The organism is Mesorhizobium sp. f-mel (assembly GCF_053850215.1).
The window spans coordinates 115344-163078 of record NZ_JBSPTO010000012.1 but is presented as its reverse complement, the minus strand read 5'-3'; the positions used below and the strand labels follow the sequence as shown (position 1 = coordinate 163078).

General features: G+C 60.6%; 35 protein-coding genes and 6 pseudogenes (1 of these 41 only partly in view). 31 read left to right on the top strand and 10 right to left on the bottom strand.

Features of this window, described 5'->3' with window-relative positions:
- Positions 1-152, top strand: a 152-nt coding sequence (gene ligD / locus ACWUKX_RS17135) for a non-homologous end-joining DNA ligase LigD (protein ID WP_456008060.1), incomplete at its 5' end; no start/stop codon positions are given.
- 21 nt (positions 153-173) lie between these two features.
- Here the strand turns inward: ligD and ACWUKX_RS17130 are convergent.
- Complete coding sequence (locus ACWUKX_RS17130; protein WP_456008054.1) at positions 174-419, bottom strand: hypothetical protein; 246 nt, start codon at positions 417-419, stop codon at positions 174-176.
- A 162-nt stretch (positions 420-581) separates the two neighbouring features.
- A pseudogene (locus tag ACWUKX_RS17125) lies at positions 582-846 on the bottom strand (SOS response-associated peptidase family protein); the annotation flags it as partial.
- Positions 847-1415: 569 nt separating this feature from the next.
- On the opposite strand from ACWUKX_RS17125, the gene ACWUKX_RS17120 reads away from it, so the two are divergent.
- On the top strand, positions 1416-2189 hold the full coding sequence (locus ACWUKX_RS17120) for a DUF1828 domain-containing protein (RefSeq protein ID WP_456008052.1): 774 nt from the start codon (positions 1416-1418) through the stop codon (positions 2187-2189).
- Between the two features lie 240 nt (positions 2190-2429).
- Positions 2430-3077, top strand: a complete 648-nt coding sequence (locus ACWUKX_RS17115) for a hypothetical protein (protein ID WP_456008050.1) — start codon at positions 2430-2432, stop codon at positions 3075-3077.
- Between the two features lie 38 nt (positions 3078-3115).
- On the opposite strand, the pseudogene ACWUKX_RS17110 reads toward ACWUKX_RS17115, so the two are convergent.
- Positions 3116-3578: pseudogene (locus ACWUKX_RS17110) on the bottom strand (IS1595 family transposase); the annotation flags it as partial.
- Between the two features lie 196 nt (positions 3579-3774).
- Here ACWUKX_RS17110 and ACWUKX_RS17105 point away from each other — a divergent pair.
- Genes ACWUKX_RS17105 through ACWUKX_RS17095 form a run of 3 tightly spaced genes read left to right on the top strand, consistent with a single transcriptional unit; the run spans position 3775 to position 6782 of the window.
- Positions 3775-4449, top strand: a complete 675-nt coding sequence (locus ACWUKX_RS17105; protein ID WP_456008048.1) for an N-acetylmuramoyl-L-alanine amidase — start codon at positions 3775-3777, stop codon at positions 4447-4449.
- Positions 4450-6360 carry a peroxidase family protein gene (locus tag ACWUKX_RS17100; protein ID WP_456008046.1) on the top strand — a complete coding sequence of 637 codons (1911 nt, stop codon included), beginning with the start codon at positions 4450-4452 and terminating at the stop codon, positions 6358-6360.
- Between the two features lie 17 nt (positions 6361-6377).
- Positions 6378-6782, top strand: a complete 405-nt coding sequence (locus ACWUKX_RS17095) for a hypothetical protein (protein ID WP_456008045.1) — start codon at positions 6378-6380, stop codon at positions 6780-6782.
- A gap of 22 nt (positions 6783-6804) precedes the next feature.
- Here the strand turns inward: ACWUKX_RS17095 and ACWUKX_RS17090 are convergent, their stop codons facing one another.
- A complete protein-coding gene (locus ACWUKX_RS17090; RefSeq protein ID WP_456008044.1) occupies positions 6805-8859 on the bottom strand; it encodes a hypothetical protein in 2055 nt (684 codons plus the stop codon).
- Positions 8860-8901: 42 nt separating this feature from the next.
- On the opposite strand from ACWUKX_RS17090, the gene ACWUKX_RS17085 reads away from it, so the two are divergent.
- The 9 genes from ACWUKX_RS17085 (at position 8902) to ACWUKX_RS17045 (ending at position 26669) form a co-directional block, all read left to right on the top strand.
- On the top strand, positions 8902-10305 hold the full coding sequence (locus tag ACWUKX_RS17085; protein ID WP_456008043.1) for a YcaO-like family protein: 1404 nt from the start codon (positions 8902-8904) through the stop codon (positions 10303-10305).
- A gap of 80 nt (positions 10306-10385) precedes the next feature.
- Positions 10386-11399: a hypothetical protein gene (locus ACWUKX_RS17080; protein WP_456008042.1), complete on the top strand. Its 1014-nt coding sequence runs from the start codon at positions 10386-10388 to the stop codon at positions 11397-11399.
- 4 nt (positions 11400-11403) lie between these two features.
- A complete protein-coding gene (locus tag ACWUKX_RS17075; protein WP_456008041.1) occupies positions 11404-14196 on the top strand; it encodes a S8 family serine peptidase in 2793 nt (930 codons plus the stop codon).
- Positions 14197-14238: 42 nt separating this feature from the next.
- On the top strand, positions 14239-15225 hold the full coding sequence (locus ACWUKX_RS17070; protein ID WP_456008040.1) for a DNA/RNA non-specific endonuclease: 987 nt from the start codon (positions 14239-14241) through the stop codon (positions 15223-15225).
- A gap of 45 nt (positions 15226-15270) precedes the next feature.
- Entirely contained in the window at positions 15271-16500 is a 1230-nt protein-coding gene (locus tag ACWUKX_RS17065; protein ID WP_456008039.1) for a S8 family serine peptidase, read from the top strand.
- A gap of 173 nt (positions 16501-16673) precedes the next feature.
- Positions 16674-18353 (top strand): hypothetical protein, encoded by a 1680-nt coding sequence (locus ACWUKX_RS17060; RefSeq protein WP_456008038.1) that lies wholly within the window; start codon positions 16674-16676, stop codon positions 18351-18353.
- An 18-nt stretch (positions 18354-18371) separates the two neighbouring features.
- Positions 18372-19508, top strand: coding sequence for an AAA family ATPase (locus ACWUKX_RS17055; RefSeq protein WP_456008037.1), 1137 nt, complete (start codon positions 18372-18374; stop codon positions 19506-19508).
- Positions 19505-24304, top strand: coding sequence for a hypothetical protein (locus ACWUKX_RS17050; protein WP_456008035.1), 4800 nt, complete (start codon positions 19505-19507; stop codon positions 24302-24304). Before ACWUKX_RS17055 ends, ACWUKX_RS17050 begins: the two co-directional genes overlap by 4 nt.
- Positions 24305-25463: 1159 nt before the next feature.
- Entirely contained in the window at positions 25464-26669 is a 1206-nt protein-coding gene (locus tag ACWUKX_RS17045; RefSeq protein ID WP_456008033.1) for an RHE_PE00001 family protein, read from the top strand.
- A 97-nt stretch (positions 26670-26766) separates the two neighbouring features.
- Here ACWUKX_RS17045 and ACWUKX_RS17040 read toward each other — a convergent pair whose 3' ends face one another.
- The 6 genes and pseudogenes from ACWUKX_RS17040 to ACWUKX_RS17015 form a co-directional block, all read right to left on the bottom strand.
- The gene (locus ACWUKX_RS17040; RefSeq protein ID WP_456008032.1) at positions 26767-27192 is read right to left on the bottom strand and encodes a hypothetical protein; all 426 of its coding nucleotides are present in this window, start codon (positions 27190-27192) and stop codon (positions 26767-26769) included.
- Positions 27189-27740, bottom strand: coding sequence for a recombinase family protein (locus ACWUKX_RS17035; RefSeq protein WP_456008031.1), 552 nt, complete (start codon positions 27738-27740; stop codon positions 27189-27191). The genes ACWUKX_RS17040 and ACWUKX_RS17035 overlap by 4 nt, the downstream gene beginning before the upstream one ends.
- A gap of 127 nt (positions 27741-27867) precedes the next feature.
- Positions 27868-28377, bottom strand: coding sequence for a tetratricopeptide repeat protein (locus tag ACWUKX_RS17030; RefSeq protein ID WP_456008030.1), 510 nt, complete (start codon positions 28375-28377; stop codon positions 27868-27870).
- Between the two features lie 86 nt (positions 28378-28463).
- Positions 28464-28679: pseudogene (locus ACWUKX_RS17025) on the bottom strand (hypothetical protein); the annotation flags it as partial.
- A gap of 125 nt (positions 28680-28804) precedes the next feature.
- Positions 28805-31718: pseudogene (locus ACWUKX_RS17020) on the bottom strand (Tn3 family transposase).
- Between the two features lie 109 nt (positions 31719-31827).
- Positions 31828-32370 (bottom strand): annotated as a pseudogene (locus tag ACWUKX_RS17015) (transposase); the annotation flags it as partial.
- 546 nt (positions 32371-32916) lie between these two features.
- On the opposite strand from ACWUKX_RS17015, the pseudogene ltrA reads away from it, so the two are divergent.
- From ltrA to ACWUKX_RS16935, 16 genes and pseudogenes are all read left to right on the top strand, one after another.
- Positions 32917-34325, top strand: a pseudogene (gene ltrA / locus ACWUKX_RS17010) (group II intron reverse transcriptase/maturase).
- A 404-nt stretch (positions 34326-34729) separates the two neighbouring features.
- Positions 34730-34900, top strand: coding sequence for a hypothetical protein (locus ACWUKX_RS17005; RefSeq protein ID WP_456008059.1), 171 nt, complete (start codon positions 34730-34732; stop codon positions 34898-34900).
- Between the two features lie 379 nt (positions 34901-35279).
- Positions 35280-36020, top strand: coding sequence for a GntR family transcriptional regulator (locus ACWUKX_RS17000; RefSeq protein WP_456008029.1), 741 nt, complete (start codon positions 35280-35282; stop codon positions 36018-36020).
- Complete coding sequence (locus tag ACWUKX_RS16995; protein ID WP_456008027.1) at positions 36017-36874, top strand: ABC transporter ATP-binding protein; 858 nt, start codon at positions 36017-36019, stop codon at positions 36872-36874. The genes ACWUKX_RS17000 and ACWUKX_RS16995 overlap by 4 nt, the downstream gene beginning before the upstream one ends.
- A 64-nt stretch (positions 36875-36938) precedes the next feature.
- Positions 36939-37790, top strand: a complete 852-nt coding sequence (locus ACWUKX_RS16990) for a lysine/arginine/ornithine ABC transporter substrate-binding protein (RefSeq protein ID WP_456008026.1) — start codon at positions 36939-36941, stop codon at positions 37788-37790.
- Between the two features lie 77 nt (positions 37791-37867).
- Positions 37868-38578 (top strand): ABC transporter permease, encoded by a 711-nt coding sequence (locus ACWUKX_RS16985; RefSeq protein WP_456008025.1) that lies wholly within the window; start codon positions 37868-37870, stop codon positions 38576-38578.
- The gene (locus tag ACWUKX_RS16980; protein ID WP_456008024.1) at positions 38578-39303 is read left to right on the top strand and encodes an ABC transporter permease; all 726 of its coding nucleotides are present in this window, start codon (positions 38578-38580) and stop codon (positions 39301-39303) included. Before ACWUKX_RS16985 ends, ACWUKX_RS16980 begins: the two co-directional genes overlap by 1 nt.
- A gap of 63 nt (positions 39304-39366) precedes the next feature.
- On the top strand, positions 39367-40527 hold the full coding sequence (locus ACWUKX_RS16975) for an enolase C-terminal domain-like protein (protein ID WP_456008023.1): 1161 nt from the start codon (positions 39367-39369) through the stop codon (positions 40525-40527).
- Positions 40528-40563: 36 nt separating this feature from the next.
- Complete coding sequence (locus ACWUKX_RS16970; RefSeq protein WP_456008022.1) at positions 40564-41679, top strand: NAD(P)/FAD-dependent oxidoreductase; 1116 nt, start codon at positions 40564-40566, stop codon at positions 41677-41679.
- Positions 41660-41983, top strand: coding sequence for a (2Fe-2S)-binding protein (locus ACWUKX_RS16965; protein ID WP_456008021.1), 324 nt, complete (start codon positions 41660-41662; stop codon positions 41981-41983). The genes ACWUKX_RS16970 and ACWUKX_RS16965 overlap by 20 nt, the downstream gene beginning before the upstream one ends.
- On the top strand, positions 41980-43488 hold the full coding sequence (locus ACWUKX_RS16960) for an FAD/NAD(P)-dependent oxidoreductase (RefSeq protein WP_456008020.1): 1509 nt from the start codon (positions 41980-41982) through the stop codon (positions 43486-43488). The genes ACWUKX_RS16965 and ACWUKX_RS16960 overlap by 4 nt, the downstream gene beginning before the upstream one ends.
- A complete protein-coding gene (locus tag ACWUKX_RS16955) occupies positions 43485-43829 on the top strand; it encodes a RidA family protein (protein ID WP_456008019.1) in 345 nt (114 codons plus the stop codon). Before ACWUKX_RS16960 ends, ACWUKX_RS16955 begins: the two co-directional genes overlap by 4 nt.
- 146 nt (positions 43830-43975) lie before the next feature.
- The gene (locus tag ACWUKX_RS16950; protein ID WP_456008018.1) at positions 43976-45049 is read left to right on the top strand and encodes an ornithine cyclodeaminase; all 1074 of its coding nucleotides are present in this window, start codon (positions 43976-43978) and stop codon (positions 45047-45049) included.
- Positions 45049-46011, top strand: coding sequence for a citrulline utilization hydrolase CtlX (ctlX, locus tag ACWUKX_RS16945; RefSeq protein ID WP_456008017.1), 963 nt, complete (start codon positions 45049-45051; stop codon positions 46009-46011). The genes ACWUKX_RS16950 and ctlX overlap by 1 nt, the downstream gene beginning before the upstream one ends.
- Positions 46012-46053: 42 nt before the next feature.
- Positions 46054-46857: a dimethylarginine dimethylaminohydrolase family protein gene (locus tag ACWUKX_RS16940; protein ID WP_456008016.1), complete on the top strand. Its 804-nt coding sequence runs from the start codon at positions 46054-46056 to the stop codon at positions 46855-46857.
- Positions 46858-46958: 101 nt separating this feature from the next.
- Positions 46959-47735, top strand: the start of a protein-coding gene (locus tag ACWUKX_RS16935; protein ID WP_456008015.1) for a serine hydrolase domain-containing protein. It continues 993 nt past the right edge of the window; only the first 777 of its 1770 coding nucleotides appear in the window; the start codon lies at positions 46959-46961; the stop codon falls past the right edge of the window.

Genomic DNA, 47735 nt, shown 5'->3' with positions numbered 1-47735 from the left:
GCAACACCGCGGTGGGAGCCTTCTCCCCACGAGCCCGACCGGGCTTCCCAATCGCCCATCCTGTAACCTGGAGCCAAGTTGAGCGGGGTATTCGGCCCGACGGTTTTACCATCGACCATCCGTTCCGAGCGGCTGCCCGAAGGGCGGCGTAGGCGGGATCGCATTCGAAGCTTTTAATGCTGCCTGCCCGCGCGGATCATTGCTCTGGCAATCGCGAGCTCCGCCTCGACCTTGGCGTTTTCCTTTTGCGTCATGTTGTCGGCCGCGATCAGCCGCCGCAGCGAGCGGATCACCTCGCCGCGTGCCCAGCCGGCTTCCAGCATGCAGTCGACGATCGCTTGAAAGCCGGGCTCCATCGATTCTTGGCAGTCGATCTCGCGGTCTGGATATGGATTCGGATTCTTTGGCTGATTGATCACAGGTAGCGCTCCCCGTCCTCACGATGCTCAAGGCAGAACCAATGCGGCGTTTGTCGCGGCTTTGCGAATCCAAAACCGGCGTGCCTTCCACAGCCGGGATGTTCGCAGACCCCGTCGGCTGTCGAGCCTGACAATGTGGTCCATGGCATGCCTCCTCTCAAGCAGGGAGCCTTGTGTTGACGCCTGTTGCGGGTTCTTGATCTGGGTCGCCGGCTTCTCGACGATCGCCAGCGCGTCGTCCGGCGCGGTGCGTTGAAGTTTCTTTGCTTCCGATCGCCGTAAGCCAGGTTTCGATTTCCTCCTGTTTAGTCAGGATGACCGGCATCGCCTTTTCGTGGAGCGGCGCAATCAGAGCATTCGGCTTGGTGGTCATGAAGCCATAGACCTCGTGATCGCCAGGGCCTTCCTTGACCTTGCGCACGACCCACGAGGAATATGTTCCTAATTATATACTTGACAAAGCATGAGGATTCCTTAGCCATTTTGCGCTAAGAAGATCACCATGAATCTTAGGGCTATCATAGCGGCGGTTAAGTCCGCCGTAGACACGGGGGATTGGAAGCGAGGTGAAATACCTCGCCCCAAGTGGCCGTCACGTCGAGCAAAAGCAAAGGCCTACAAATACGGGCCACTTTACCAGTGGCGCATTATCACGTTCGTGGCGGAAGGCCACGATTGCCGCGTTTTGTTACTCTTCAACGAGTCGAAGCGAATATTCCGCGCCAGCCTTGGCGTGGTCAGAGGCGGCGAAACTCTCGTCATTTGCGATTACGAGCACCACGCTAGCGAACCAGGATGGCACTGCCATGCCCGCTGCGTCGACTTGTCCAATCTCAATCCGAGCCACAATCGCTTTGGTGGAGTTCGCCTGCCCAAGGCACACGCGTATCATAGGCGAGTCGAATTCAGGCACCTAAAGCAGCCGCTTTCTGCTCAGACCGCCTTTAATTGCGCAATATCGATCTTCAGAATCGATAACGAGGCCGAGGGACTGGTATGAAAGCCGAACTCTGCCACGCGTTTTGCAATGACATAACGGTAACGGAAGTGCCGGCCGGCCTTGCCGTGTCTACAGCGTTTTTGCGCGACGACGGCGACCGAGTCGCCTTCTACGTCACAAAGACAGAGGAAGGTGCTTTCAAGCTTGAGGACGACGGCGCGACGATCCAGCAACTTGAAGCGGCCGGCGTCGATTTTGACACCGATACGCGCCGACGCGGCCTAGATCAGCTACTGTCTTCGGTTCATGCTCACTTCGATCACGATGACGGTACGATAAAGACTGCCTCGTTTCCGGAGGCAGAGTTGCCTGCTAGGGCATTGGCCTTTGTCGGCGTCATGATCCGAATGAACGACTTTCTCTTGCTCACGCAGGAGAAAGTGGCTTCGACCTTCAAGGAAGATGCGGCCGAACGAATAAAGTCAGCAATCGGTGACCGCGCCAAAGTCAAGGAGAATGAGAAGGTCAACTCGCGCTTGAGCGAGGTCACACCGGATATGGTCTTGGAGGCGGCTGGCCGCCCGCCAGTTGCGGTATTCTTCGGGAACACCCCTACGCGAGTGAATGATGCAATCTTCCTTCACTTCGCAGCTCTGCATGAAGTGAAGCAGGATCTATCGGTAGTCGCGCTTTTGGAGGATGATCACGCCATATCCAGTGATCTGCGTCGTAGGGCAAGCAACCGACTAGCGACTGTTCCCGTTTTCAAGGACGATGAGGATGCAGCGATAGCCCGCATCACTCGCGAGGCACTAGGCAAGACAGCGTGAACAACGCAAAGACCGACGAAAGCGATTCAATGAGACGCTAAAGCGGATGCTAAAAACGCCGCCAAAGGTGCACGAAAAAACTGACGCAAGGCGCAAGCCGAAACCAGATCGGCCGAAGTCGACTTCTGCTAAGAAGAGCAATAGCAGTAAGGTCTGACTATAGCGATTGACTCTTATATCAGATGGCAGCAACTCTTCCCCAGTCTCACAGGGGGAGAAAAAGACTATGGGGATTGAAACATGGCAAGCCGCACGCGAACCACGGAATCCGCCGCCACCGCCTCCGAGACCCTCGCCGCCTCCGTCTCGACCGTCGCCAGGGAACACGGAAGTCAGGCAGCCGCCTCCACCGCCGCATCCGAACCCTCGGCCGCCGAGGCGGGGGTAACCCTTAATTGCCTCATGAACGCGCGCTACCATGGCGCGCGCGAGGCATTCTTGGATGCGATCCATCGCTGGTTTATGTTCGGTGTCATCATTGCGGGTGCGGGCGCCGTCTCGGGTCTATTTCAGCAATATCCTCTCGTTAACCCGATCTTGGGCGCCGTTGCAGCGATCCTAGGCGCGGCTGATCTTGCATTCGATTTGTCAAATAGGGCGCGGACGCACGCGCTTATGAAGCGCCGCTACTTCGAACTGCTCTCCGATCTTCGTGATGGGCAGAAGACCGTAGACCAAGTGGAAGCGTGCACACATCGTTACAGCGCCGATGAAGAGCCTGCCTATCAGGCTCTTTTGATGGGATCGTGGAACGCTGCGCAACAAATGGTCTATGGAAGCCGGGCAGAACTTCTGCGGATTCCAGCCATGCATCGTTGCTTGCAAAATTTTTGGCGTTTTGAAGGAACAGAATATTCCTATCGCGATGACGTCAATCAGATCCCTTAATCTTCTTGCGTCTGAGAAGTAGCCTTCGCACCTTCTGCTTAGGCGAGACCGGCTTCACCGATCCACCGATAGGTAAGGCGCTTTCCTTCGATCTTGGCAAGCAACTGGTCGTGGCGCTCGCGATCAGTGACGCCAAGCGCCGTGCGGCGATTGTAGGAAGTCGAACTCGGCAAGATAGCGATGCAAATGAGCCTCGCCGCAATGCTGATAGACGCCGGCCATGCCACGCTTGAAGACCGAGAACACGCTCTCGATGGTGTTCGTGTGGACGACGCGTTCATCTTCGTAGCGAGCGTGTTCGCCGGCAGTGTGCTTGACCGTAGCGTGGTCAGCAAACTCCTGACCAGTGATCGGGTAGAAGTTGGACTCGTCGGTCATGAGCGTCGATTTGCGGTCGGCATTGCGGACCAGCACATCACGGATAGACGCCGTGGTGGCGCGCCCGACATAGAAGGAACGAACCGAACCGCCGCGCTCGACCAGCGCCACGATTGAGCGCTTGGACGAGTGGGAAGGCTTACCGCGCATTCAGCGAGGTTTGCCACCTAACAGAAATTCTTTGCCTTGAAGGGATCGAACCAATGGCGGAACTTGCGCGCCTCGAAGCCCCCCGGGGCCTCGGACATGGTTCACGCTCGTTTCACGCTGGCCTTGCGATGCAGAGATCGTGAAAACGTGAGCTTTGTAGGAGGAAGCAATGCCAGATCCAAAGACATACCTGTTTGATCTACCGGCCCGCGGTAGGCCAGAACCCCTTGCGATCCCCGAGGTGTGGTATCCCAACGTTCAAAGCTTCTGGGCGAGCTCGACTTCATCGCGGATTTTCGATCCGATCCTGGGCATCAAGGCGGTGGTTATACATGCGACAGCCGGCGCCAGCTCGGCTGGGGCAATGTCAGTGATGCAGGCCGGCACCGCCAGTTTCCACTGGCTGGTACCCGACGAAAACGAAAGTCAGCATGGGCATGTCGTTTGGGCGTGCGCGCCGGAGGCACGGGCGGCGTGGCATGTGAGAAACGACAAGAGTCATCCGCAGGTCAATGGCGGCGCCAAGCGCGTCAACCACTGGAGCCTTGGCATCGAAGTTGTCAACACGCAGGCCGCGGATCCGTTCTCGGACTGGCAGGTCGAAGCGACGGCGAGAATTGTCCGCTACTGCTGGGCCAAGTATCCGAACCTCAAGACCATCGTTTCGCATGCCGCGCTCGATCCGCAACGCCGGACTGATCCCGGGACCAAGTTCGACTGGGTTCGTTTTCGCCAGTTGGTTTTGTCGCCCGCCGGCACGGAAGCGGTGTCGTCGATGATTGCTGGCGTGACCCCGATGGGCAAACTGGCTCCGGCCGACCTTCGGACCTGTTGTGCCAGGTGATTGAACGGCCCAAACGGTGTATATTGGCGGGCCGGTCGAGCCGGCAGCGGGACGGATTTTGACCTCCCACGAGTCCCTCCCGCCTTTGGACCGGGTGCCGGTCGAAAGCGCGCAAATTATGATCCGGTTGGCATCGCTGATCGCGTGACGATGCGGATAGTCTTTCACGGCGAAGAGGCGGCGATGCGACACGGCGGGTATGCGGCATACGAGGCCTTAGCGAACCACCGCCGCGCGTTCAACGCGGCGAGAACGGACGGCGGTCCCACCGTCGAAGCCACGGGCGCAGGCTCTGGCGATGTTCTCCGGCGCCTGCTCCTGTTTCCTGATCTCGCCGACAAACCCATGAGCTACATGCCAGCTGGAAAAAACAGCTCCGTGACCGAGACCACCCAGCAGGCGATTGCGGTCATATCGAACTGTATGCTCGGTCCCATCGATTCCTTCGACCTGAGCGGCAATCCCGCAGCCTACACCTATTTCGGGCAGTTCGCTTTTCACGATATCGTCTTCAGCCGCGTATTTGGCAAGCCAAGCGATCCAGCTGGCCGCATCTTAAGAAACGCTGCCTCAGGCAGCCTCGATTTGTCGGGCCTATATGGGCGCGGCTTGATTGTGGATGCCCACCTGTACGACTCGGCATCGGAAGGCGACACGAGCCTTTGCCGGTTCCCCATAGGCCTGCCCGGAGTTAGCGACAAGGAGGTCAAGCTCCCCGTTAACGGCGCGATCGAAAGGGCACGCGACGTTCCGCGCATCGACGCGTCCAGCGGGTTTCTGAGCGTGTGTGGACAGAAGACGCCTTACCGCCCCCTTATCGGCGACCCTAGGAACGACGACAACCTCATTCTCTCCCAGCTCCAGTGCACGTTGATGCAGGTGCATAACCGTCTTGTCGATTTACAGATGGCGCGCCACGCCGCATCGCCGCAGACTGCCTTCGAGCAGGCGCGCCTTTACCTGACCAGCGTCTACCGCCGCGTCGTCGTCGACGACTATCTGCGGCGAATTCTTTGGCCAAAGGTCTGGGAGCACTTCTTTGAGGGCGAGGAGTTTCGCGGACCTGGCGTCGCGTCGCTCAGGCCGCTGGCGGATTTGCCTATGGAATTTACATATGGCGCCTCGCGGTTTGCGCACTCGATGATCCGCGATCGCTACACCGTCAACGACATGTTCGATCAGGCTCCTGCCACTTTGCGCGAGATTCTGGCGTTTTCCAGCCAGCGCCCGAACGGCGACGTCCCCGTCCGCGTCAATTGGGCCGTCGACTGGAGCCGTTTCACCGAATCGGGTGATGCCGCAAAGCTTCTGAAGGCACGCCGTATCAGCCCCTTTCTCACTTATGAAATGGCAACGGTCCAGCACACTGCCGACTTGGACGGGACACCTCGGTCCATTGCCTTCATGGACTGCTGGCGCTGTTATGAACTCGGAATCGCTTCAGGTCAGACGATCGCCGCCGCTGTCGCTGTTGCGCTTGCCGAGGATGTGCCGGTGCTTTCCGATGCGGACATGCTGCCGACGGATAATTGCAAGGAGCGCTACAGCTTCCAGGCGGGCGAGCTTGAAAGGACGCTGAGAGCCTATCCTCAGTTCCTCGTCGAAACGCCGCTGTCCTATTATGTGATGCAGGAAGCCTCCGTTCTCGGCGATGACGGCAACCGGTTGGGGCCAACTGGCTCCTTCATTGTCGCGGCCACCGTCGCGGCTGCACTGTTCAATGCCGTAGACAGCGAAATCCAGACGCCGCTGTCCCAATCGTCGGCCGAACCCGGCAATCTGGCCGGCCTTCTGCGGTTGGCAAACAACAGGCTGGTTTCGGACGACCAGCTCTACGAATATTTCCAGCGGTCGGTTCACCTCGATATGCCGAGGCGGACCTACCGAAGAACCGGCAACGTCGCAACCTGAACCTACGGAGCAGAGATATGGCCAAATTCGAGAATGTGCAGTTCGAAGCGCTGGGTGCCTTCATTCAAAAGACCATCAAGGACCCTGCCGCCATGGAGATATTCAGGAACGGCACGCAGGATGAGAAGAAAAACCTTCTCAAGGGTTTCATGAACCCGCGCGGCAAGAGCTGGGACGAAATCACCATCATCGCGCATTTCGACGAGGAAAACGTCGTGAACATTGCGTTTCCCTTCACCGGAGACGTGGAGGAGACCGTCCGCGAGATCGCGCCCGATGCAGGCCCCGGATCGGACTATCCATTCCCTGACCACTACAAATTCGACCCGAACGCAGGCGCGACGCCTGAGGAGAAGAAGGCAAACCGGCTTCGGGGCTATCGCAGCCGGCTTGGCGATTATGTGATGTCGCGTTGCAAATAGCGTCCGCCCGAGATAAACCGCCTCATACCAGCCGTGCGGCGCGGTCGATGCCCTCGCTAAGTTTCGTGCGGTCGGCATCCAGGCGGATCGGAAAGACGTTCTTGAACCAGTCGATCGCAATTCGCCGGCTCGGGCGCTCGCCATTATGCCATGCGGCCGAGACGCCTTTCAGAAAGAGTCCGAAGTCGGCCCCCGCGTTCGCTTCGTTGCCCATGAGGGCATGGGCGGCAGCCGACCACCCCCTGATATCCGGAAACAGGCCATCGCTTTTTTCGACAGCTTTGACGCAGCCCTGCAGGTCGCCAGCCAGGAACGCAACGGTCGCGTGGTAGCCATAATAATGAGGATCATGCAGAGCGTTGAGTTCGAATGCCCGCATCGACAGGCTGACCGCCCGCTGATGGTTTCCGATGAACGCGCTGGCAAGTGAATAGGCGATAAGGGTCGCTGGATTGGCGGCATTGAGGTCGTGCGCCAGTCCGAAGTGGAAATCCGCCAGTTCCCACCGCCGGGCCAGAAGGTGGCACCAGGCCAAGTTGACCTGATTGCGGTGATCGAGAGGATCGAGCGTGACTGCCTCTTTGGCCAGATCGAAGGCGTGGTCGAGGTCCGCACTGTCAACCGGATAGCCAGGCAGCACGATCCACCGCGAATTCAGGATCGCCGCCAGGCTCGAATAGGCGCATGCTAGCCTCGGATCCTGGCGGATCGCTTCTTCGTACCGCGCGATCGCCGCCGCTTCGGTGTCGTTGCGCCACAGCGTGGAAAGCCGCTGTCCGTCGAGCCAGCTGTCATAGGCCGAGATGTAATTTGGCGATTGCTCGTCGATACGGTGGAGGCGCGTGGTGGAAATTACGAGCTGAAGGCGTGAGGCGACCCGCGCGCAGATTTCATTGAACACAGTTCTCCAGGCGGCTGGCTCGCGAGGCGCAGTGGTGGTGAACTGCAACGCGCCCGTTGCCATCGCCCGGCATGAGATATCGAAATGCGGTTCCCCGTCATCGGAGGCGGTTATTGTCACTGCAAGGTCAGCGCTTTCCCCCAACGCGGCGCGAAGCGCCTCAACCGACCCTGACCGCACCGTATCGCGATCCAGCTCCGCGTGGATTGCGGTCCAGTGCCTGAAGCGCGAGAGGGTGGCGGACAGTTCGCTGACCAGAGCGAGTTGAACGTGTGTGTCGGCGGTCCTGTATTTTTCCGTGACAAGTACGATCGTCGGTCTTTCGACAGGATGCCGGGGAGCAGTGGTGTCAACGGCGGGATGCGGCCGCGCGGCTGCTGCATCCAAAGCGCTTGTCTTGAACCGTTCCAGTTGCTGGATGATTTCGCGCGATGGCGCGAGGTCGAGTTCCGATCTCAGACCGCCGGCGTAGCGTTCGAAGAAAACGCGAGCCCTAGCGTAACCGCCTTCCCGATGCAGGGCGCTCAACATCCCGATTACTGCCGGTTCGTGGAAGGGGTCGAGACGCAAGATGCAGACGGCGATCGCCTTGCGGTCCGCCAGTGTCAGATCTTGTTCGTTGAGCAACCCCGACAGTTGATGGATCAGATTATCTGACCACTTGGTAGAGGTCATCCCGATCCAGTTGTCGAACACCGGATCGCAATCCTGAAGTCCGATGCAGAGGGAATTTCCGCTTCGCGCTAGGATGCGATCGGCGGTCAGGAAGTCCCGATCCTTGATCGCATGACGTAGATCGGCGAGATCCGTTCTCAGGGCATTGTGATCGATGCCGACGGAGAGCTTGTCGAGCACCAGAAACCTCACGCCCGTCTGGATCTCGATGTGCTTCAGGTCGCGGATGGATTGCCTCAGCGAGGCGCGTGCATGTTCCTCATCGCTGTCGCTCCACAGCAGTGCTGACAACCGCCCGCGCGTTTCGCGCGTCTGTTCGGACAAAATGAGATAGGCCAAGATCGCGCAAGCTTTGCGCTTGTCTAGAGCGAACACCTTGTCGAGGCTGCGTATCTCGAAATTGCCGACAATTTTGATTTCGAGGCTTTTCCTGGAAGAGCCTTTTTCTCTTTGCCTCTGAATCAGGGTTACTGACATGATCGACCAACCGCCCTCGATCATTTAATATCAGAAACCGAACTTGAGTTAAGTGAAGATTGAAGAATGCGGCTCGAAAAAAGACACTGGGAAGTGCTTTGCGCACTGTCGCGTGCCGCTGCCGACTCTTGGCAGGCAGCTGAGGAGGATGTGTCGAATACAGTAGGCCGCGACATTCGGTTCGCGGGATTGGCGGATCGACCGGAAAAGGATATTGATGCTTCCGACCGTCGGCGTCTGTACGGCTGCGCTTCCCAGCACGGTCTGACCGTCGATCTGTTCGAGGTGCCGGGGGGTGTCCTGGCCGCGGCAAACCTCGGCCTGCCCGGGAGCGACGGTTCCCGCCAAGTCACGGTAAGCGGAAAGGGATACAGTCGGGCGCAAGCCTTGCTGGGGTGCCTCGGCGAAGCCGTCGAAATCGACAGTTGGATGTACCAGGCCTCGGACGAGCACAAGCTTGTCGCGGCCGGCAATGCCGGAGAGGGCCATGTCATCGCGGCCGAAGCGGTCATTGGCTTTTCTAGGCGCCAGACACAGCAGCGCCGTCGTCTCAACCGCCTATGGGATGGCTGGGATGCGATCCCGCCAGTTCGGCAAATGCGCGATCCGCATATGTTGGCGCTCGTGCGCGACGTGACCGGTTCGCACACAGCGCTGTGCCCCGCATTCCTGTGCTTTGGTGGCTTTGGCGAAGCCGTCCATGGGGACAATAGCCTGAACGTCGATTCCAACGGCTGCGCAGCCGGAAGCACGCTCGACGCCGCGATGTCGCGCGCTGTGCTTGAGGTCGTAGAACGGGACGCAACCGGTATATGGTGGTGGCGAGGATGCCGGCGTGGACGGTTCTCTCCGAGCGGGGAGGATACCGCGCTGACCGCGGCCCTGAAGGAACACGCTGCCGAGACCGACCGGCGCGTCTGGTTCCTGGACATTTCCACCTTCCAAAACGCGCGCGTGGCAGCAACGGTATCGTGCGACGGAGACGGCCGGCGCGTGGCACTGGGATTTGCGGCAGCCTTCGACTTGCAGGCGGCGGCCAAGGCTGCGTTCCTTGAGATGATCCAGACCGAGCTTGCATTCGATGCCTATGAGGTGCGGGTCGCAACCAACCACGATGCGCCGACGTCCCCTGCAGACCGTCGCGTTGCGACGTGGCTGCAGCAGGTAAATCTGGACACAACGGGCTTTCTGGCGGGCTCCGATCCCGTGCCGACAATGCAATCAGGCCAAGCAGGGACAATGCTAGGCCTGATTGAAGAGCTAATGGCGGTGAGCGGTGGCAATTTATGGTTTGCGGACCTGCGGCGGCCAGCATTCGCAATCCCGGTCGTCAAGGCGATCTGCATCGGTCTCGCGCACTTCAAGCCACGGCTGGGTTGTGACCGGCTCTGGGCATTGCCGCTGCAGCGCGGCTGGCAGCCGACATACGGACGTCGCGATCTTGGGCGGCGGACGCCGCTCTTCATCTGAAGGCTTCGGCCTGGCCGGGGCTGATTTCACGCTCACTTCACGCTGGCTCTGCTCAATTGTCGCAACGGTTGGGTGCTGCGATGAAAAACAGACGCATTTTGATCGACGTTAAGTCCGGCGCGAGGACAAAAGCGTCCGAAACCGCGGGGGCTCGCAAGATGGGCGAGGGGTGTTTCGGGCATGCGGTGGGCGCCAGGTCGCCCACCGCAGTCGGGCGCTGGGTCTTTCCATGCATTCTTCCAATTCTCATCGTTTCGACCCAGTACGCATTTGCGCAGGGCAACGACATCCCGAACGCCACGCACATCCTCACCGAATTGATGAAGGTGCTTTTGATTGCCGCTGTGTTCGAGCAGGCGTTCGCTGCAATCTTCAATTGGCGGCTTTATCAGGAATTCTTTTCCGCACGTGCCGTGAAGACGCTGGTGATGCTGGTCATCGCCGGCCTGTTCGTCGGTCTTTCCGGATATGATCCGGTCAGCAACATCATCGGCTTTGCCAACGGCACCCAGCAGGCGCCGGCCAACATATCGACAACGACGCTGACCACCACCTTGTCGGCATTGATCATCGCGGGCGGAAGCGCCGGCGTGAATTCCCTCCTGGTTAACCTTGGCTTGCGTAGTCGCTCCACCCCCGAAGAGGCGCCTAAGCCGCAGACCGGCTCTGCGTGGTTCTCCGTGAGGGTTGTCGCTCCGCAGGGTGATCCGAAAGCCGAATATGCCGTGGGCCTTGCCGAGGCTGACCAATCATCGATCGGCAATTCCGTGCTGGGCATACTGGCCAGGCGCAGTGTTGAGGAAAGGCTGAAGCGAGTCTTTTCGCGCGATCCGATGCGCTATCCGCCGAGCGGTGGCTACAGCGTGCCGTCGGGTAAACCCTATGCGATCACTCTCTCGCGCGTCGTGCAGGGTGCCACGGTGGCGAAAACGCCGGCCTCGACCAAAACGCCAGCCTCGACCGCTGAAAAGATGACCGCGACAAAACTGGAGCCGGTCTGGAACTGGACCGGATCATTTGCCGACAGGGCGATAGCGGACTTCGAAGTGAGGCTCGACCCGGATGGCGGCGTGACGCTGAACGCGAAAGGGTAAGGACATGTACCGCCAATTCCTGAAAGCCGCCGCTGACGCAACCGATGATCCGAGTTCGCAAACGCTTGCGCCGGGCATTATCAGGTTCACTCTCGAATACGCCAAGGCGCCCGACCTCCAGGCAGAACGCGCGAAGTTGAGTGTCATCATCGGCAGCGATCGCTTCGCTTTCTTTCCGTTGCCCCCGGGCGAAGATCCACTCGTCCACATTCTGCAGTTTCCAAATGTGTGGCGCGAACAGTCGGCCGGTTTCCTCTTCGATGTCGCGCAAAATCTCATCGACGACTGTGGCCTGCGTTCGTGCGTTCCCGATGTCGATCCGGGCTGGATCGCCGACGACGAGCTCGGCCGCAATGCACCGGAATCGGTGGGTGGCATCGTATGGGCGCTGTGCAAGTCGAGCGCCCCGGTTCCCACGACCATGCGCTGGGCGGTCTCGGCGGTGCGGGCGGACCGGGCATGGGCCAAGTTCAACACCACCGGCCAGGGGATTCTGATCGGCCAGCCGGATACGGGCGTCGCCGATCATCGTGAACTTGATGGTGCGCTTGAACTCGCAAAAGGCACCGACATTCTGGCCGGCGGCGGCCTTCCAATCGATCCGCTCTCCTCGTCAATGTCCTCGCCCGGTCACGGCACCGCAACGTCGAGCGCGGTCGTCAGTCGCCCCTCATTGGCGATCGTCGGGGCGGCGCCGGGAGCAACACTGGTTCCAATCCGTTGCGTCAATTCGGTTGTGATCGGCAGTGGCGCCGCCGTGGCGGCCGCCGTCGACCATGCCCGTCTGGCAAAATGCCACGTCATCACCATGAGCCTTGGCGGTCCGCTCGAAGGCGCTGATTTGCGGCGGGCGATCGAAAGGGCGGTCAACGCGGGCATGATCGTGGTCGCCGCGGCCGGCAACTGCATACCAACGGTCGTCTACCCCGCCTGGGACGCCAACGTTATCGCCGTGGCGGGCGTCGACATCAATGATCGACCTTGGAAGGGAACGTCCCACGGTCCCAAGGTCGACGTTTCCGCCCCTGCCGAGAATGTTTATGTGGGGCGGCGGGCAGGGCCCACCGATGCCGACAAATCCATTGTCGAGCCGGGTCAAGGCACATCCTTTGCCGTGGCCCTAACAGCCGGTTGCGCCGCGCTATGGCTGGCCAGGCACTCTCCTGCCGCGATCAAGGCCGAGGCGGCCAGGCGCGGCGTGCACGTTCAGGAATTGTTCCGCGCCGCCGTCAGGAAGTCGGCGCGCAAGCCCAGGAACTGGCCCAGCAGATCAATGGGCGCCGGTGTGGTCAACGCGGAGCAGTTGCTCGCGTTGCCGCTTCCAGAAATTCCGTTGGGCCCTTCCGTGGAACGCGCCCACCCCGGTCACTCGATCCTTGAAGCCACGCTCACTCCCCAGCGCTTCGTCGCAGAGGCAGGTTTTCTGGCGCTCGATCGGCGCCAACGCATGGATCCGAAGCGTGTCGGGGCACTCGAAAGCACCGTGGCGCCGCGCCCCAGCCGGGCCCTTGCCGCGGCCATCGGCACGGCTGGCGCGGCAGCCATGCTGCTCGACCGCACCACGTTGCCGAGGCCATCGGGACCGCTCACCGCTTTCGTCGGCCCACGCACGCCGTCAGGTGGTTCGCAGCCGCGCAAAGGCTCGGCATCGCAAAGCGCGGTGCCGCCCATCACCGCGCAGACGATGCTCGCCCGTTCCGGAAAAAAGGAGATGCTCGACCGTATCGAGAAAGTCCTGAGTAGTCGCGGGGCGCGTGCGGGCACGACCGAATCTGCCCGCGCCGCCGGCCGGGCGATCATGACCCATGCCGAAGCGGTCGTCGACGCTTGGGCGAAGGGCAAGACTATCGATGCCGGATCGGTCGGGGCCGTAAGGGCGACGGCGGAAGCGATCGTGCGGCTAACCGACCGTCCCGCGCTACGGGTCGTGGCCGGGATGGTCGATCCCAGGGATCCTCAGCTCGAGTTCTGGGCAGGTGATCTGGGTCCACCGAGAAAGGTTCTCAAGCCGCTGATCGACGCGGTTGGCCGCATCGACATCGACGAGGCCGGCGGCCATTCGCATGTCGGCACCGGTACAGTGATCGCCAAGGGCCTTGTGATGACCAACCGGCACGTCATCGAGGCGTTTTCGGAGCCGGTGCCGTCCTCTGGCGGACGGCACCGGTTTCTGCTCAGCGCCCCGGTATCGATCTGCTTCGACGAGGCTGCAATCGATGAGAACCGCCGGTTCGTAGTGAAGAGCGTGCTGACGGCGGGACCGTGGCAGATCGGCCAGTTCGCCGATATCGGCAAGCTGGACATCGCAATCCTCGAAGTGGAAACGACGAACGCCGCCGGCGCCAGCCTGCCGGCGCCGGCACCTTCGGGTCCACTTTTTATGGAATCGGCCGAACGGTCCAAATTTATTGCCGTCGGCTACCCGGCAAAGCCCAACCTGTCAGCTGCCATCGACCCGGACACCGGCGAGGTCTCGACCGAGATCTGGGACCGTTTCTGGGCGCTGTTTGGCGACGAGTACGGCACCAAATATGTTAGTCCAGGCCAGATCGTGAACAAGCCGGGAGAGATGGTCGGCGATCAGCTCCGCTGGGCTCTGAGCCATGACGCAACGACCCTTGCCGGCAATTCGGGCGCTCCCATCATCAGCTTGCGCAATCCCTACGGCGTAGGCGGACTGCATTTTGGCGGGCAGACGTTGCGGCAGAACCTCGCTCACGATCTTGCCAGCATCCGCGGTGCTGTTGACAGCGACAAGCAACTGCTCGACCTGAAGGCCTTTGGAGATTTCTTTTAACGCCGTGTGACGTGCGCGGCATTTTTCGATCGGAGAAAAGGCATGTCTGCGACTGAACCTGTAACCGTGAAGATGGATCGGCGACCGCAGCTCCGCGATATGCGGCGCCTGCGTGGGCCGGGGGCCGAGGCAGCTCTCGAAACGCATATTCGCAGCGAGAGTGCATTGGCCGAGCGCGCGGCTCGGCCGCGCATTTCGCCGCCTCAGTCCTTTGCTGGGCGTGCCGGCTTCGATCGGGCTTTCCTGACCGGTTTTCCGGTCGACCTGCCCAAGCCAAACGGCCAGCGTTCCCGCGATGTAACGCCGGTTGGCGGCGACGCCACCGGCCGGCTCGATTATTGCAATTTTTCCGTCGTCATGTCCGCGTCGCGGCGCATGGCCCTGTTTACCGCCGTCAACATCGAGGGCGCCCGCTCCGTCTCGATCGAACGCGAGGACGACAAATGGGCGCTGGACGGGCGCCTGCCGGTCGAAGCGCAACTCGGCGAAGACCTTTATGCCGGCAATCGCCTTGACAGAGGGCACCTGGTCAGGCGCGAGGATCCGAACTGGGGCGACAATGCTCTCGTCGCCAACGATGATACGTTTCACTTCACCAACTGCGCGCCGCAGATGGACATCGTTAACCAAAAGACCTGGCTCGGACTCGAGAACTACATCCTGCAGAACGCACGGGCCTGGGCGGAGCGCTGCTCTGTATTCACAGGGCCCGTCCTCGGCGCCACCGACCTTCGGTATCGTGATGCACTCGTTCCGAAAGCCTTCTGGAAGGTGGTGTCGTTTCTCTCCGATGACGGCCGCCCGTCCGCCACTGCCTATGTGGTCGAGCAGGAAAAGGAGCTTGGTCAGCTGGAGGCGGCGTTCGGCGCCTTCAAAACCTATCAGCGAAGCGTCAAGCACGTCGAAGGGCTTTCCGGCCTCTCTTTTGGCTCCCTCGCCAACTTCGACGGGTTTTCAAACGAGGAAGATGTCGAAGGCGGCCTGTCCATTTCGTCGGAGATCAGGGTGCTGGGCGACGTGCGCATCTAGAACGCGCTTTCAGGGCGAACATAGCCGCAAGGCAAGGGGGATGGCATGAAGAAGATGAAGCTGGAAATGGTGGTGCTTCGCAGCCGCGCCCCGCGTGGTTTGGAGGCTGTGCTCGAAAGCACGCAAGCTCGGGATCCTCAGCTGGTTTCGGCCAGGCGAGTGCGTCCGTTCGCCCGCGGCTTCGAGGATATCGAAGTCGAGCTGGACGAAATGAGCGCCGCTGATCACCGGCGTGTTTCCGCCGATCCGACGGTGCTGTCGATCACACCGCGGATGCCGGTCGCGCTCATTCGAGCCTTCCCTTCGGCCAAACCCGCGCCGAAAGCCACTCCCGTCGTTAGCTGGGGCATTGAAGCCGTCGCCGCTTCGACGAGCCCATTTAGTGGGGACGGCGTGACGGTGGCGGTGCTGGATACGGGCATAGACAAGGATCACAAGGCGTTTGCCGGTGTCGAATTGGTCGTCCGCAATTTCATCGGGGGTTCCCTCCAGGATGTGACTGATGACGAAGGGCACGGGACCCACTGCGCCGGCACCATATTCGGCCGCGATGTCGACAATTGCCGCATTGGCGTCGCCAGAGGCGTCAAGCGGGCGCTGATCGGCAAGGTGCTGGGGGAAGGGGGCGGGTCATCCGAACAAATCGTGAAGGCGATCCAGTGGGCACAGTTCGAAGGCGCCCATGTCATCTCGATGTCGCTGGGCATGGATTTTCCCGGCTACCAGCAATTGCTGATGACCAAATACGGCATCAAGCCCCCGCAGGCCACATCTCTTGCGCTGGCGGGCTACCGGCTCAACACAAGGCTCTTCGACGAATTGTCGCGAAGCATGGTCGGCCACGACGGTCTGATAGCCGGGTCGGTGGTAACGGCCGCCGCCGGCAACGAAAGCCAACGGCCGGACTATTCCATCATCGTCGCGCCGCCGGCCACTGGAGAGCGGTTCCTGTCCGTGGCGGCACTTGGCCGCAACAAGGACAAGACCTATCGCGTCGCACCCTTCTCCAACGAAGGCGCGACGGTGTCGGCGCCGGGGGAGGAAATAGTCTCGGCGCGGAACGGCGGCGGTCTCGTCGCCATGAGCGGCACCAGCATGGCCGCTCCGCATGTCGCCGGAATAGCCGCGCTGTGGGTCGAACAACTTAGCCAAAACAACCAGTTCAGCGCTGCGAATGTCATCGCCAAGATCAATGGGACGGCGCTGGGTCTAGGGGCGCAGTTCAGACAGGAGGATGTCGGCCATGGTCTTGTCCAGGCGCCTCAAGCGAAATGACAGGCCGGTCTCTTCCTGCGCTAGCGCGCGGAGTGCTTGTAAGTCAAAGTATCATCGCGCAGACAGCGGAATTTCTGACATGTTCTCATGGCCGAAAAAGTGTTCTCGTAGTTGAATAGGCGGCGTCCGGGCGGTTCGCGGTGGCAAAAAGGGATCCCATAGTCGATCTGACCATGTTCGTCATGCGCGAGATTGGCGGCGGTGGTGCCGAGACTGGAACCGGCCTGCTGATCACGCCGCGTCTGGTGATGACCGCACTCCATGTGGTCTGTCCCTTCGGGAAAGGCCGTGTTGTGCCTGCGCATCATTCGCTACGGCTTTATGTCCGCTTCGAGATTGCGTCGAGATCAGTCGCTGGAGAGCCCCGGCCCGTCGCGAAGTTCTATCCGGCGCGGCTGGTGTGGCCTCCTGTCGGCACGGAGGCGTCGATCAATTCCTCGGACGTCGCGCTTCTGGCACTCGACAACGACGGTCTTGAAGAGGGCGAACTCGGTCGTCTGCCCGAGAACTGGGTGATTGCCGCGCAGGATTTGATCAAGCGGTACGCTCTCGGAGAAGCCACAACACGGATAGGTCTCGGCGTGGCCGGGGACCGGCCGCCTCAGGTAAAGTTCCTCGGTTATCCTGTTGCCGGAGACATAGTTCTGAAGGAGGTGCTGAAGCCCATTGGCCAGGAAGGCATTCCCGCGATGATACCTTTCCCCGGTAATGTACCGGTTGCAGACCCGACGGGTGGCGATCTTATCTATCTCTTCGCGGATAAGGTGTGGTCGCCGACGCTGGAGCAGCCGGAGCCGCTGGTTGGCATATCCGGCGCGTCCGTCTATCGCATGGGCGATGCCGCTGGCTATGCCGAGATCTACGGGGTACTAAATCGCTCGCTTCCCGTTTCGAAAGATGGCACGCAAAATTTGCTGTCTATTGCGCCAATTCCGAAGCCCGGCGCCCGTCAGTCTGCTGCCGGCTTCTGGTCTTTCGTCCCGGAAGCTATGGCATTTGTTGAAAACGACTCTGTACAACGTGCGCGGGACGTCATCCATCGCCTTGACCGAAGCGTGCCGGTACAGATCTATCTCGACGGATTCCGAAACAAGCGGCCGCGCAGTTACCTGTATGTTTTCGTCACCACGCTTTGGGACGGTCCGGATGCGCTGCGCAAACGGCTGCAAGAAGTAAGCACCGAGAACGACGAACCGCTTTTCGATATCAGAACCTTTGCATCGGAGCCGCCGTCCATCACCCTTCAGAACATGAGCGGCACTGCGGAGTGCGCTCGGCTGCTGACCACCCTCGCCAAGCAGATCAAAGCGCGGGCGCCCGGCGAGAATTCGGCGCAACCTTGCATCGCGGACAGGCTGGCGAGCGGCGCCGCGCCGCGCCTGCTGCTTTTCGATGTCGCTGATAATCGGCTTTTCGACGGCGACACCGGCGAGCGACTGGATGGGGCAGTCGCCACGTTGCGGCAATTGATGCAGGAAATCGCCGGTTGGGCAAAGAAGGAACCTACTGCGCCATCTGGAATTTCATTCGAGCGGGAGAATCCGCTCGTTGCGGTTCTGACGATCTATGTGTCGTCGCGCGATCCTGACAAGGCCTTCAAGCAGGCCAAGGATCTGGTGGAGCGCGCCAAATCCCTCTTCCAGAACGACTGCGCGTCACCCGAGGGCATGCATTGCGAAGTCTGCGACCAGCCTCTGGACGAGATCTCCTTCTCCGACTTCCGCGAATGGTGCACGCAGCAGTTCCGCGCCGCCAATTTTTGCGACACGCTCGGCAACGCGATGGAGCCGCCGTTCACCGGGGGCGAGCTACGCTTCGACTTCATCCAGAAGAGTCTCGGCGCTCTGAAGTAGAACAACAGGAGACAAAGGATGTACGGCCTCGATCTCAACGGCGATCTTCTTGCAAATAGGCTCGATGGCGCTTCTTTCGGAGGCCGCGCCACGGGTGTCAAGAAACGGCCATATCTGCCCGACGACAGTTTGACGACGGCCGCGGCTCTCGCGGTCCTTTTGGGACAGCCCTTGCTGCTCAGTGGTCTGCCCGGTGTCGGCAAGACCGGTGCGGCCTACCACATCGCCTCCAGCCTGTTCGGCGATGGCCAGGAGCCGATCCGCGTCACCGTCACCACGCAGACCTCCGGCCGCGACCTGCTCTACAAATTCGATCTTCTGACCCGTTTCCACGACGACAAGATTCCGCTGCGCCGTCTCCTGCGTTTCGAGGCGCTTGGACGCGCCATCGCGACCGCCTGCGGCAGCAGTGCCCTGGTGCTGGACGCGGCCACGGACCAGCCGGTCACCGAGCCGTCGCGCATCGCCGCTATTGTCGGCGATGCGGTGCGAGAGCCAGGCCCCTTGCTGCTGCGCGATCTTTTTCAACCCGTGGAATGTCCGCCCGACAAACCCCAGCCTTCGGTCGTGCTGATCGACGAAATCGACAAGGCGCCCCGCGATACGCCGAACGATCTGCTCGAAAGCTTCGAGGCGATGCGCTTTACGATAGACGAGCTCGGATTGAAGATCGGCGCCAAGGATGCCGCCAACGACGATGCCGAGCGCCGCCGCTCGCGCCCCGTCATCGTCGCCACCACGAATGCCGAGAACAACTTGCCGGATGCGTTTCTCAGGCGCTGCGTGTTCCACGAAATCGCGATGCCCGGAGAGGAGCAGCTCAAGAAGATCGTCTTCGAACATCTGAGGACCATCGACAAGCTCGACGAAGGCAAGGCGAACGAATTGGCCAATGCGGCTTTCGCTGTCGGCGATGAGGTGGCCAAGCGGATCAAAGGCTCCTCGCGCGCGCCGGGTACCGCCGAATACATTGCTCTGGCGCGCGCCGTCCACGTCTCGCCGATCACCGCCGCCGACTTCAGAGCAGCCATGGACGGCAACATCAAGGCGCCGCCGCTTGATCTGATCAAGGCCCTTCTTGGCGTGCTGGTGAAGACGGCCGACGATCTCGGCAAGGCGCTCGAAATATTTCCGTCATTGTCCGCAACGCGATGACCGACCCGCGCGAAACCGCCACGCCGGAATCCCACCCGTTGCAGGGGTATTGGGACAGGCTTGGCGGTCGCGGCAGCCGGATCGAGATTTTGCTGTCGGAACTGGCCAAGATTCCAGGCATGGCGCTTGGTGTCGACCGGATGACAAGGCTCGGGGTCGCGCTGGCGGCGTTGGCCGACCGCGGCGCACATTTCCGGAACGCCGCCGACGCCGCCGATGTGATGATGCCGCTGCTTACCATCAATGGTGAAGCGCAACTGGCGGGGCGTGCCGCCATCGCCGCCTTCTGGGGGCGAGTGGAGGTGGGTCCGCGGCAATCCGACAAAAAGGCTTTGAAAATGCCGTGGCAGAAGCGGTTCAACGAAGTGCGTCTTCGCATATGGCTTGCCGCTGCGTTGATCACCGTCATGGTGCTCGGCGTGGGGTACGTCGTTTTTGCGGTGCCGCATGCTGCCGTTGAAATCACGCCGACGCCTCCGACCATCCCGCAGCCGGGGCCATCGCCGGAAGCGTCCGCCACGTTCTGGCCATGGCTGGCCGAACTCTTCATGCGCGATATCCTGCATCGTCTCTTCGCCATCCTCGTGGTGGCCTGCTTTGCCGCGCTTTGGTGGAGCTACGTCAGGAACAGGCGCGACGAACACCTTGCGCGCGACAGGAAGGACGGCTCGGTTGCCGCGACGATGACGCCGGCGGCCAGCGAGATCCTGTTTCCCACCGCAGTGGTGCGGCGGGCCGGCCGCCTGCTACGCCGGCCGGTGCGCGTCGCCGGCCATCGCATCGATGTACGCCGCAGCGTCGAAGCGTCGATCGAGGCTTTCGGCTACCCGACACTGGAAATGGGCCTGGAATCGCGTGCTCCCGACTGCCTCATGCTGGTAGAACGCATCGGCCGGGACGACCATCTGCCGTCGCTGGCCGACGCTTTAGCAAAGCGGTTGCGCGATGGCGGTGCCGATCTTCTGCGCTACGAATTCCGGATATTCCCCGACGTGCTTGAAGCCGTAGGGCGACGCTTCGGTGGCCAGCCGGTGGTCTCGCTTGCGGCTCTTGCGCGCCGTCATCCGGGAGCTCGGGTGGTGATCGTCGGCACGGGGCGGGGTTTCTTCGAGCCCTATGAGCTCAACAGACTGCGTCTCAGCAAACCCTTCTTCGGCGAGCCGGAAGACTTGCCATGGGTCGATCATCGGCAGGCCGACCGGCAATTGCGACAGGCGCCTCGTGCCCTTCCTGCGTTTCGGGAGCCGCCGATCCTGATGACGCCATCCCCGCCCGATCGCTGGGGACCGGCCGAGCGAGCCTTGCAGGAGGCAGGCTTTGCCGTCATCAGCCTGGGCTCCGCCGAGAATTCAAGGACGGGATTGGAGAGTGCGGTCGAAGCCGTCATCGCAAGCCGGCGCCCGCAGGCGGTCGACCGCGACGTCATGGCGCAAGCCACACCCAACTATGATCCCTTGCTGCTGGAGCTTGACCGCGCCGAATTCGCAAGCGACATCCCTCCTCCGGACAACGCCTTTCGCGAGCGGCTGGCGCGGCGGGTCACCGCCTATGCCTGCGCGCGCATCGGCGAGACCGGCGAGGAGGAGTTTGACCCGCCGGATGATCCCTATCAACCGGACGACTTCGTGTTGCGAGCCGGATCCGGACTGGCGGCGCTTGCCCTGTTTCCCAAACTCGATCCCCAATTCACACCGGCGCTGTGGAAGCACGTGACAGGGCATGCGCCCAGTGCTACCCGGCTCGCCCGGCTTGCGCGGTTGCCCTGGTTTCGGGCAGGGCGCATGCCGGACTGGTTCCGCTCCGATCTTGCCCGCTGCTTCCAGCGCGAGACTGAGCAACAGCCGGGCAGGTGGAAGACCTTGCGCACCGAACTGGCCGTCTTTGCCAATCTGTGCCTGGTCAGATCACCGGACGCATTCGGCCTTGAGGTCTATCGGCCGTCGACCTCTCTCGAGAAATTGCTTTCGCAAATGCGCGTGTTGCGGTCGGACGCTGATCCCGCCTCGCGTGCGCTAGTTGAGGAGCGCCTGTTTCTGACTTTTCTCGAGAGCGGCGAGGTGGCCGATACGGAGCTTGCCGTCCACCTTCCAGCGCCGGAGCGTCTTACGCCGGCAATGCGCCTTTCGCTGCTGGGCTTTGGCGTGGCCGCGCTCGTCGCGGCGGCGTTCGCGCCCTGGGCGTTGAGAGTGGCCTACTCGTGGGCAGGACTGATTTTTGATCTCCAAAGAAGCGGTGACGAGAATTCAATATCCTATTTGTTGGCGCTTTGCTTGCCGGGGGCGGCAATTGGAATATACGTATCGCTCGACTATATTTATAATATAAGCATGCATCGGAATAATTTAATATGGAGAACGATTTATTTCTTTTATGTAAGTTTCGCAGCAATCACATATACACTAGAGTATATAGTTGTTTCATCAATTGCACCTGATGGAACGTCAAAGTACGAATCTGTAATTTTTCTTGTAGTGTACTCTGCTATTCCGGCAATCGTTGCCGCATCTATTATGTTGATTTCTCCCATCAACAAAAATCATTTAACAAAAAATGTTTCAAAATATTATCCTATAGCCGTCTCCGCGTCTATTTCTATTTCATTTTCATTGTTGCCGGTGTCTATAGATAGATCTTTTGACTCGTTTTCCGTTTTTCCTGCCGGATTACTCATGTCAATCGTGTTTTCGTTATGTGCGACGAATAACGTTGAGAGGACAAAGATAATAGTCTATACGCTATGCATAATCTGGCAGTTCTATATAATATTTGAGATTGTTGAAATTGTTATTTATGAATTGGTCTCAAGCGCCTATATTGATCTAGTCCAAGTATCATTCTATACGTTTTCGTGCTCTATTCTCGCAGATTTGCAATTCCCGGATGGATGGCGTAGAAAGCTGGAGCGGATTACTTTTATGTTCACATCGTCGACGGCCGCCCTGTTTATCTCCTTCCTATACTACCCCACGTTTGCCTCAACCCAGGCTATGGCATATTTGGGCCTTGGGACAATGGCGGCCGCGATCGTTTGGTTCTGGCTTCTGAGGAATCCCCGTCTTGAAATTCGCCTGGGCGCCTATTTCCTGAGATTCTTGAAGCCGGTCTCGGCCGGGAGCTTCAGGCTCGTCTGGATCGGTATTCTCCTAAAGGCCATCCTCAGTGGCACGGTCGTCGCCTTTCTTACGAACGCTGTTGTGGGCCTGATCGTTTTGTCTCTTGGATCCAACGCGGAGACAGTCTTGCTAGAGACCCTCCCGAGGCTGCCAGGCCTGGTTTCGGAGTCCAGCCCGCAACTGCTTGCACAGATCGCGGCGGTGGTCTCGCTCTTCCTAGCCTCCTATGTCCTTTGCCGTCTGACGATGCGGATCTATCCGCTGGCAGGCGCGCCTGCTGGATCCATTGCAACGAACTATCGACCGTCGATCAGTGTGTCGTGGTGGGCCTCGCTTGCATTGTGGGTTGTCGCGATCCTGCCGGCGTCATTGCATAACTGGCTTTCCACCGCCGAGTTCATGAACATCGGGGCACTGAGCAAGCTCGGAGCCCAAGGCTTTGCCGCGATCGACTCGGCAGCCGGAACGCTTGCCTGGGCACTGCAGGTGCTGTTTTGGCTCGGCGGTTCGACGTGGGCCTGGCTGACCTATCTCGCTTTGCCGCTGGCGTTTGGCTTGGGCCTGCGCATGGGGCCGGCGGCGGATCGGACGATCTTCATCGGTCTGCTGCCATTCTTGCTCGCCGTGACCGTTCTGCCGGTGGCGACACCGGGCGGAGTCTGGATGGTTCCGCTCGTCTTCCTGTTGCTGCGCCTCGCGCGTGAGCCCGCATTGCGGCGGCGCCTGCTGCGCTTTGGTGGTGGCTTTGCCGGCCGGCCCGCCAGCCCCTTCATCGTCTTCGTGCTTGTCTTCTGCCTCGCGCTGATACTCTCGCCGGCTTTGACTGGCAAATCCGAGACGGACGGCGTGATGGTGGCAATTGATTCCGATCTGGCGCGCGCGGTCGTCTTCGTCCTGATCGGCGCTATGCGACTTTCGCGATGGCCGGTGCTCGCCGCTCTCGGCCTTCATTTCCTCATTGCCATCCTTCCCTTCGGCAAGCTCAGCTATGATCTGGCCGACACTGCCATCGGCCTTGTTGTCGGCTTGACCCCCGGCGAGGCGGTTGATCTGTTGCTTGCCTATGCTGCTGTACCGCTGGCCAAGCAGTTGCGTCGCATGCAAACGGACTCCCCCTCGTGGGCCGGAAGCGTGATCGTTCTCGGCATGGCGATCGCGATGGCGATCGTCCTGAGCTTCGGCAATGGCGGCGTATCGGTCGGCACGTTTCTCCAACTGCCGACCGGGGTCTTGTACAAGCCGACCGGGATGACTGTCGCTATCCTGTCGCTGACAATTGGCCTGGCCATTCGACCACAACACCGCACCCGCTTCTATCTCGTGGTGCTGGGCTCTATTTTGGCCGCGATCGGTGTTTTCGCTCCCATCTACGGAGCTCTCGCAGCCGGCAACTTGTGGTCGGGGGTTGTCTTCGTGACCCAGCCGGAGGCGCTGACGTCCCCCGTCGCCGATTTGGTGGCATCGACCCTCGGCCTGGTAGTCGCCGCCGGGTTTATGCTTCTTGGCCGCGCCGCCGCTGACATGCTTCTTGGCGACGCCGCCACAGCCAGCCTTTCCGGTCGCGCCACCGCCGGCGAACTTCCTGCCCGCGGCAATGAGCCTGCGTTCTCGATGCCGAAGGCGGTCGGCGATGAGAGGGAAGCTATGTTCAGTACCGAGAGGGTAGTGGCCACAAATGAATGAGCCGGATGTCGAGCAGCGAGAATCCATTCAGGACGGCGGGCCCCAGGAACAGCGCCTGCCGCCGACGTCCTTCCCAAATCTCCTGTCCTTCCTGTTGGCCCTGCTCGGCCCTTGGGGGATCGCTACTGCCGCGGGAGCCGTTGTCCTGGTGCTCCTTTCCGTTGGCCTCAACGCGGCATGGGAGGCTTCCCCTCGGCTGCCCACGAATCCCCCTAACGATGTTTCCCCGCCGCCGATCGAGAATCCGATCGGGTCGGACACAGCGCCGCCGCCGCCGATTGTACCCCCAGAGCCGGGCGGCGAAAAATTAAAGTCTGGATGATTACTTCGCGAAACGTACCGACCTCGTTCACTGAGAACGCAACGGGCATCCATGCCAAAAGATCAGCCGCTCTCCAGTGGGCCAGCTGTTCGGACATGAAGGCCGACCAGATCAGTTATACGCGTGCGTCACGCGATGCTCTTCATTGCGGCGCAAAGGGAGGATGTCGGCCATCTCATTGCGGAACAGGCCCTCAAGACCCTGCGCAAGGGGCGGAGCCCACCACGGCTGAGTTCTAAACGCGCCGCGTTTTAGACGGCCTCTTGAGACGCGCCTTAAGTTCTTTGTTTTTATGTACCGTGATCCCAAACCGCTGCGCGTTTGGGCGACATGTACAAGCACTCGATCTCCCGCCAAGTCCCATACCTGTGGAGTACGAGCGCCAGGGCAACGGCATCGAGACACAACCTGTGGAACTCAACGCACCTCTGAGCCGGAGCTCCGTTGATTTCGCGGTGACGTTCCGTCTGGGGGGTGCTACCACAGAAGGGTGATTTACCATATATTTCAAGTAGTTAATCAAAATCTGGCAACGGGAGATCGCTACATCGCAACACCCGCTATCAACGGCGCCTCCTTCTACTATCGACGGCATGCGTGATAGCAGCAACTCACGAGTCTGGGGTACCAAAGGCGATGATCGGAAAAATGCAGTCTTGTTCTTGATGGGTCTCGCGGGAGAGAACCAGCGAAATAGTTATGGATTGTTTGATTGTATTGTCTAAGTATCGATAAGAGGTCATTATCGATAGTTAGAGTTTCCGCCAGAGTCATCGCCTGCGACGGAAGTAACCGCTGAGATAGCTTCCGTTATGCGAATCGGCTACAAGTGAATCAATGGCTTACGATGTTTCCAGTCTGCCCCTGAACAGCCTGATCGGGCCGCTCGCCCGCGCCGAAGACCTTTTGGCCCGCCTCGACGAGCGCGTGCACAAAAGCCCGGTCCGCGACGGTTTTGTCGAACGCTGCCATTTTGCCGACGCGGCGTCGGCGCTGTGGCTCGACGGCGAGCTCGTCCATGCAGAAGACCTCGTCCTGCACGATGCCCACATGAACATCCGCACCCCGACCCACGAGCTCACCCGGGCCCACGCCGTGCTGCGCGCCCGCCGCCGAATTTTTGGCCACAAGGCGGACTGGGCGCTGTCTCGCGTCGGCATTTTGGCGTTGCGCGGCCGTGAAGGGCAGGGCGGCGACGGGGCGAGCGCGGCACGGGCCGGCTCCGGTGCTGATGCCGCGACGGCGGCCGACTTGCCAGAGGACGACGCCGGCGACAGCGGGCTTGCCGATGAGACTGAACAAACCGATGCCCTGGCACAAGAAATGGCCGAGATCGACGCCGTGCTGGCCCGCTCCAGCCGGCTGCTGGCGGGCGAAAAGTTCGCGCCGCGCGCGGCGGACGGCGCGGAGGTCGACACGGCAGGGCAGGGGGCAAACGCGCGGGAGGCCTTGCCGGACAGTCTCGGCCCGCTGATCCGCGACCTCGACTGGAACGAGGAACAGCGGCTGGCCGACTGGCTTGCCGTCGTCGACAAACTGCGCGGCGAAACCATGCCGGCCGTACTGGCCGCGACGATCGCCTGGGAGGCGTGGCAGGACATCGAACCGCTGCAGCACCAGCATTGGCTCGGTCCGCTGCTGGTGGCCGCCCTGCTCAGGGAAACCGGCAAGGTCGTCTCGCATCTTCTTTGCCTCAATGCCGGACTGCGGACTGTTCCGCGGGACCGGCGCAAAAGCCCGGTCCGCATCACCCGGCTGTTGGCCGTCCTCGACGGCTTCGCCGAAACGGCCTCAGCTGGACTTAAGGAGCTCGACCGGTTGGCGCTGGCCAAAACCCAGATGGAGCGCCGGCTCAGGAACCGGCGAAAAACCTCGACCCTGCCGGCGCTGATCGAGCTGGTGCTGGCGCGGCCGGCGGTGTCGGCCGGTCTGATCGCCGCCGAGCTGAAAATCAGCCAGCGCGCCGCGCTCGGCCTCGTCGCCGAACTTGGTATCCGCGAGGTGACCGGCAGGGGGCGCTACCGGGCGTGGGGGATCCTTTAATACTCCTGTCCGTGCGGCGGTGCTTGTCTCGCCACCGATCTGGCCTAATCGGCCCGAAGCTGTGATTTTGGCCAAGTTGACGAACAGCACGAGAACATCATGCTTTGCTCTCGGCTTGCAGAACCATCACGACGTTCTCAGCGGTAAATTTGAACCCACGGCGATCGGGGATACGCTCAGCGGAGATCGGATATTTCGGCCTCCGGGGATCGATGCCGGTGATCCGGAGTCTTTCGCCACCGGTATTGAACTCGCGTCCGAAGTCCGAGGCCGCCAAACCGTATCGTTCAGCCAGAAACTCGAACATGTCTTTTTCGAGATTGAATGCCGTGCCGTCGGAGGCCGGGACGCTGACGCGGAACACGGGCTCGAAAGCAAACCCGGAATCCAGGGCGCGCCATCCGGCGCCCTCGATGATCAACCCATGATCCTCAGCAATCTTTTGGCACGCTTTGAGCATGTGGGCCTGGATTTCTTCGCAGGCCGTCGGCGTCAGCCGGATCATGCGCTTGCCTTCGTTCATTTCGGTTCGCCTTTTTGCACCTGGTAGACGGTGCCGCGTGAGATGCCGAGCTCACGGGCGATTTGCGACGGACCGTGACCCTGTTTTAGACGGTGCCGGATTTCAGCACGGTCGATCTTTGGTGGCCGTCCCTTGTAGGTGCCGCGCTTCATGGCGGCGGCAATGCCTTTGGCCTGGCGCTCGCGTCGCAGATTGGTCTCGAACTCAGCAAAGACGCCGAGCATATCGAAGAAGGCCTTGCCGGCGGCGGTCGACGTATCGACGGGCTGTTCCGTAGCAAAGAGATGGGCGCCTTTCGCCTTAAGCCTGTCCACGATCACCTGCAGGTCACGCAGCGACCGGGCCAGCCGGTCGATCCGGGTGACAACAAGCGTCTCGCCGGGATGAATAAAGTCGAGAATGGTGTTGAGCTGCGGACGGGCTTCGAGCGAGGTTCCGCTCTGTTGTTCCTCGCGGATGACCTCGCAGCCGGCGGCTTTCAGCGCCGCGATCTGCGCGGCGAGATTCTGATCCGTGGTGGAGGTGCGGGCATATCCGATATGGGTCATGTGAACTGTTCATTTTGGGTGTGCCATTGCGCTGTTTCGTTCAATATCTCAAAAAGGACCCAAAATGAACACTGTTCCGAGGCCGCGACGTGTTCACTGGCGTTGTTCAGGACGGGCATACCCAAAATCACACCTGATCGTCAGGACCGCTGGAAGCCCTTCGGTTGCGCGGTTTCAATTTCCTGGTCACCTCCACCAACCACTGGATGGCGCCGGGCGTGGACTGCCAGACCTTGCCGTTTCCCTCGACATAGTCGGCGGCCTCGTCCTTGCCGCCCATGGTGATGTAGCCGTCCATGGAGGCCATCAGGGGCTGCTTGCCGGACAAGACTCCGGGTACATGGTTGTTGGCCAGCCAGGCTTCCTCTGCCAATTTGCCGGCATCCGGGCCGTTTTCCCGAAAGGCGAGAAGCGCCTGCGTATAGAGCCACGCGGCGGCGCCATCGTCTTCGTATTTCTTGATGAGCTTTTTCAAGGCCTTGATGTCATCGCGGGCCAGCAAATGCCCGGCAAGCACGTAGCGGATGCCCTGATTGTCGTTGGGGTTGAGCTTGAGCATGGCCTGATAATGGCCGATCGCCTCCTGATGACGGCCGAGCCGCCAGAGCGCTGCGGCAAGCCCTGCCCGCGCGCGCATATAGGGGCGAGTTTCGAGAAAGCCCCAGAAATGACCGGCGTACTCCTCGAACCCGTCCTCCCAAGCGCCAGTGCTCCCGCCTCGACACCTTGCTGGTAGTGCTCCAGCACCTCCTCGCCAGACCGCGCTTCCTCTTCGGCCAGAAGCACATAGGCATCAGCGCAGAGCGGCGACACTTCAAGCGCTTTCCTGGCCATCGCGATACGTTTGCTGCGAGTGGTCGCCTCCCAAGCCTCATACATGATGTCCTGCGCCGCCTCTGTCGGGTCGCTCCCGTGGCGCCCGCCGAAGAGGCCGGCCATGAACCCCTCCATGCCGCGTCGGTCCGGTAACGGTGGCAGTATGCTGTCATCTTTTGGCTGCCTGGGAGTCGCCGCTTTCTTCCGGGGCTTCTTCGACATGGGCATCTTGCTCCCTCCAACTGCGATCACGCCGCCTGCTTCCGCTCGAAATCGATGCGCCGGTCGAGATCGAGATCGAAACGGCCATATGGATTGACGTGGCCGTAGATCAGCGGTGTGAGCCCGCGATAATCCTCCGGCGTCAACCGCACTGACCATTTCGGCTCGGCCAGCACCGCCTGCATCATGCGCGTGTTCACGTAGACAAGACAATTCTGCAGGAGATGCAGCGCCAGCGCCGCGATCTCCTGGTCATCGAGCCGGTTGGTGGCGATCTCGCCGCCCTTGCCGAAGAACACGAAGCTGGTGGCGCTGTTCCAGTTCTCGACCACATTCAGGCCCTCGTGGATTTCGCGGCGGAATTTCTCCTGGCGCAGATACCTGCACAGGAAGATCGTCTTCACCGCCCGGCCGAGTTCGGCGAGCGCCTTGTACGTGGGATGCATCACCTCCGCGCGGGCGAAGCGCCGCAGGATCGCCTCCGGATCGGCAATCCCGCCGTGCATGGCGGCGGCATATTTGACCATTTCGTCATATTGCTGCTCGATCTCATCCCAGTTGATGACATTGGACAGAACGGGGAGCAGATTGGGTAGTTCGGCGCGCAGGCCAGCATGCGGCAGCGCAAGCTTCTGTCGGGCGATCGCCTTCAAGCGTGGCGCAAGTTCAAACCCAAGCAGGCGGCAAAAGGCAAAGCCGACGGCGCTCTGGCCATGGCTGTCGACATAATGGCGCTGGATCTCCATGTCGGTGCAGTGCCGCAGCACGCCCTTGATCATCGAGGCGACTTCCGAGGATGAACAGCGCTTGAGCTGCGAGAAGATGCAGGTCGAACCCTTCTCGACATGCCAGTAGATCATCACGCCGCGACCGCCATAGCGGACATGCCATTCCGTCATCAAATTGCCGTCCCAGGCGCCGAAATTCTTGGAATCCGAAGCGCAGGCCGTGCCGGCGTCGCCCCAAATGGCGGCGTTGCGAATAGCCAGGGTCGCATTGGCCACGCGCCCGCATGCCGCCTCAAGCGCATCCCGGTGGACAAAGCGCCGGCCGACGTGCAGCAGCTCCTCGTAGCTGACATCCGGGCATCCGGCCGCCACGCGTTTCAGACCGGCATTCGTGCCCAACCCGTAGAGGCACAAGATCAGCCGTCGATCGAGATCGCCGCGTGAAAGCGCCACGCGGGAGGCCGATGTCTCAAAGACCTCCAGAAAGCCGGTGTCCAGAGCCGCCTCCTTCAAAACGTCCAGGAGTTCCGTCATCGGCCAGCGTCGCGCGATCTCGGCCTTGACCGATTGTAGGCCCTGCGGTTCCGGCAGCGGCTGGAACGGCGTGATCGAGAGACGATTTTCGCCACGCCAGAGAATGCGCACCTTGTCGTCGCGAGGAATTTCGGCGTTCAGCAGCCGCAGTTCCCGTTCGAGCTCGGCCTGAATTTTTGCACGTGAAAGCTCGCGCGTCCGGTGTCAGGTTCAGCGCCCCGTAGTAGGCTGCGCGCCTGGCTTCGAAATCCTTGGGCAGATCATCATCGGGATTGCGATAGCGATCCGCTCCAACCGCCCAGATCTCCTTCGCCCTGACGCGGTCGCGCAATTGGCTCAGCACACAAAGTTCATAGCTGATCCGATTAATGCGCCCGTCCTTTCCGATGATCGCACTGCGCCATTTCGGCGGAATGACGCCCTCAATCGGGACGCCGTTCCGCGGCGCCACGCGGCATCCGGTTTCGAAGGCGTGTCGAATCCAGTCCAAGGCCTCAAGCACAGGCCGATGGACGACATTGTTGGAACGGAACTCCAGAACCGAAAGCAGCTTCGGCAATATGCGCCGATAGTGGCCGGCATAGGAACCCCGCATCACCTGGTAGATGCGGCGCTCGAGCGTGCCCTTTGCCCGATACTCCTTGATGATAGCCGCCAGCTTGTCCTGACCCGCCACCGGGAAGATCACGTCGCAGACAAGGCCATCGGGCCGTTCTATCGCAGCGCCGGCGATATCGACCAGCAGCCGTTCCTTGCCGTAAACTTTCTCGATATCCTTGGCGATTCCGGCCACCACCTTGCGCTTTGAGCGCACACCGATCTTGTGGATGGTCTCCACCAGAAGATCGATCATGCCGTCGATGACCTGCGCTTCGCGCGTCATCAAAAAGACAGCATAAAGGCCGAGTTGCCGTGTACGCTCATGCCGCCGCATCTCCGACGCCTTCTCGGCGCCAACCCGCCGGACAATCTGATCGATCCACGACTTGCCGATGCCCGTCAGCAAGGTCCGCGGCAAATCCAGCTTCTGGATGAATGCCAATCGGTCGGCGAGACCAAGCATATTGTCCAGCGTCGCCGCTCCGACATCGCCCTTGATCGTGTGGAACCCCGTCGGGCTTTCCGGATCGGCGAGAGAAACTTCCATCAGCGCGACCGTTTCCGGGCGAAGCCGATCCGTCACGCGGCCAAGAAATGTTTCCAGGAACCGTTGCCGTTCGGAGCGCACCAGCCGCTCGATCTCCTTGCGCGAGGAGCCGTAAATCTTGTGGTCGCGACACCAGAGAAAGACAGCATCGAGCATCGCGCCGACCGGCATTCCTCCCGGACAGAGCTCCGTCGCTATCCAACTCGCAAGGGCGGCCCGGTCAGCCCGCTTCATGCGGCGAAAACCAAGGTGACGCAGAATCTCCGCGCAATGTCGCCGTCCTGACCGCCCCGAAAAATCGTAACCGTCGAGACCGGCCTCGCCGCCGTCAAGCTGGTCGGTCAGGTAGGAGATAGCTTCACCGGGAACCTCGGCCGCCGCTGTAGCGAAATATCCGAAGGCTGCGAAGAACTTCAACTGCATCGCCAATCCGAGCCTCGAACCGACCGGTTTGGCGTTCACGAAGTCGATGTCGGCAAACGACAGGCTCCATTCCTTGGCCAACGACTCAGGCGAAACATGCAGACTCATAAATCCGCTCCCGTTCCAGGAGCAAATTGTCAGGCGAGGAAACCATGCCGGTCAATCCGTTCCTGCAACGTTCCACAACTTGGCCAAAATCACAGCTTCGGGCCGTTTAGGCCATGATGACGGCGACCGAGACGATGCGCCCGCCGCGGCGCACCTTCAGATAAGTCGCGTCAATCCACAGGTATGGCCAATCGCCCTCGATCGGCCGTTCGAGGAAGGCCTTCACCTTACCGTCGATCTCTTCGCACAGCCGCGAGACCTGGCTCTTGGAGATGCCGCTCATGCCCATGGCCTTGACGAGATCGTCGACCGAGCGCGTCGAGATGCCTTGGACGTAGGCCTCCTGGATGACGGCGGTCAACGCCTTTTCGGCCATGCGGCGCGGTTCGAGGAAACCCGGAAAGTAGCTTCCCTTCCTGAGCTTCGGGATGCGCAGCTCCACCGTCCCGGCCCGCGTCTCCCAGTCGCGTTCCCGGTAGCCGTTGCGTTGAGCCGTGCGCAGCGGGTTCTTCTCGCCATAAGCGGCACCGGTGGCCGCGCCCACCTCCAGTTCCATCAGCCGCTCGGCGGCAAAGCCGATCATCTCCCGCAAGAGATCGGCATCAGGGGTCTTCTCCACGAGCGTGCGCAGGTTCATCATGTCGTCGGTCATCGGTGGTCCTTCCCAATGGGTTGGCGTCAACAACCAGACTCTACCGGAAAGCGCCGATGACCACCTCGATGCCGCTCGCTCGCTACAGCACTATCAACGGCGCGCTCGCGAGCGGCTCAAAACCGCCCAGCTACACCACCTCAGGGGAGTACGTCATGCCAAGCTGATGATTGCTTGTGGGTGCAAGTCCCATCCGGCCAAAGCCGTAGCGGGCAAGCCGGGACCGAGTCTTGCGGGCGTCGCGGCAACGCGGGGTCTGAAGTGTAGACAGGAGTCATGCGGGGTGCGGGAATGAGCCTCGAAAGGTGGATGTTCGCGGAGGCCGAGTGTGTTCCCTAGTCACGAAGGCAATATGAGCATCGTCGGTACGCGAGACGATGCCGCTCCGTCGGGGTCGATGGCCGGATCACGCATGGAAGGTAATCATCGGAACATGAGAGGCCCGACCGGGTCCGCTGGATTGGTCTCCAGCGGGGGACAGCAGCAAGGCACTGCCAGAGCTGCTGTCCGAGCTGAGGTCGGGAGTCGGACTGGTTCATAGTACCCGTGAAGCCGTCGAAGGAAACGAGGCGAGTGGAGGGAAGGGACCAGCCTGAGGGGAGCCTGCGCGAGGAGGCCAAGGTCCGGACACAGAGCCGGGTTGCCTTGCCGCCGAACCTCGAGCGGGTGAACGCGGCGGCCAGGCAGGCTGCCCAAACCCGGTTTACGGCCCTGCTGCACCATGTCGACGAGGCCGCCCTGTACCGGCGTTTCGGCGACAAAAGCGGCAGGCGAGCGCTGGGGTCGATGGGATAACGGTGACGACGTACGAAGAGCGGCTGGCGGATAACCTCCGCGATCTCTGCGAACGGGTCCACACCGGACGCTACCGGCCGCAGCCGGTGCGGCGCGTCTATATTCCCAAAGCCGATGGCGGTAAGCGGCCTCTCGGGGTGCCGGTGCTGGAAGACAAGATCGTCCAAAGCGCGGTGGCCGAGGTGCTGAGCGCCGTTTATGAGGCCGACTTCCTGGGGTTCTCCTACGGCTTCCGGCCGGGGCGCAATCCTCACATGGCGCTTGATGCCCTGCATACGGCGATCATGAGCCAGCGTGTGAACTGGGTGCTCGATGCCGACATTCGCAGCTTCTTCGACTCGGTCGACCACGAGTGGCTGCTGCGGATGGTGGCGCACAGGATCGCTGATCCCCGTATCCTACGGCTCATCGGGCTGTGGCTGCGGGCTGGCATCCTCGAGAGCGGCGAGAGGCAAGAGACGGACAGGGGTACCCCGCAAGGGGCGGGCATCAGTCCGCTCCTCGCCAATATCTTCCTGCACTACATCCTCGATCTATGGGCCCACCAATGGCGTTGTCGCCATGCACACGGTTGCGTTGTGATCGTGCGTTACGCTGACGACTTCGTCATGGGCTTTGAGAAGAAGGCCGATGCAGAGGAGATACTGTTGGCCCTCAAGGCGCGGCTGGCCGGCTTTGGCCTGACACTCCACGAGGACAAGACGCGGTTGATCGAGTTTGGGCGGTTCGCGGCCCTATCACGACAGCGGCGTGGCGAGCGGCGACCCGAGACCTTCGCCTTTCTGGGCTTCACCCACTATTGTGGGCGGACCCGGGACGGCCGGTTCATCGTGAAGCACAAAACGGAAGGGAAACGCCTGACGCGTAAGCTGACGGCGTTGCGCAAGGAGGCTTGGCGGTTCATGCACGCGCCACTGGCCACGCAGCACGAGTGGTTCGCCGCCGTTCTGCGTGGATACTACGGCTATTACGGCAGGCCGCACAACTACCCTGCGCTCAACGGGTTCTACCGGGAAGTGCGTCGGACGTGGCTGCGCTGTCTGAGACGGCGCAGCCAGAAGAGTCGGCGCATGGGCTGGTCGGAGTTCGAAACCCTGACGGCACGCTTCCGCCTGCCCACTCCGCGCATCACTCGCACTTGGGCGCAGGCACGGATATGACGCGGGTTACTCTCGGGAAGAGCCGGGTGCGGGAAATCCGCCCGCCCGGATCTGTGAGGGCGAAAGCCGAATGGCTGAGCTACTCGACCACGACCAGGCATAGAGCGGGGTCGCGTCAGCGATGCGCCAAATTGATAACACCCAAGACGTTTTGAGGGTTCCAAGAACACAACCCCTTCCATTAAAGTGGTCTGCACCATGAACAACCACCGGTAGGGTGAATGGCAGGACCGTCGCTGGAGCAACGGATCTCGGATTGCAGCAAGTCAATGATCCGGACGTGACAAACCAGTGTATCGGCTGCCACCCCCGGACGATCGAATTACACTCAGCGCCGCGCTGGAAGAACGAATCTCCGCCAATATCCGGGAAGCCCGCGAGGGCGAAATCTCTCCCGGTCGAAACTGGCGCCCCTGCTTGGTCTCAGCGAAGCGGTTTACGCCCGCTACGAGACAAGCGTTTCCCAACTCACGGTAGGCCGCCTGATTCATCTCTGCGAGGTGCTCGGGGCAAGTCCGGAAGAGATTCTTGCGCCGGCAGCTCTCCATCTGTGGGGTGAAAACCAAGGCAAATGAATCTACTGCGGGCCAGTTTCGACAAGCTGCGAGGCTTCGACGAAGAAACCTTGCAGGACGTTTCCAGCTTGCTCAATCGGCTATTCGCCCATGCAGCACCGATGACGGAACTGGTGGAGCCCGTAAACCAGATTGGCACTTGCGATGAGGGAAAGAAATCGAGAGCCAGTCTCAGACTGCATATTTGCCGATTGCCGGCAATATGCAATCTACATGACGACGATGTCAACGCCGCGTTTTCTCCAGCATTACCTAGGGGCTCCAAGCAAGTTGGAAGCCGCTTTCCCCGCAGAGCATGCTTGACAGAAGCCCTAACAATGTGCAGATTGCCGGCAATCGGCATCGTAAGTTCCGGTCGCCGGCGTAGAGGGAGGAATCGATGGCGGAAAGTGATGGTGCAACGGAACGCGTCAGCAGCAGCCTTCATGTGCTGCGAAACGTGTCCATCTCGGAACTCGTTTACCAGCAGGTGCATCAGAAGATCCTGTCGGGAGACCTCCAGCCGGGCGAACACATGAATGAGAACCGGTTGGCCGCTTCTCTCGAGGTAAGCAGGGCATCTGTCCGTGAGGCGCTCCGCCAGCTTGAAAAGGACGGCCTGATCGAGATCACCAAAAACAAGGGGCCTTTCGTTCGCAATATGCCTCCGGAAGAGGCGTGGGAGTTGTACGACATCCGCGCATCTCTGGAGGGGCTCGCCGCCGAATTGGCGGCCAAGAACCGGACGGAGTACGACCTGGGTCGCCTGACCCAGTGTCTCGAGAACATGGATCGTGCGATCGCCCGCGGCGATGAGGCGGCCATATTCGAGTACGCCGTCGACTTTCATCGGATTGTGGCGGCGATGTCCGGCAGTCAGAACCTGGTCAACATGCTGATGGGCGTGTGGAGTCGGCTTGTGCTTTTCCGCAGCAAGTTTTCGCGCCTCCATCTCGGCGAGCCAGGCAACAGCGAGGAAAAGCGGATCCTGGCAGCCATTCGAGACCGAGATGGTGAAGCCGCATCAGCGCTTATGAAGGCCCACATCATCGGCGGAAAAGAGGGCTTGATGAAGCACGCGCAGGAGCATGAGGCAACGGCCGGGAGTCGGGCTGCTGTGAGCGGAAGGAAAAAGCCATGAAGTCGTCAGGCCCGGTAATCGCGGTGGTCCCAAAGGGTGCAGACGTTACACCAAGCGCCGCAATTCCCGATCCTACCGCCAACAGCAACAATCGCCCGACTTTGGTTGCTGAAGACATTCACAAGAACTTCGGCACTCTGGAGGTTCTGAAAGGGATCTCGCTCGAAGCCGGCCGAGGTGACGTGATCTCGATCATCGGCAGCTCAGGCTCGGGGAAGAGTACCTTCCTGCGCTGTATGAATTTTCTCGAAACGCCGAGCAAGGGCCGAATTGCGGTCGGGCAAGACGAAATCACTGTGCACACAGACCAAAGAGGTCGTCTCATCGGGCTCGATCGAAAGAAGATCGATCGGATGCGAATGCAGCTCGGAATGGTGTTCCAAAGCTTCAATCTTTGGTCGCACATGACGGTCCTGCAAAACGTCATGGAAGGGCCCCTCCATGTCCTCAAGCAATCTAAGAATGAGGTTCGCGACCGGGCCATGGATTACCTGGGCAAGGTTGGGATCGCGGAAAAGCATGCGAGTTATCCTTCCGAATTGTCCGGAGGGCAGCAGCAGCGCGTAAGCATTGCTCGCGCGCTCGCGATGCAGCCGGCAGCCCTCCTGTTCGACGAGCCTACGTCCGCGCTCGACCCCGAGCTGGTCGGCGAAGTCCTCAAGGTTATCAGGCAGCTCGCGGAAGAGGGCCGGACAATGGTTGTGGTCACGCATGAAATGGGCTTTGCGCGCGACGTCTCAAACAAGGTCATTTTTCTGGAAAAAGGGAGGATCGAGGACCAGGGCACGCCCGACCAGGTATTCCGTAATCCATCTTCGTCGCGCTGCCGCGAGTTTCTTGCGAGCGTTCGCTAACGCCGCCCCCGAGCGGGCCGACCAACGACTTGCAGACAAAAATCGAACCAACAGAGGTGAACACATGAAGATCTCCAAATTGAATGCCTTGCTCGCCATATTTGCTGGCGCCATTGTTGTTGCCGGTCCGGCGACGGCCAAAGACCTTAAGAGCATTACATTCGCGACCGACGCGACTTACGCTCCGTTCGAGTCCAAGGACGCCAGCGGCAACCTGGAAGGTTTTGACATCGATCTGAGCAGGGACTTGTGCCGCCGCGCGAAGATTGAGTGCACGGTGATCGAGCAGGCTTGGGATGGTATCATCCCATCTCTCATCGCCGGTCGCTATGATGCCATCCTTGCCGCCATGGACATCAATGCTGAGCGGGAAAAGGTCATTTCTTTCACCCAACCCTACATCAAGACACCGATCCGTTTCATTGCACCGAAAGGCAGCTCGCTGCTGCAGTTCAAGGTGGGGCTGGACGATCTGACGCTTGACGAAGTCAGCCCGGAGGAGCAGGCGGAGCTCGACAGACTGGCTGCTGCCTTCAAGGGCAAAAAGATCGGCGTTCAGGCTAGCACGACGGCTGAAGCCTTCGTGAAGAAGTTCATGCCTGACGTTGAACTCGCGAGCTACGATACACCGGACAACATGATCCTCGATCTTGACTCGGGGCGCATTGACGCAAGCCTGTCTACACTTGCCCGGCTCAAGCCGCTGCTTGAGAAGCCTGAAGGTAAGGACCTTGCAATTTTCGGCCCCAACATGACCGGCGGACCTTTCGGAAAAGGTACCGGAATTGGGCTGCGCAAGGAAGACGATCAGCTCCGTGAAATGTTGAACAAGGCCATCGCGGACGCGATCGCCGATGGCACCATTGAGAAGCTGTCGGTGAAGTGGCTCGGCTTCGACGCCACCCCGAAGCACTAAGGCTCCACGTGTCGGGGCGCGAGCCGCATTCGTTCGCAGCTCCGACACCGTCGTTGCTAGCTCAATAGAGTAATATCATGGATCTCACGCTATTTGGATGGGGCGATGCCGGGTGGGCCGATGAACTCACTCGTGGAGCGGTCATGACAATCGTGGTTGCAACTTGCGCTTTCGCGCTCGGCATCCTTATCGGGTCAATCTTCGCCGCTGCTAAGCTCTCCAGGTTCTGGTCACTGAGACTTGTCGGCGACGTCTATACGACGATAGTGCGGGGCGTACCGGAACTCCTGATCATCTTCCTTGTGTTTTTTGGCGGTGGTTCACTACTTCGGCACGTGGCTAATGCGCTCTTCGGCTTCGAAGGCTACATCGAGCCGCCGGTTTTCGTGATTGGGGTTCTGTGCATCGGTGTAAGCGCTGGCGCCTATTCGACTGAGGTGATCCGGGCCGCGGTTCTCGCAATCCCCAAAGGACAGATTGAAGCAGCAAAAGCAGTCGGGATGGCACCAGCCCTCCGCTTGCGCCGGATCCTTGTTCCGCAGGCAGCGCGATACGCGCTGCCTGGTATGGGTAACGTTTGGCAGTACACGCTGAAAGATACGTCTCTGATTTCGGTTGTGGGTCTCGTCGAGATCATGCGCGCTGCTGCCGTCGGAGCCGGTTCAACGAAAGAACCCTTCACGTTTTATCTCGCCGCATTTGTGCTCTTCCTGTTGCTGACCTCTGTGTCCAACCGCGGATTCATCCACGCGGAAAAATGGGCAAACCGCGGAGTAAGGAGCCGGTGATGGATTTCGATCTCATACGGGATGCCTTCCCAAAACTCATTTCCACCGTTCCCGCAACCCTAGCGTTGGCTGCAGTGTCGCTTTGTCTCGGCTTCATGCTTGCCGTGCCGTTGGCCTTGATGCGCGTGTCGAAGAACCGGGCTCTTTCTGCCCTTGCCTACGGCTATGTTTACATCATCCGCTCTACCCCGCTCCTGGTTCAAATGTTCCTGATCTACTATGGCTCGGGGCAGTTCAGGGCCTTCTTTGAAGCGGTCGGTTTGTGGACTCTCTTCCGAGACGCCTGGTTCTGCGCGATTTTGGCTCTCACCCTGAGCACCGCCGCCTACAGTGCGGAAATCGTCCGAGGCGCGATCCAGGCTGTCCCGTTGGGTCAGATCGAAGCGGCCCGCGCCGTTGGAATGTCTAGTTTCCTGCAGTTCCGTCGCATTGTCTTTCCGATCGCGATGCGTCTTGCGCTGCCAGCTTATGGCAACGAAATCATCCTCATGGTCAAGTCAACGTCGCTTGCTTCGACAATCACCATTTTGGAAGTGACCGGCGTCGCGAAACAGATCATCTCCAATACCTATAGGCCGGTCGAAATCTTCGTGATCGCCGGAGCGATCTACCTATCAATCAACTTCATCGTCAGTCGATCGGTCATGCTGATCGAACTGTGGCTCAATCCCCAACGGCGGGCAGAAAGCGGTGTGAGTGGCGTGTCCGCCACAGCCGGTCACTGAGCGCAACCCATTGCTATTGGCTTTGTATGCGACGCCGTTACCCAAATATTTCAGGAATTAACAATGAACGAGAATATGTCCGCCAGGTCCATGGCACCAATCGTGAGTGCCGAAGTCTTTGAAATTGAGGCCAAGCTCTGCACGCCATACAAGCTGACCGAGGGAGTCCTTGTTGCGACCCAGGCGGTCCTCGTGAAGCTCACGGATGTCGACGGTGTCGAAGGGTGGGGGGAAGCCAATCCTGCCGAGACGGTGGATGGTGAGACGCCAGCTGGCGTGATGCGCGTCCTGAATGAAACGCTATTGCCGGTCGTTCTCGGCGCCAAAGAGCCGTATCCGGGCACGATCGATGCGTTGGTCGATCGTCTGCTTCCAAGCCATCTTTGCGCCAAGGGCGCCGTGACCATGGCGCTGTTGGATATTTTAGGCAAACGCTTGAACGTGTCGGTGGCGACGCTGCTCGGGGGAACGATCCGCCGGTCGCTTCCGGTGTTGTGGCCATTGAGCAATGGCAGCGCCGAAGACGACATACCCGTTATCGAAGAGCGGGCGGCTCAGGGCTTTTCCAGCTTCATGCTGAAGATGGGCACTTCGCCCATCGCTAGCGAAATCAAGCGTGTCGCAGCCCTGGAGGCGCGATATGATGACCGCATCAAGTTCATCGCAGACGCAAATCAGGGATGGAGCTTCGACCAGGCGCAGGAGTTCATAACCGGCATTGCCGGCTCACGAATTGCCTTTGTCGAGGAACCCCTGACAACTGATGCCGTCAAGGGCATGGCTGGTCTTTCTCGCGAAAGCCGCCTCCTACTGTCTGCAGATGAAGCGATCATTGAACTGACCGATGCTGCCGAACTCGCAGCCGCCAGAGCGACGAAGATCTTCAGCATCAAGAGCAGCAAAAACGGCGGGCCTTTGCGCGCGCAGCGGATCGCCGCAACGGCCGAAGCCTTTGGCATCAATTGTTACATGAACTCGATGATCGAGTTCGGCATCACCCAGGCGGCGTCACTTCAGCATGCTGTCACGGTTAGAAACCTCGTCGAGGTCGGCCACGCATATATGTCGACAATGCGCCTGGTCGAAGATCCCACGGACTTCTCGTCATTCGTGCGAAATGGCGTGGTCCATTTGCCTCAGCGTCCGGGCCTGGGGATCGGCATTGATGAGGCTCATGTACGCCGGCTGACGATCTCGAACTTTAACATGGGAGCGCAACGATGAGCGCTGTTCGTTTCCGCGAAGGCGAGATGTCCGCCCGTGCAAGAAGCTGAGCTGACCATTGTTGGTGGCGGCCTGGTCGGTGCGTCCATAGCCTGGGGACTGGCCCGATCAGGCGTGAAGTCGCTCGTTCTCGATGGTTCAGATCTGGACCTCAGGGCATCGCGGGCGAATTTCGCATTGGTATGGGTACAAGGCAAAGGATTGCATGCTCCCCACTATGCCCTGTGGTCGGCCAGAGCAGCACGAGAGTGGCCGAGCATGGCCCACGCACTTTTGGAAGACAGCGGCATCGACGTCGGACTCGTTCAACACGGCGGCTTCACCTTCGCGCTATCGAATGAAGAGTTCTCCTTCCTGCGCGCAGACATGGAATGCATTGCGGTTGAGACAGCTGGCCGCGCGCCGGACTTCGAAGTCTTGAACGGCGCGGAGACGCAAGAGCGCGTCCCGCATCTTGGACAAGACGTCGTCGGCTCCGTCTATTCGGCGGCGGATGGACATGTGAACGCACTGCGGCTGTTTCATGCGCTCCATGTCGCCATGGACAGAAAAGGGGTGCGCTATCGGCCCAATCACAAGGTCGAGGTTATAGAGCCCGTCGCCGACGGCTTCATATTGAAGGGGCAAGACTTCTCTATCCTTTCCGGCACGATTGTTCTGACGGCTGGGCTCGACAATGAAAGGCTGGCGCCGATGGTGGGGCTTGCCTGTCCGCTCAAGCGCAGCAAGGGGCAGGTCCTCGTTACGGAGAAGTGCAAACCCTTCCTGCCGTGCCTTTCGCCGACGATCCGCCAGACCGATGAAGGCGGGATCATGATCGGCGACAGCGAAGAAACCGATACCACAAGCATCGCCACTTCTTCAGACATCAGCGCTGTCCTTGCGAGCCGCGCTATTCGGATTTTCCCAGCACTTGCGGACCTGAATCTTCTTCGCAGTTGGACGGGTTTTCGGGTGAAGACCCTTGATGGAGTGCCGATCTACGATCAGTCGGAACGTTTTCCGGGTGCCTTTCTGGTCGCGTGCCATTCCGGTGTGACCTTGGCGGCCAACCATTCGCTGATCGTGGCGCCGCAGATCGCCACCTCCGCGCTTGCGAACGATCTTTCGCCATTCTCGGCAAGGAGGTTCCATGCTCAACCGATTGCGTGAGATCGAGCATCCCGTTTCGTTCACTTTCGACGGAAAGCAGCTGAAGGCGGAGCGAGGAGACATGCTTGCCGCGGCCCTGCTGGCTGCGGGCGTTGATCACGTCCGTACATCAGTCGTCGGTTCTACGCCGCGCGCGCCATACTGCCTTATGGGCGTCTGCTTCGAATGTCTTGTCACCATAGATGGGGTCCAAAATCGCCAGGCTTGCCTCCTCGAAGTCGAGGACGGGATGGTGGTGGAAAGTCAAAGAGGTGCACTGGACGCGCTGGCGCATTTCCGTGACGAGAAGGGGCAGCAGCCATGATCGTTCGGCTTGTAACCACGGCTGACGAACTGCGTCCCGCCTACGATCTCATCATCATTGGGGCAGGGCCTGCCGGAATGGCGGCTGCAACAGAAGCATCGAGGGCCGGCGCCAGCGTCGCCGTCCTGGACGAGAATCCTCGTCCAGGTGGCCAGATATACCGCGAAATCACCCGCAACCAGCCGGGCGCGCGCAAGTATCTTGGTGCGGACTATTGGAAGGGCAAAGCGCTCGCGAATGCGTTCGCGGAAAGCAACGCTGATTATGCAGCGAAGGCGACCGTGTGGAGCATCGAGCCTGCGGACGAGCCGCATGACGGCGAGCGTTATCGCGTAGGTGTAACCGTCGCTGGTGCAGCGCGAATGATCGAGGCGGCCGCCGTCATCCTGGCCACCGGCGCACAGGAAAGGCCGATGCCCGTGCCTGGCTGGACACTCCCGGGTGTGTTGACGGCTGGCGCCGCTCAGATCGCGCTTAAATCCTCCGGCGTCCTGCCTGCCGCGCCGATCGTGCTGGCAGGCTGCGGACCGCTCCTATACCTCCTGGCAAGCCAGCTCATCGATGCCGGCGCGCGTGACATCACCTTGCTCGATACGTCGCGATCGGTCCTGCGGTGGGAAGCGCTGCGCCGCCTGCCGGGCTTTCTCTTTTCTCCATACCTTATGAAGGGACTTGGCCTGCTGCTCAAGACGAGGCGCCGCATGCGCATGGTCACCGGCGTTCGATCGCTCGAAATCGTGGGCGAAGATAGTGCCGAGGGCGTGCGCTTCGCAGCGGCTCGTGGCACCGAGATGATCGATGCGTCGACAGTCCTACTGCACCAGGGCGTCATCCCGGCCATCAATCTTGCAAGCGCCGCCGGCTGCCCCTTGGCCTGGAACGCGGCGCAACGGGCCTTCCAGCCGGTAACCGATGCCGAAGGACGCACGCCAAAGCATGGACTTCTTATTGCGGGCGACAGCGCCGGAATCGGCGGTGCACAGGCAGCCGAGATTGCCGGGCGGATTGCCGCCATCGCTGCTCTATCGGATCGAGGCCTTTTGGCACGTGCTGCTTCAGCCGCATTGATCAACCGCTTTCAACGGCAGCGCCAGCGCTATTTCCGGGGAAGGGGATTCCTGGATGCGCTCTACACTCCGCGACACGTCTTTCTTGCTCCACCCGATGCTCAAACGATCGTTTGCCGGTGCGAGGAAATCACCGCGGGCAAGCTTCGCGAGGCGATTGCGCTTGGACCTCCTGGGCCGAACCAGCTGAAGACGTTCGTTCGCTGCGGGATGGGCCCATGCCAGGGGCGCCTCTGTGCCGCCACCGTGACCGAAATCATGGCAGCCGAAAGAGGAACAAGCCCGGCCGACGTCGGTACCTACCGCCTGCGGGCGCCGGTAAAGCCGGTGCGCCTTGCTGAACTTGCCGGTCTTCCACATGCGCCGCGAGCGCTGAAAGCCGTCACCGGAAGAGATCCGGTCGATCACTACCTGAATAAAACGGAACTTCCTTCATGACCGAACGACTTCTTCGCACACCCACCCTGCATCGCGTCGTCAAGCACAATGGCATCGCCTATATCGGCGGTATCGTTGCCGATGACGATAGTCTCGACATGGCCGGCCAGACCCGAGAGGTCCTGAAAAAGCTGGACGCTTACCTGCAGGAGGCGGGGTCTGATCGATCGAAGCTACTTTCCGCGACGATCTTCATCACCGACATGAATGTCAAACCAGCGATGGACGCGGTCTGGAAAGAATGGCTGGCGCCCGAAGACCTGCCGGCGCGGGCGACCATCGGCGTCGGTGACCTTGGGGAACGGACGCTTATCGAACTGATCACCACGGCGCACTACTGAGTGCCGACTGCCGAAGAGACGAGGAACGCCTCAGGAGCTCGAGGTGAACCGACCAAGTTTATGGCCGCGCCGGCGCCCCACGGGTCATCTCGGCGTGGCCCTCAGGGGCCGATCTATTTTGGTCACCAACACGGAGCAATAAACCCATGCAAGTAAAACTGAACGTCGTTCCCTTCGTCAGCGTCGACCACATGATGAAGCTGGTGCTGGCGACCGGAGTCGAGCGCTTCCTCATCGAGCTTGCCGCCTACATCGAGGAAGACTTCCGCCGCTGGGAGTGCTTCGACAAGACACCGCGTGTTGCCTCTCATAGCGCCGAGGGCGTCATCGAGCTAATGCCTACCAGCGACGGTGAGACCTACGGCTTCAAGTACGTCAACGGCCATCCGAAGAACACGCGTTTCGGCCGCCAGACGGTGACGGCCTTCGGTGTTCTTGCCGATGTCGGCAATGGTTACCCGATGCTGCTGACGGAGATGACGATCCTGACTGCGTTGAGAACCGCGGCAATGTCGGCGGTCGCCGCCAAATATCTGGCACCTAAAGGCGCGCGCACGATGGCGATGATCGGCAATGGGGCACAGTCGGAATTCCAGGCCATAGCCTTTAAGGCGATCCTTGGCGTCGACAAGCTCCGCCTTTTCGACATTGATCCGTCGGCCACGGCCCGCTGTCAGAAGAACCTCACTGACATGGGCTTCGAGATTGTGGCCTGCTCCTCGTCGCAGGAGGCCGTCGAAGGGGCCGAGATTGTCACCACGGTTACCGCCGACAAGCAGTATGCGACGATCCTGACCGACAACATGGTCGGCCCCGGCATTCACATCAATGCCGTCGGTGGCGACTGCCCCGGCAAGACCGAGCTTCATCGCGACATCCTGCTGCGCTCCGACATCTTCGTCGAATATCCGCCGCAGACGCGGATCGAAGGCGAGATCCAGCAACTCGATCCGGACCACCCGGTGATCGAACTCTGGCAGGTGATCGCCGGCAAGGCGCCCCGTCGATCCGGTGAACGCCAGATCACCCTGTTTGACTCCGTCGGTTTCGCCATCGAGGACTTCTCCGCGCTTCGCTATGTCCGCGATCGTCTCAAGGACACCGGCCTTTACGAGGAGCTCGATCTGCTCGCCGATCCCGATGAGCCGCGCGATCTCTTCGGCATGATCTTGCGCGCGGCCAAAGCCGCTCCCGTCACGCTCAAGGCTGGAGCGCTGTGATGACCAGACCGTCCGTACAAGCGCCGAAGTCCGTCGTGATGATCCGGCCGCATCACTTCACGCCGAACCCGATGACCGCCGCAGACAACGCGTTTCAGTCGAGCGACGAGAAGCGCTCGGCCGCCGCCGTTGCGCGCAAGGCGTTCGACGAAGTGACCCGCATGGCCGAAGGTCTCGCGGAAGCCGGCGTCACCGTCCATGTCTTCGAAGACGAGACCGTCTCGACACCGGATTCGGTCTTTCCCAACAATTGGTTCTCGACGCATTCCGGCGGCCACGTTGCGATCTATCCGATGTACTCGCCGAGCCGGCAAAGGGAGCGTCGCGGCGACGTCATCGAAATGCTGAAGACCGAGTACCGGGTTCAGGACGTCATCGACTACTCGGGCCTTGAGAAAGACCATGTCTACCTCGAAGGCACCGGCGCGATGGTGCTCGACCATATCGGCCGGGTGGCCTATGCGGTGCGCTCCAACCGCACCAACGAAGTCGCGCTTGAGCGGTTCTGCACGCACTTCAACTTCGAGCCGATGGTCTTTGATGCCGTCGATCGCAACGGCAAGCCGATCTATCACACCAACGTGCTGATGTGCATCGGCACGGAGTTCGCCCTCCTGGGGACGCAGATGATCCCCGATGTCCAACGCCGGCAGGAGGTCGTGGCCCGGCTCGAGGAGATCGGCCGCGAGGTCGTTACGCTTTCGATCGAGCAGATCGAGAACTTCGCCGGCAATGCCATCGAGCTGGAGGGGAGCGACGGCCGCGTGCTGGCGCTTTCGGCGCGTGCCCACGCAGCGCTCGATCGACAGCAAATCGCGACGATCGAGCGGTCAGCGAAGCTCTCGCCGTTCGACGTGTTGACGATTGAACTCGCCGGCGGCTCGGTGCGCTGCATGCTTGCCGGCATCCACCTGTCGCGACGCACCCCACAGACACAACACCTTCTGTTCGCGGCCGCATGACTGCCGCCGCGCGATTGATCTTGAACCATAGGACAAAGACCCATGTCGCAGACTCGATCTGTTTTTGAATTCAACTCGGCCATCGTGCGCGAACCGTCCACCTCCGTCGTCAACGGCTTGCGCGCCGACGACCGCGGCGGCCCAACCTATGACGGTGTCAAGGCCGAGCATGACGCCTATATCGCGGCGCTGCGCAATGCCGGCGTCGAGGTGACCGTGCTTCCCGCGCTTGAAGCGTTTCCCGACTCCATTTTCGTCGAGGACCCGGCGCTTGTATTCACCAATGGTGCCATTCTGCTGCGCCCCGGCACACCCACTCGCGTCAGGGAGGCCGCTGAACTTGCGCCGGTGCTGCGTGAGATGTTCAACACTGTTCTGGAACTTCCCGACCCAGGCCAAGCCGATGGCGGCGACATCATGTACACGCCGACCGGCGTTTTGATCGGGCTTTCCGAACGTACCGACAAGGTGGGAGCAGAGGCCCTGATCGCCTCTATTGAAAAGCTCGGCGGAAAAGCCAGGGTCGCCGAGACGCCCAAGGGCGTTTTGCACTTCAAGACGGCCTCCTCGCTGCTCGACGAAGAGACGATCATCTCGACGCCGGCCCTTGCCGACGCCGCCGTATTCGAGGGTTTCCGCAAAATCGTCGTTCCGCAAGGCGAAAAACCGGCGGCGAATGTGCTGCGGATAAACGATGTCGTCTTCGCCAGCGCCGGCTACCCCCGGACGCTCGAGATGCTCGACAACGAAGGTTACAAGGTCGTGCAGCTGAAGACGGCCGAGATCGAGAAAATCGACGCGGGGCTCTCCTGCATGTCGCTCCGGTGGTACCGCAACGGCAAATAGGCAGTCCCATCTCTCTGTTTTGCCGCAATGCAGTGAGTGGAGCCGACCCAGCGGATCAACCACGCTAACTCAAACAACCAACCGAAAAGGGGAATTGGAACATGACGATCTCGCGACGCAACCTGATTAAGGTAGGCATAGCCGCCGGAACCGCTGGCACCGCCTCAATCGTTCTGGCAACGGAAAAGACTGCCGCGAGCGGCGCCAGCGAGGTAACTGTTCGCTCGCATGGAGGTTCGGGGCATCGATATGAATCCGCGTTCGAGAAGCTTGTCGCGTATGCGAAGGAAGAGATTGCCCAATTCGGGCTGCCCGGCATGACGTTCTGTTTGGTCGACGCGGATGGTTTTGCCGCAGTAGGGCTCTTGGGTTGGTCCGATAAGGATCGCCAGATTCCGGTCCATTCATCTCACCTCTTTCAAATCGGATCGATAAGCAAGTCTTTTACCGCGCTGTGCGTTCATCGGCTTGCCGACCAGGGAAAGGTTGACCTCGATGCGCCGATATCACGATATCTTCCTGACTTGCCGCTACCCACCGAACCAATTCTTCTGCGGCAGCTCTTGAGCCATACATCGGGATTGCCGGGCTGGACACAGATGTTTCCGCGCGTGCCAGACGGGCGGCACTGGACCGGCTTTGCGCCCGGAACCGAGTGGTCGTACAGCGATGTAGCGTATGACCTCCTTGGGGTGCTCGTCGCGAAAATCAGCGGTAAGCCATATCCTATGGCGCTCCGGGAATTGGTGATCGCACCGCTCGGAATCTCCGGGCTGAGAGAGGCGATTGAGACGAATGACCGCGCACAATACGCCATTGGCTACTCGCCGCTCGATTTTCGGGCCGATTTGCCCCTCGGTCAAGCAGCGTGGGTCAAC

Excerpts from the sequence above, each read along its gene's own strand:
- ACWUKX_RS17120 (WP_456008052.1), top strand. The coding sequence starts at position 1,416 with ATGAAAGCCGAACTCTGCCACGCGTTTTGCAATGACATAACGGTAACG.
- ACWUKX_RS17115 (WP_456008050.1), top strand. The coding sequence starts at position 2,430 with ATGGCAAGCCGCACGCGAACCACGGAATCCGCCGCCACCGCCTCCGAG.
- ACWUKX_RS17105 (WP_456008048.1), top strand. The coding sequence starts at position 3,775 with ATGCCAGATCCAAAGACATACCTGTTTGATCTACCGGCCCGCGGTAGG.
- ACWUKX_RS17095 (WP_456008045.1), top strand. The coding sequence starts at position 6,378 with ATGGCCAAATTCGAGAATGTGCAGTTCGAAGCGCTGGGTGCCTTCATT.
- ACWUKX_RS17090 (WP_456008044.1), bottom strand. The coding sequence starts at position 8,859 with ATGATCGAGGGCGGTTGGTCGATCATGTCAGTAACCCTGATTCAGAGG.
- ACWUKX_RS17085 (WP_456008043.1), top strand. The coding sequence starts at position 8,902 with ATGCGGCTCGAAAAAAGACACTGGGAAGTGCTTTGCGCACTGTCGCGT.
- ACWUKX_RS17080 (WP_456008042.1), top strand. The coding sequence starts at position 10,386 with ATGAAAAACAGACGCATTTTGATCGACGTTAAGTCCGGCGCGAGGACA.
- ACWUKX_RS17075 (WP_456008041.1), top strand. The coding sequence starts at position 11,404 with ATGTACCGCCAATTCCTGAAAGCCGCCGCTGACGCAACCGATGATCCG.
- ACWUKX_RS17070 (WP_456008040.1), top strand. The coding sequence starts at position 14,239 with ATGTCTGCGACTGAACCTGTAACCGTGAAGATGGATCGGCGACCGCAG.
- ACWUKX_RS17065 (WP_456008039.1), top strand. The coding sequence starts at position 15,271 with ATGAAGAAGATGAAGCTGGAAATGGTGGTGCTTCGCAGCCGCGCCCCG.
- ACWUKX_RS17060 (WP_456008038.1), top strand. The coding sequence starts at position 16,674 with ATGTTCGTCATGCGCGAGATTGGCGGCGGTGGTGCCGAGACTGGAACC.
- ACWUKX_RS17055 (WP_456008037.1), top strand. The coding sequence starts at position 18,372 with ATGTACGGCCTCGATCTCAACGGCGATCTTCTTGCAAATAGGCTCGAT.
- ACWUKX_RS17050 (WP_456008035.1), top strand. The coding sequence starts at position 19,505 with ATGACCGACCCGCGCGAAACCGCCACGCCGGAATCCCACCCGTTGCAG.
- ACWUKX_RS17045 (WP_456008033.1), top strand. The coding sequence starts at position 25,464 with ATGGCTTACGATGTTTCCAGTCTGCCCCTGAACAGCCTGATCGGGCCG.
- ACWUKX_RS17040 (WP_456008032.1), bottom strand. The coding sequence starts at position 27,192 with ATGAACGAAGGCAAGCGCATGATCCGGCTGACGCCGACGGCCTGCGAA.
- ACWUKX_RS17035 (WP_456008031.1), bottom strand. The coding sequence starts at position 27,740 with ATGACCCATATCGGATATGCCCGCACCTCCACCACGGATCAGAATCTC.
- ACWUKX_RS17030 (WP_456008030.1), bottom strand. The coding sequence starts at position 28,377 with ATGCGCGCGCGGGCAGGGCTTGCCGCAGCGCTCTGGCGGCTCGGCCGT.
- ACWUKX_RS17000 (WP_456008029.1), top strand. The coding sequence starts at position 35,280 with ATGGCGGAAAGTGATGGTGCAACGGAACGCGTCAGCAGCAGCCTTCAT.
- ACWUKX_RS16995 (WP_456008027.1), top strand. The coding sequence starts at position 36,017 with ATGAAGTCGTCAGGCCCGGTAATCGCGGTGGTCCCAAAGGGTGCAGAC.
- ACWUKX_RS16990 (WP_456008026.1), top strand. The coding sequence starts at position 36,939 with ATGAAGATCTCCAAATTGAATGCCTTGCTCGCCATATTTGCTGGCGCC.
- ACWUKX_RS16985 (WP_456008025.1), top strand. The coding sequence starts at position 37,868 with ATGGATCTCACGCTATTTGGATGGGGCGATGCCGGGTGGGCCGATGAA.
- ACWUKX_RS16980 (WP_456008024.1), top strand. The coding sequence starts at position 38,578 with ATGGATTTCGATCTCATACGGGATGCCTTCCCAAAACTCATTTCCACC.
- ACWUKX_RS16975 (WP_456008023.1), top strand. The coding sequence starts at position 39,367 with ATGAACGAGAATATGTCCGCCAGGTCCATGGCACCAATCGTGAGTGCC.
- ACWUKX_RS16965 (WP_456008021.1), top strand. The coding sequence starts at position 41,660 with ATGCTCAACCGATTGCGTGAGATCGAGCATCCCGTTTCGTTCACTTTC.
- ACWUKX_RS16960 (WP_456008020.1), top strand. The coding sequence starts at position 41,980 with ATGATCGTTCGGCTTGTAACCACGGCTGACGAACTGCGTCCCGCCTAC.
- ACWUKX_RS16955 (WP_456008019.1), top strand. The coding sequence starts at position 43,485 with ATGACCGAACGACTTCTTCGCACACCCACCCTGCATCGCGTCGTCAAG.
- ACWUKX_RS16950 (WP_456008018.1), top strand. The coding sequence starts at position 43,976 with ATGCAAGTAAAACTGAACGTCGTTCCCTTCGTCAGCGTCGACCACATG.
- ctlX (WP_456008017.1), top strand. The coding sequence starts at position 45,049 with ATGACCAGACCGTCCGTACAAGCGCCGAAGTCCGTCGTGATGATCCGG.
- ACWUKX_RS16940 (WP_456008016.1), top strand. The coding sequence starts at position 46,054 with ATGTCGCAGACTCGATCTGTTTTTGAATTCAACTCGGCCATCGTGCGC.